This window comes from Streptomyces bungoensis (assembly GCF_001514215.1).
Taxonomy (GTDB): domain Bacteria; phylum Actinomycetota; class Actinomycetes; order Streptomycetales; family Streptomycetaceae; genus Streptomyces; species Streptomyces bungoensis.
On record NZ_KQ948864.1, the window covers coordinates 144,027 to 201,697 of the forward strand.

The window sequence follows — 57,671 nt, forward strand, 5'->3', positions numbered from 1 at the left end:
CCCGGCGGACTCCGCCGAGGAGGTGGCCCTGGACGGGTCTCGGTCATCGGTGGTGGGCTCCACCGGGCTCGGCGAGGCGTGGCGGCTGTCGCCGCTCCTCCTGGACGGTGCTGTCCGGCGGGTGCCGAGCTCGCGCGGCCGGGCTGTCGGGGCGGCCCCTACCAGGGCGCTCGGCAAAGGGCCGCCCCCAGCCCCGCCGCCATGTCACGGCAGAGCACGATCGACGGTATCCGGCGGCCTGCGGAAGCGCTGCCTCAAGGAGGCAGGTTCAGCGATCCGGGCGGCCCGACAGCGGTCGCAGCCACTCGGGCTCCACGCTGTTCCCAGGGGCGCGGGACGGGCTGCGGGGTCCCGGCCCGCAGGGGACGTGGGTCGCACCCTCGGGGTGGGTCGCGACGGCGACTCGGTCGCACACCCAGGAGGCGGCGTGACCTTCCCGCACCCTCAGGCGTTGAGCACGGCACGCGTGCAATCCCCCGGTGGACGCGTGCGCGGAGGAGGGGCCCGACCTTGCCTGCCCGGCTCACGGGCCCCTCCTGGCGCGCCGGGGAGCCCGCCAGGACTTTCCCCGGCCGTATCCCGACGTTCTCGACGGACGTGGCCGCGGTCAGCGAGCCGACCGTTTTCGCCTCGCGGCCCTCGTAGGGCGCGAAAGGCGATCCGAGGGGCGCGCCGCATGCGACGCGGTCAGTGCCTCGCGGGCATCACGGCCTCGAGGCACTGAGCTGTGCGGGGCCGGGCCTGCCCGGGCTTGCTGAGTCGGGGGCGCGGCTTGACGGTGTCAGGCTTGCGGGAGCCGGTCGAGGAAGCCGAGGACCGCGGTGATCCGGCCGTCCTCGGCCAGGGTGACCACGTCCGAGCCGGCGACCGGGGCCGAGCCGTCGGCGGTGGACACCAGCTCCCAGCTGAAGCGGGCGATGTCGTGGTGGCCGTCCACGTCACCGGCCAGCTTGAACTCGAAGCCGGGGAACTGCTCATGGGCCGCCTGGATGACCGCGGTGATCTGGTCGTGGCCGCGGACGTCCGCCAGCGGGTCCGTGTAGGTGCCGTCCTCGGACCACGCGGCGGCGACCGCCTTGGGGAGCGTGTCGGCGTCGGTGGCGTTCCACGCCTCGAAGTAGCGGGCGACGGCGGCAGCGTAGTTCGGCATGGCGGGACTCCCGTTCCTGTGTAGCGGCCTGTCCTTCAGGCCCGTTGGGCCGGGCCCCGGGCCGGAGTGCGCCGGCCCGGAACCCGATGGCTTCACCCTGCCGCGTCCGGCCCTGTCACGCGATTACCGCCCAGGTAATGACGTCTGACCCCACTGCAACGGTGTCGCGAGTCCCGCCCACCTCTCCGCCGCCGGTACGCCGGCGGTCACCGGTGCGGCCAGAAACACGAGGCCTTCACGATCGACCACCTCTCCTGGACGCTTCATGTCGTATCGGCGGCAGGGGGCGGGTAGGTCAGATGCCCGTCCTGGACGTGGGCGTGCCGGTTCAAGGTTGCCGGCTTTGCCGTCGTGGCCGAGACGATGTGCACTACCTCCGCGCCCGCGACGATCAGCGCGTCGGCGATCAGTCTGCGGTGACAGCGCCATGGAACCGCCTCGCTGCACATGATCACCGGCCGTCCGTGGCCGGCGAGTTCCAGCAACTCGGTCAGCCCTTCACTGAACTCATCGCTCGCCATGTAGTCGGCGTAGTCACGGAAGGCCTTGACCTCCCAAGCGCCGTTCGCACTCGGTACTCCCTTCGGGGTGTGCCGTCGGCCGCCGAGTTTCGGGATCCACCGGTAGTCGATATCAGGAGGCAGCTCCTCGGTGATCGCGGATTGATTCCATTGCGGGAACTTGCGCGATGAAGGGAACGAGCGAACGTCGACCAAGTGGGTTATCTCATTGTTGCGCAACATCGTCAACATCTCGTCGAAGTCGCGTGTCGAATGCCCCACCGTCCAGATGTGATTCGCCATTCTGCCGCCTCGATTGCATTGCCGTACTTTTTCCTGCCTGGGTGCGTGAAGACACCATTGACGAAGAGGATCCGCCATGGAGGAACTCCACCTTCTGCTCCGCTGAGCCACCGGTTGAGTAGACACCTCTGCCCGCATATAAACGGGGCGACTGATCGGGGTCGTCAAAGTTGAGCGGTGCAGAGGTGTCCGCGGGCTCGGCGGGTGGTGACTCAGCGTGTGCGTAGGCGTTGGTTGGCGGGGGCGGGGAAGCGCCGAACGCGTTGCGGGCGACGAGCTTGATCACGCGGTCGATCCCATCGCTCCTGGCGTTGCCCGCGGGCATCCCGATCCCGGGCCGTACCGAATGCCTCATGACAATCGGCCGAGTGTGGTTCGCTGCTGGGGTGACTCAGGAGTTGGAGATCGTCGCATTCGAATCCGCCGAGGCATTCCAGGCATGGCTCGGCGAGAACCACGCCGTCTCGCCCGGCATCTGGCTCAAGCTTCGCAAGAAGGGCCCCGGAAACCCCGCGCTGGACTACACCCAGGCGCTCGACGTGGCACTCTGCTACGGCTGGATCGACGGCCAGAAGGCAAAGTTCGACGACCAGTGGTGGCTCCAGCGGTTCACCCCCCGCAAGCCGCGCAGCAAGTGGTCCAAGGCCAACCGGGACAAGGTGGCCGCCCTGATCGAGCAGGGCCGGATGCATCCGCCGGGACAGGCCGAGGTCGACCGCGCCAAGGCGGACGGCCGCTGGGAAGCGGCCTACGACGGCGCGAAGACCGCCACGGTGCCGGACGACCTCACGGCTGCCCTGACCGCCGACCCGGCCGCGGCGGAGTTCTTCGAGACACTGGACCGGCAGAACCGCTACGCGATCCTGTACCGGATCCAAGACGCCAAGAAGGCCGAGACCCGGGCGCGCCGGATCGAAAAGTACGTAGCGATGCTGGCGAAGGGCGAGAAGCTGCACCCGTAGTCACGGCGAGGGACCGTGGCCGGGTGCTGCCCTGCACTCCCGGCGCGCCTGCGGCCACGGCAGCAGCCACCGACCGCAGTCGCTGAGCGTAACGAAACGTCAGGGGCCCTGAGCAGGCCCACCGCTCAGTCAGAAGGCCGTCGGTTGCTGTCCATCTCAGCCAGGCCCATGTGCCTGCACGTGCCCCGAAGGGTCGCCTTGCGCACGTGCAGGCACGGGCCGGAACTCCCTACTTGGTCAGAGGCGCCAGCTTCGGGTCGTTGGCGTACGCCTCGGCCGCGTTCTTCTTGGTCACGATGACGGGCGTCAGGAGGTAGGCGGGGACGACCTTGGAGCCGTTGTTGTACGACTTGGTGTCGTTGATCTTCGGCTTGTCGCCCTTCTGGAGGGCCTCGACCATGCCGATGGTCTCGGCGACGAGCTTGCGTGTGTCCTTGTTGATGGTCGAGTACTGCTCACCGGCCATGATCGACTTCACGGACTCGACCTCGGAGTCCTGACCCGTGACGACGGGGACCGGCTTGCCGGCGCCCTTCAGCGAGGTGATGATCGCGCGGGCGAGGGTGTCGTTCGGCGACAGGACGCCGTCGAGCTTTTTCGCCCCGCCGTAGGTGGAGGTCAGCAGCGAGTCCATCCGCTGCTGTGCGTTCTCGGCCTTCCAGCCCTGGATGGCGGTCTGCTTGATGTCCTTCTGACCGGAACCGACAACGATGTCACCCTTGTCGATGAGGGGCTTGAGCACGCTCATCGCGCCGTCGAAGAAGACCTTTGAGTTGTTGTCGTCCGGTGATCCGGAGAACAGCTCGATGGTCCACGGCCCCTTCGGCTTCTTCGCCTTCATGCCGTCGATGAGGGCCTGTCCCTGCAGCTTGCCGACCTTGAAGTTGTCGAACGCGACGTAGTAGTCGACGTCAGGGGTGTTGGTGATGAGCCGGTCGTAGGCGATGACGGCGGCGCCCGCCTGCTTCGCCTGCGCCACCTGGGTGGAGAGCTGCGAGGCGTCGGTCGCGCCCACGACGATCACCTTCGCCCCCTTGGTGATCATGGAGGAGATCTGCGCCTGCTGGTCCGCGACGGTGGTCGAGGCACCCGCGTACTGCACGTCCGCCTTGAAGCCCGCCTTCTTCAGGCCGTTGGTGAACAGGTCGCCGGCGAGCACCCAGTTCTCCGAGGTCTTCGCAGGCAGGGCGACACCGATGAGGGAATTCGATGCGAAGCCCTTGGCGGCGGCGCCGTCCTTGCCCGTCGAGCCCTCGCGGTCGTGGGAGCACGCCGTACCCAGTGCGGTGAGCAGGGCCATGGTGCCGACCGCGGCGATGCCCCTGGTGATGACTTTGCGCATGGTGAGTGATGCCCTTCTTGCGATGGTGCCGGAGAGTGGTACGCCGTGGAGTCGGCGCTGAGGAGCAGGCCCGACAGCCGGGCCACGAGCAGGAACGCGCGGTCAGCCCGCAATCGGTGCCTTGCCGGGCTCGGATGCCGCGCCCGGCGGGGCCGTCGGCGCGTCCGGTTGCTCCCGGCGGAACGGACGCATCAGCGTTCCGGTGATCGAGAAGCGGCCCTGGCTCTTGCTGTAGACGTCGAACGCTACGGCGAGGAGAAGGACCAGGCCCTTGATGACCTGGACCATGTCGGAACCGACGCCCTCCAGTTGCAGCCCGTTGTTGAGGAGAGCCATGACGAGGCCGCCGACGATCGAGCCGCTGATGGTGCCGAGGCCGCCGGAGACGGCCGCGCCGCCGATGAAGACCGCGGCGATGGCGTCGAGCTCCCAGCTCAGGCCGTCCTGTGGTCCGGAGGCCGCGGACCGCGCCACGAAGATCATGCCGGCCAGAGCGGCCAGTACCGACATGTTCATCATGACGAAGAAGTTGACCCGCTTGAGCTTCACACCCGACAGTTCGGCCGCGCGGGCGTTGCCGCCGACGGCGTAGATGCGGCGGCCGCCGACGGTGTTGCGGGTGTAGAACGAGTATGCGAGCACCAGGGCGATCAGGATGATGCCGGAGATGGGCAGGCTGGTGCCGACGCGACCGCCGGCGAAGCGCAGGGTCGCGAAGACGATGACGGCCAGCATCACCGCCAGGCGGATCACCGTGACCCAGATCGGCGCCACATCCGCGTTCATCTCCCGCCGGGTCTGCCGCGCCCTCCACTCGCGCCACACCATGCCTGCGCAGGCGGCCAGACCGAGCAGCAGGGTCAGGTTGTTGTACCCGGTGTCCGGACCGACCTCGGGCAGGTAGCCCGCGCCGATCGTGCGGAAACCCTCGGGGACCGGCACCGTGTCGGCGTTGCCGATGTACTGGTTGCCGCCCCGGAAGAGCATCATCCCGGCGAGGGTGACGATGAACGCGGGCACTCCCACGTACGCGACCCAGAACCCCTGCCACGCGCCGATCAGCGCACCCACGAGGAGGCCGAGCGCGATGCCGAGGGGCCATGGGAGCGAGTGCTCCTGCATCACCTTGGCGACCACGATGCCGGTGAACGCCGCGACCGAACCGACCGAGAGGTCGATGTGCCCCGCGACGATCACCATCAGCATGCCGATGGCGAGGATCAGGATGTAGGAGTACTGGCTGACCACCGCGATGAGGTTGCCGGAGGTGAGGGTGAGGCCGCCGGTCCACGCCTGGAACAGCAGGACGATCGCCACGAGCGTGAAGATCATGCCGAACTGGCGGACGTTGGAGGTGGTGCCTCCGAAGAGGTTCTTCTGCAGGTCTTGTACGCGGCTCATGAGGCAGGGCTCTTCTTCTTGGCGGTCATCTTCTTCATCAGCAGTTCCGGATCGGCGTCGCGGCGTGTCACTTCACCGGTGATCGAGCCTTCGAACACCGTGTAGATGCGGTCGCACAGCCCTATCAGCTCGGGCAGCTCCGAGGAGATGACGACGACGCCCTTGCCCTGGCCGACGAGCCGCTGGATGATCCCGTAGATCTCGTACTTGGCGCCCACGTCGATGCCGCGGGTGGGCTCGTCGAGGATCAGCAGGTCCGGGTCGGTGAACATCCACTTCGCCAGGACGACCTTCTGCTGGTTTCCGCCCGAGAGCTTCGCGACCTGCTCGTCGACGCTGGGAGTCTTGATCCGCAGGCTCTTGCGGTAGTCCTCGGCGACGCGGTGCTCGCGCACCGGATCGATCACGCCGCGCCTGGAGATCTTCGACGGTTTGGCGGCCACCATGGACGTCTTGATGTCGTCCAGCAGGTTGAGGCCGATCGACTTGCGGTCCTCACTGACGTAGGCGAGGCCGTGCCGGATGGCGTCCGCCACCGACTTCAGCTGGATCTCCTTGCCGTCCTTGAAGACCCGGCCGGACAGCCAGGTGCCGTAGGACCGGCCGAACAGGCTCATCGCAAGCTCGGTGCGCCCGGCTCCCATGAGACCGGCGAAGCCGACGATCTCGCCGCGGCGCACGTGGAAGTCCGCGCCCTTGCACACCAGCCTTTCGTCGGAACTCGGGTGCCGCACCGTCCAGTCACGGACCTCGAAGAAGACCTCCCCGATCGCGGGAGTGTGTTCGGGAAACCGGCTGCTGAGCTCGCGGCCGACCATGCCGCGCACGATGCGGTCCTCGTTGACGCCGTCGGCTTTCACGTCAAGGCTCTCGATGGTGCGGCCGTCGCGCAGGATCGTGATGGTGTCGGCGATCGCCTCGATCTCGTTGAGCTTGTGCGAGATGATGATCGAGGTGATGCCCCGGTCCCGGAACCCGCGCAGCAGATCGAGCAGGTGCCGGGAGTCGTCCTCGTTGAGTGCCGCGGTCGGCTCGTCGAGGATGAGCAGCTGCACATCCTTCGCGAAGGCCTTGGCGATCTCCACGAGTTGTTGTTTGCCGACGCCGATGTCCTTGATCAGCGTGTCGGGGTCCTCCCGGAGGCCGACACGCTCCATCAGCTCCAGGGCCCGGCGCTGGGCGGCCTGCCAGTCGATGGCGCCACGCCTGCGGGGTTCGTTGCCGAGGAAGATGTTCTCGGTGATCGACATGCCGGGCACCAGGGCGAGCTCCTGGTGGATGATGACGATGCCGGCCTGCTCGCTGGCCCGGATGTCACCGAACCGCACCTGTTCGCCCCGGTAGACGATCTCACCCGAGTAACTCCCGTGCGGGTGCACGCCACTCAGCACCTTCATCAGGGTGGACTTGCCCGCGCCGTTCTCTCCGCAGATCGCGTGGATCTCCCCCTCCCGTACCACCAGGTTGACGTCGGTGAGTGCCTTGACACCGGGGAAGGTCTTGGAGATCGAGCGCATTTCCAGCAGGGGCGCGACCTGCCTCACTGGCGGAGCTCCGCACCGCGAAGGTGGTAGCCACTGCCGGGCTCCGGGACTCGGGGTATACGGCGGTTCTTCGACATCAGCTTGCCTCCGATGGCGCTGCGCGATGCTTCGCGTCCGGACTGTCAGCCGGGAATGTAAATCCATTTGTTTTACTAGGTCAACGGCTGTGACAGTATGGTTATCCGGGCAGGAAGAGAGGGCCGGTGTGCGGCGCGCAGGAACGAATCTCCCCAAGGTCGGTCGCTACAACCAGGCCGTTGTACTCGACCAGATCCAGCTTGCCGACGGCATCAGCCGCGTGGAGATCGCCCAGCTCACCGGCCTGACCCCGCAGACGGTCTCCGGCATCGTGCGCCGCCTTCTGGACGAGGGCATCGTGCGTGAGGACGGCGCCAGCCGGATCTCCAGTGGAGGCAAACCCCGCACCCTCCTCAGGCTCAACGCGGACGCGGGCAACGCGGTCGGACTGCACTTCGACCCCGTCGAGCTCACCTGCACGGTGGTCGACCTCCTGGGCCGGCCGCTGGTCGTCAAGAGGCAGCCGACGCCCCTGGGGGCCGAGCCTTCCCAGGTCGTCAAGACCATGGCCGAGCTGATCGCCGACGTACTGGCCGAAGCCGGCGTCCCGCGCGGCAAGGTGCTCGGTCTCGGCCTCGCCACGCCGGGACCCATCGACCAGGAGCGCGGCATGGTCGTCGCGCCGCCCCAGCTCGCGCACTGGACCCGGGTGCCGGTGCAGAGGATGCTCAGCGACGCCACAGACCTGCCGGTGACCCTGGACAACGACGCCACCGCTGCCGCCGTCGGCGAGCGCTGGTCCGGCGCGGGCAAGGGGGTGGCGAACTTCGCCTACTTGTTCTTCGGCACCGGCGTCGGTGGCGGCCTGGTCCTCAACCACCAGGTCTACAGGGGCGGTTCCTTCAACGCCGGGGAGTTCGGCCACTCGTCGGTGCTGCCCGACGGCCCGGAGTGCTACTGCGGCAACCGGGGCTGCCTGGAGAGGCTCGTCAACCCCTCCGCCATCGTGGCCGAGGTTCACCGCAGGCTCGCCGCAGGGCCCGGCGGGGGGATGCTGTCGCAAGCGTTCGAGCAGGATCCGGCATCCGTGGACCACCGGGCGATCCTGCTGGCCGCCGCGGCCGGCGACCCCGTGGCCGCCGCGGTCATCGACGAGGCCGCCGAACACGTCGCCTCACTGGCGGTCAGCATCGTGAACTTCATCGACGTCGACCTCATCGTCCTCGGCGGTCACGGCATCCAGCACGTGGAGTCCCGGTTCGTCGACGCCGTGGCCTCCGCCCTGGCCACCCGACCGCTGTCCCGGGCGATCCGCGTGGTCCAGGTCGAGGCGTCTCCGCTCGGGACGGACGCCGCGGTGGTGGGCGGCGCGGCTCTGGTGCTGCACGCCACCTACTCCCCGCAGCTGTCGGCGCTGCTCGCGGACTGATGCTCGCCGGGAGACCCGGCGGTAAGTCGTTTTCGACTGCGATCGCGATGCCGGCCAGCCGTTGACGCGTCGGAAATCTCCGACGTATCGTTGCGGCGTGCCAACCGACGTGTTCGGCGTGCTGGCGAGTCCGGTGCGCCGCAAGCTGCTGGAAAGCCTGCGTGACGGCCCGCGGGCCACGGGCGATCTGGCCCGTCTCTTTCAGCTGGGGCGCCCGGCGGTCTCCGAACACCTGGCGGTGCTGCGGTCCGCCGGCCTGGTACGCGAGGAGCCCCGCGGCAGGCAACGGTTCTACCACCTGGAACCGGCCAGGCTCGCCGAGGTCGGCGAATGGCTGCATCCGTTTGAGCACTACTGGAAGCAGCGACTGCAAACGCTGGCCGACGTACTGGACGAGGAGAACACCCATGACTGAGCCCACCGCGATCCACAGCGAGCAGTACCTCGCCCACCCGCCCGCCAGCGTCTGGAAAGCACTGACCGATCCCGAACTCCACGCCCGCTGGTGGGTTCCGGGGGACATCAAGCCGATCGTCGGCCACCGTTTCACCCTCGACATGGGCGACTGGGGCGTCCAGCCATGCCAGGTGACCGCAGTCGAGCCCGAGCGTCTGCTCGCCTACCGGTTCGCGGAGGGATCGCTGGACACCACCATCACCTGGCGTCTCGAGCCGGAGGGCGAGGGAACCCGTCTTCTGCTCGATCACACCGGCTTCGACCTCGACTCCCCCATGGGCAAGCATGCCTACCACGGGATGAGTGAGGGTTGGCCGCACGTCCTCGGTCGCATCGACGCGGTCCTTGACGATCCCACTGCCTGAACCTCGCACTCCAAGGCCGACTTGATGGGTGCCGGCCCCACCTGCCGGCAGGCTTGGCTGCTCACCCCTGAACCACAAGTCCTGCCCTGAGCGTGCCTGGGCCACGGTCCGTGCAACGGCGAGGGAGAACGGGCGGTGAGGTAGGCGGCGCCATCACGGCGGGCGAGTTTGCCCGCCGTGGCGGCAGCCGGTTCGCCGGCGTGCGCCCGGACGATGATGGACATCGGCGGACACACCAAGCCAGGGGAACCAGTGGCAGTGCACCTAGGACAGTCGCAGGCGGACACGGCCGGGAGACCGCACCCGGCCGGGCCGGTTCCCGGGCCGCGCCCCGGAACCGGCCGCCGTGGTGAGCGCCTGTCGTGCGATGCCTCTCACTGGCCGAAGCCGTAGGTGAACAGGTGGTCGGTGCCCGACGAGCCCGTCACCGGCAGCGTGATCGACGCCACCTGCTTGGAGGGATCCAGCGGGACCTTCGTGGCGAAGACGTAGGTCTTGACGTTGTCCCGGCCCCCGCTTCCGGTGTTCCGGTAAGCCGTCGTGACGGCCGTCGTGTCACCCGCGAGCGGCTTGCTCGACCCTCCGTTGAGCGTCCAGTCCGAGAAGCCGACCGTCGCCTTCGAGGCGGTGCCGTCGGTGTAGGTGACGGTCACCGTGCCCGAGACCCCGCTGCCGTCGGTCGGCGCGTCGGTCGCCGCGCCCAGCAGACCCAGCGACGCGCCCGACGTGCCCGCCGGCATGGCGATGGTCTGGCCGGCCATCTCCAGGTTGTCCAGCTGACCGGACGACACCGCAGGCCACTTGTAGGAAACACCGTCGACCGTGAGGGTGGAGCCGCTGGTCACGCCCGCCGCCGACAGCGCGTTCTGGGAGAGTGCCCAACCGCCGCCGTCGAAGCCGCCCGAGAACTTCGCACCGTCGGGGTAGACGCCCTCGTTGGTGTCGTACGGCCACAGCGCACCGGGCTTGGCCACGGCCACGCGGAGGGTCGCCCCGCTCAGCGCCGCACCGGTGCTGTGGTCGGTCAACGCGAAGGTGACCGGGAACGTGCCCTCGTTGTCGCCCGCCGTCACGTGAACCTTCGCCTCGGCGGTGCCCGAGGCGGGCACCGTCAGGGAGCCGGACACCGTGTCCAGCGTGACGCCGGAGGGTACCGTCGCCTTCCAGTCGACCGTGACGGTCTTGGCGCCGAGGTTGGTCACGTCGAGCGTGCCGTCACCGGACGCACCCGGCTGCAGCACCAGGCCGTCGCTGGAGGGACCGGTCGCGGCCAGCACCCGGTCGCCGCCCGTGGTGTCCGACGGCGGCACCGCCGACGGGCCCGACGCCCAGGACGTGTCGGGCCGGGTGCCCAGGGTGAAGTCGACCGTGCCCGCGCCCTCGAGCTGCTGGTACGTCAGCCACGAGGTCTTCCACTCCTTGCCCTTGACGTGGAGCGACTGCACGTACGGCGCGTTCGGCGCTGCCTGCGGCGCGTTGATGCGCACCGTCCCGCCGTTGCCGAAGTCCACCTCGGCCACCGGAAAGACCGGGCTGCCCAGCACCAGGGTGTCCGCGCCCGGCGTCTCCGGATACATGCCGAGCTCGGACCAGACGTACCAAGAACTCATCGCGCCGAGGTCGTCGTTGCCGAACGAACCGACGGGAGCGTTGAAGTACAGCTTCTGCTGGGCCTCGCGGACGGCCCTCTGGGTCTTCCACGGCCGGCCCGTGTAGTCGTACTCCCAGGGGATCTCCACGCTGGGCTCGTTGCTCAGGTCGGCGTCGGTGTTGCCGGGGTCGGTGATGTCGTCGAGCAGGCTGTCCAGGAAGGACGAGTACGCCTTGGCACCGCCGCGCGCCTGGATGAGCTGTCCGAGGTTGAACGGGACCATGGGCGTGTACTGGGCGGAGGTGCCCTCCACGAAGCCGTTGGAGGTGCCCGGGGTGAAACCGCCCGCGAACTGACCGTCCTTGTTCTTGGCCTGCAGGTAGCCGGTCTGCGGGTTGAAGACGTTCATCCAGTCCTGGGCGCGGGTGGCGAACTTCTTGTAGACGGCCGTATTGCCCAGCGACTTCGCGAAGGTGGCGAGGGCGTAGTCGGCGGAGTCGTACTCCAGCTGCGTGGAGACCGGGCCGTAGAAGTTGCAGCAGCCGTAGCCGTTCTCGTCCAGCGGGAGGTAGCCCTTGGCGTCTCGCACCAGCTCGCCGGGGCGGTCGTTGTTCGGGACGGTGGCCTCGTGCTGCAGGGCGGCGAGCGCCTTGTCCGTGTCGAAGCCGGTCGCGCCGAAGGCGTAGGCGCCGGCGATGATGCCGGCGGCCGGGTCGCCGACCATCACGTAGCTCTCGCCGTTGTTCGAGGCCCACTTGGGCAGCAGGCCTGTCTGGTCGTAGCCGTTGAGCATCGAGGTGACCACGTCGTCGGCGACCTTGGGCTCGACCATCGCCATCAGCTGGGTCTGGGAACGGTAGGTGTCCCAGCCGGAGTAGTTGGCGTACTGGGCCCTCTGCCCCTTGGTCAGCTTGTGGACCTGGTTGTCCATGCCCATGTACCGGCCGTTGTGGTCCGAGAAGACGTTCGGGTGCAGCAGCGCGTGATAGAGCGCGGTGTAGAACTGCACCTGCTGGTCAGGAGACCCGCCGCCGATCCGGATCTTGTTCAGCACCGCGTTCCAGGCGTCGTGGTTCGCCTGCTCGACGGCGTCGAAGTTCCAGTTCCTGATCTCGGTGGCGAGGTTGTCCGCCGCGCCTGCGTCGCTCGTGTACGAGATGCCGACCTTCGCGCTCACGGTCGGGTCCGACGAGGTGTCGAAGGTCAGATACATGCCATTCGCGCCCGTCGTGGGGGGCTGGGCCACCTTGCCGCCGGTGGACGAGCGGGACACCGCGCCCGGGCCCGGGGTTGGGTTCGGGTTCGGGGAAGGTGTGCCGGAGGCCGTGTCACCGCTCTCGTGGATCGTCGGGGACGGCCTCGCCGGGACGGTGAAGTGCTTTTCTCTCAGCGGGGCCGACCTGCGGGCCGGCGAGGTCGGCCGGATCTTGCCCGCCTTCAGCGACGTGGCACCAGGATCGATGGTGCTGCCGACCCAGGTGCCGCTCGCGGTGAACGGCTGGTCGAACTTGACGTCGAAGTGCAGCGTGTACCTGTTCTTGGCGCCGCAGAAGTGACCGCTGTCGATCGCGCCTCTGATCTCCTTGCGGTTCACGACCTGGACGCGGGTTCCGTCCACCTGCGTGGCGCCCCCGCTCAGCTTGAACAACAGGTTCGCCTGCCGGCCCGCGGGGAAGGTGAAGGTGCCCAGGCCGGCGCGGGTGGTGTCGGTCAGCTCGGTCTTGACCCCGCCAGCGTCGGTGACCTTGTAGTACCCGATGCCGGCCCGCTCGTCGTGGTGGCTGAAGCCGACGGATGTGTTGCCGAGGTTGCCCGACAGCGCGCCGGTCACCGGCAGGACGGGCAGGTCCCCCGCGACGGGGCAGCCGGGTCCCGAAAGGTGGGTCAGGCTGAAGCCGGAGATCTTGTTGTCCTTGTACTCGTATCCGCCACCGTCGGCGCGGTGGGGCGTGGTGTCGGGACCCCACTGCACCATGCCGGCCGGCATGTCGGGACCGGGAAAGGTGTCCACCGCACCGGAGGTGCCGATGAGGGGGTTGACGAGGGATGCCGGGTCCTGCACGAAGGCCGGCGTCGTGGCGCTCGCGGCATGGGCGCTCCCGATCGCCGGAAGCGGGAGGACGGCCATGCCCAGGACGCAGACCACGGCCAAGCGTTGACGGAATGTCTTTCGGTCGAGTGGCGCAGCTAAACCTCGGGGTCTCACCATCGGTTGCCTCCGCAGCGGTCAGTGCTTCGCACATCAGGTGCCGACACGCCGAAGACCCCGGAACGCCGGCGACAGGCAACAGCTCCGGTCGCTCTCACGACCTGACAACGTTGCCATGCACGAGTGTCGAGTGAAACGCCTGTGCCGACGGCATGTCAACGAGCACAACCGGCCTTTCTGAGCGCTAAGTTCACCGACGGGCAGGTTCGGCGCCACCACCGCGAGCAGCCGCGTTCCGCGCACAGCGCAGGGTCCGCGCGCGGCGCCGCAACCCGTGCTCTCAATTGCCTTTCGGTTGAGGGCCGTTGTTGAGGGGTCTTGTTGCGGATACGCCCGGCCTACCGCCCACCGACACGGGGATCACGCCCTTGTGCGTGCCTGCCTGGTCCCTGAACTTCACAGGAACCGGTCCGGCGCTCATGAGGAAGCCCCGTTCCCCGGACGAGAGCGCGGTGAAATGCCGGCGCACCGCGCCCTCGAGCTTCCATGCCCGCTCGTGCAGCCGTTGGGCGAAGCGAGCAGGTGCGGCCTCACCGACGGCCTCGGGTGTCCAGATCACACCTTCGACATTCGACGGGCATGACCAAGGCAGGCGCGGCGCGCCGCACGCGTGCACACTCAGCGGGCCCTACGGTCGCCGCCCGTCCGTCGGCGCTCGCTTGCCACCTGCGCTCCCCGCCTGGAAACGGCGACCTGCACGGCCGGTGATCGACCGTGCAGGTCGGCTCTGCGGAGCGGCGTGCGTGTCAGCGTGGTCAGCTGACGGGGATGGCGGCGTTCATCTCCCACATCAGGACCTCGGCGCCGTCGGGGCCTGCGGTGATGCGCCGACCCTCCGCGCCGGTGATCCGGACCGTGTCGCCGGTGGCCAGGGCTCCGGCGCCCTCCAGTTCGGCTCCGCCGCGGGCGACGAAGAGGTGGGCGAAGGGAGCGGTGACGGTCTGGAGGGTCTCGTCGGGGCGGATACGAGCCACGTGCAGGGCGGCGTGCCTCTGGCGGATGCCGATGGCGCGCTGGTGGGCGTGCTGCGGCATGCCGGAGGCGAGGGTGGTCCAGCCGCCGAGGGCGAGTTCGTCGTTGATGTCGAGCTGCTCGTAGCCGGGCTTGATGCCGGCCTCGTCGGGGATGACCCACATCTGGATGAAGTGGACCGGGTTCTGGTGGGCCGGCTCGCCCGTGAGGGTCCAGGAGTCGTTCTTCTCGCTGTGGAGGATGCCGGTGCCGGCGCTCATCCGCTGGGCGAGGCCGGGGTAGATCACTCCGTTGTGGCCTTCGGAGTCCTGGTGGACGAGGCCGCCGTCGAGGACCCAGGTGATGATCTCCATGTCCCTGTGGGGGTGGGTCTCGAAGCCGGTGCCAGGGGCGACGACGTCGTCATTGGAGACCAGCAGGAGCCCGAAGTGGGTGTTCTTGGGGTCCCAGTGATGCGAGAAGGAGAAGGAGTGCCGGGAGTCGAGCCAGCCGGCGCGGGTGTGGAAGCGCTCGTTGGCACGTCGCACGTCGACGAGAGAGGCCATGGGGACGTCCTTGCTGTCTGCGCGGCCGGGGGACCGCCTGCCATTTAGTTGAATGTTATACAACATGGCGGCTCCGGCTATTCCCGTCACCCGGTGGGGCTCGGCCACGCGGCCGTGCTGTCACAGCAGGGCATGCAGTCCTGGGAGCGGTGGGCACCGACGCAGTGGTGGTCGGTGAGCGGCTGCCGCGTCTGTCATCCCCCACGCGTCGTCCCCGGCTCGGCAGGCGCGGCTTCGGCAACCGCTCCTGGGGGCGCAGCCGGGTCACGGTGCTCGCAGGAACTCACGTGTGTCTGTCACGGCAGCATGCTGGCAGAACGCGCTGACAGGCCATCGCGGCCGTCTCTCCCCGCCCCTCGTGCGTGATCGCGGGACCATCCCCGCCGGCGCGAGGAGCACATCGCGGCCCTGCGGGTCGCGGCCCCGTTGTCGGGGCCATCCCCGCGGGCGCGGCACGGGAGTGCGCGCACGACCCGCCGGCCGCGCATGCACCTGGCTCCCCTCATCAGGCCGGTCCCCTTGGAATCGCTCATCTGGGGAACCGGTACGCGCTCTACCGGCGGACCGCCGAGATCAGTCCGCCGGGCCGCTCCTCGTGCTGCGGCGGGGTGCTGATCGGGCGGCCGTAGGCGGCAGCGCGCTCGCGCAGGGTGTGGCTGTCGGCCTCCCAGCCGTGGCCGGCCAGCCAGCCCACCGGGTCGTCAGGCGTCTCCGAGAGCCACATGGACGCCGCCGATCCCGGGGCGGCGTCCGCACCGAAGCGCTCGATCACGCCGCGCGAGCCCAAGGTCAGCCCCATCCAACTGCCTGCTGCCGACTGTGCACTGATCCGGGCCAGCAGCAGCTCCACCGCGTCCTCGGGCAGATAGATCAGCAGTCCTTCGGCGATCCACGCGGTCGGCACCGCCGGGTCGTGCCCTGCGGCGGCCAGCGCACGTGGCCAGTCCTCGCGCAGGTCCACCGCGACGGTGATCCGCTCGCAGCGTGCGACGGCCCGCTCCTGGCGCAGCACCGAAGCCTTGAACTCCAGTGGCGCGGCGGTGTCGACCTCGAACAGCCGGGTGCCCTCGGGCCAGTCCATCCGGAAGGCCCGGCTGTCCATGCCGGCGCCGAGCAGCACGACCTGCCGGACCCCGGACGCGGAGGCCTGCTGCAGCAGGTCGTCGAGGAACTTCGTCCTGATGACGATGGAGAACGACACGGCCAGCCGGCGGCGTTGCGCGGCCTCGTCGTCGGGCAGCGGCGGCGAGGAGGGCCACAGACCGCCGGCGGTGGCGAAGGCCTGTGCCAGCGGGTCGCGGAACAGCGCGTTCTCGCGCTCGGTCTCCAGCGCCCGCACCCTGGCCACCCCCACCGCCGTGGCCCAGACTCCCGACGGCCGCACCCGCTCCTGCTCATCAGTCACCGCGCCAGCCTAGACGAACGAATCCAGGAGGACCTGATGAGTTGAGCCAGGTTTCCGCGCGGCCGGCCGGGCATGCGCGCACTGACCGACTACGGCCACTGAACCCGTTGGGGTGGCGCAGACACGGAACGGCCCGGGTGGGGACCCGGGCCGTTCTTGTGTCGTCGTCAGGCGTCAGCCGTGGCGGCTCGCCTTGGCGAGAGCCGGGACGAACTTCAGGGCGTCCACGGTGCCCACGCCGGTGGCGAGGTCGTAGCCGTTGACGGCCTTGTAGCCGGTCACGCCCTGGTAGCTGTTGTTCGTGCCGTCGTTGACGTCGACGACGCCGTTGGCCTTGGCGTGGTGGGCGTACAGGCCGTACAGCGCCTGCTGGATGTTGCCCACCCGGTGGCCGCCCGCCTGGTCGGCGAGCGCGACGATGCCCGCGAAGAGCGGGGTGGCCTCGCTGGTGCCGCCGCTGACGTCCCAGCCCACGGCGGTCGGGTCGTAGCTGGAGTAGATCCAGGCACCGCCGTTGACCGCGGCGGTCATGGAGATGTCGGGGGTGCCGCGGCGGGTGCCGACCTTGCCCTTCACACCGTTCTGGAAGGACGGGCGGTTGAAGACGTGGGACTGGCCGCCACCGCCGGAGCCGTAGTCGTTGTAGACGCTGTCCGGCTTGACGCGGTCGCCCTTGTCGTTCAGGTGCAGCTGGGTGCCGCCGATGGAGGTGACCAACGGGTCGGAGGACGGCCAGGAGTTGACGCGCTTGCCGTAGTACGTCTTGCCGTCGAGCTTCAGGTCGGTCGCGCCGCCGTCGCCGGAGGCCGCCAGCACGGTCACGTGCTTGCGGTTCGCGTCCTGGAAGGCGTACCGCAGCTTCTTGATGCTGGAGAAGTCGCCCCTGTCGAAGCCGGGGAAGGTGTTCTCCGTGGCGCCGAAGCTCTGGCTGATGACGTCGCCGACACCGTGGTCGATCATGTACTTCTCGGCGTCCATCATCTCCGGCAGACCGGTGGTGCCCTCGGTCTCGGAGACCGCCGTCTCGACGACCACGATCTTGGCGGCGGGCGCCACCGCGTGCGCCATCTCGACGTCGAGGGTGGTCTCGCCGGCCCAGCCGGTCATGTCGGAGTTCTTGGGGTCGAAGGCGGGGACGTGGCCCCACTTGACCACCTTCACCTTGGTGCTGGGCAGCCCGAACTGCTTGCTGTAGACGTCCAGGTCGTGCTGGACGGTCGGGGAGCCGTAGGAGTCGACGATGACGATCGTGCGGCCCTTGCCCGTGACGCCCTTCCTGTACAGGGCGTTGAGGTCGTACGCGGTGCGGTACTGCAGCGGGGTGTAGCAGTTGATGTGCCATTTGGCCTGGCACTGCTCGCTGGTCAGCGGGCTGCTCACGCCGTGGACCAGGGTGTGTCCGGCGACGGCCGGTACCGCCAGGGTGTGCGGTACGGCGGCGGGTGCGGCGGTCCCCAGAGCGGTGACCGCGAGGGCGGCGACGGCCGTGGCGGCCACGACGCCCAGCCCGGTGCGGGCTATGTGCATGAATCCCCCTGCGATTCGGAGTCTCACGAAGAGTGGTCGCGGTCAGATGAAGTGATCGCGAAGTGGTCTCCGCGCATCTCATCGAACAGGTCATGCACAGTTCAAGAGCGTTGAACGGACGATGCCGAACCCTTTACCGGGCGATGGCGACCAGCCACGGGGGAGGGAACGGACGGGATCGGCTTGGCGGACTGCCGGCGGCAGGTCCGCACGTCACTGCGCGAGCGGTCCTATCCGGATGGACAGAGCGCCGAGCGTTTCCTTCTCCGGTGGGTAGACGGCCCGGATGTCGGCGAGTTGCTCGTCCCGGCTCGCCGTCGGGTCGACGTTGGCCCAGCCGGCGCTCCTCAACGCCTGGCGTGCTCGCCCTCAGCCGCGGCCGGGCCAGGGAAATCCGAGCTCCTCGGCACGCTCACGGCTGCCGCCGCACACCCGTGCGTAGGACTTCGGGTCCTCTTCGGCCAGTCGGCGCAACGCGGCGGCTGCCTGTGCCTCGGGCGGGGTGCCGTCGTCGGGGATGTCCCAGCGGAACCGGAGGGGATGGTCGGCTCGTTCCGGACTGCCAGACGCCGGCCCCGGCACGTACCAGAACGTCACCACGGCGGTGTCCGGGGCGTCGAAGCCGCTGCTGATCCACCCTCGGCTCGCATCCCATCGGCTCAACAGGTCCGGCTCCTCGATCAGCCCCGCCTTGATCAGGCGGGCGGTGGTGCGAGCCCGCCAGGACCAGGAGCAGTCAGTCTCCGCCCTGGTGATCTCGGTGTCGTAGGAGCGGGCGTCGAACCGGCAGGCGGGCAGCTCCGGTGCGGGCTCGCGGGAGCCCGGCATGGTTTGCCGCCAGTTCTCCCACACCACCTGGTCCGCGTCTCGCCGGATGGTGACGTGGAGCGCGCCACAGCATCCCTCGGTGCAGTCGGCCTCGGCGAGTTGCACCTCGCGAGGCTCAGCCTCGGCCCGCAGTCGACCGTCGTCCAGCAGGTACTCGGGGCTATGGGCGGGCCCGCGGCCGAACACTAGAGTGGATCCTTGCCCGTTGCAATCTTCTGGGGCAGGGGGTAACCGCGCCGGGGCGGGACTCCGTCGGGAGACTCGCTCAGCAGATGCAGGGCGTGGTCATACAGAGCGATAGGAGGAGTGAGCGCGTTGCGCTTTTCCTGGGCGCTCACCAGGCGAGGTGGGACTCGATTCCGTAGGTCATGAGCACAGCTTGCCGGTCCGCTGCTCAGATCCAGGGCGAGCGACAGCAGCATGGCAGCGTTGTCGAGTGTGGGCGGCACTGGCGCCGCTCACCGTGAGCGCCTGCCTCGCCTTCAGCGCCTGCTTCGAGCTGCTGGAGTGGGCGGCCGCCGAGATCGGCGGGCACGGCGCGGACGCGTTCCTCGCCACCCATGGTGATGTGTGGGACACCCAGTGGGACATGTTCTGCGCCCTGATCGGGGCGGTCCTGTCGCTGCTGCTGCTCAGCAGGGTGCACGACCGTCACATGGCGGCTCTGCGGGCCCGCACGGCCGAGCACAGCTAGCGACGTTCGCATCATGCCGGTCCAGAGCGGGATCCGGTGCCGTGCAACGCTAGGCGGAGGATCGACCTCGCCAGGATGCGCCGCGAGCCGCCTCCGGGGCTTGCGGTCGCCGCGCGGGAAGGGCGACGCGACGGCTGGTGATCCGGGATCGGGGCGGTCTCGCGGGTGACGGCACCCATGCCGCGCGCGTTCGGCTGTGCGACGCCGGGGCGGCGCGTGTTCGTCACGGTGGCTTCGGGTGCGGGGCGTCCGCCGAGTCGTCGCGCGCCGTGCGGGCGGACTCGGTGTCCGAGAGTGCGGCGAGGAGCCGTAGTTTCTCGTCGCTGTCGCTGTCCTTGTCGGGGTAGTAGACGACGAGGATGACGTCTTCGACGGGGAGTTTGTCCCGGTGGAGACGTAGTTCACCGACGACCGGGTGGTGGACCGTGGTCGTGCCTCCGTCCAGGCTGCGGACGTCGTGGCGGGCCCACAGGGTGCGGAACCGCTGGCTGGAGAGCGCGAGTTCTCCGACGAGTTCGACGAACCGGGGGTCGTCGGTGTCGTCCCCGATGGTGGTGCGAAGGGCGGCGACGAAATGGGCCGTGGCTTTGGTCCAGTCCTGGTGGAAGGCTTGTTCCTCGGGATCGAGGAGGAGGGAGCGAAGCCGGTTCTGGCCGGGGCGCAGGCGGGGGGAGAGCGCGACGGCCATGGGATTGGAGGCCAGGACGTCGAAAGCGCGCCCTTCGACGAACGCGGGAATCTCGAGGTGGGCGAGCAGCTCGTGCACCCGCGCCGGTACGTGCTCGGGCCGCTTGCGGCGCGGCGCCCTGGGGCGTGCCGCGGCGAGGCCGAGCAGATACGCGCGTTCGATGTCGTCGAGCTGCAGGACGCGCGCGAGTGATTCGAGAACCTGGGGTGAGGGGTTCTTGTCACGGCCCCGTTCCAGGCGCAGGTAGTAGTCGGGACTGATCCCGGCGAGCAGGGCGACCTCCTCACGGCGCAGGCCGGGCACGCGGCGGTTACCGCCGGAGGGAATTCCTGCCTGCGCCGGGGCGACCAGCTCACGCCGGGCACGAAGGTAGCTGCCGAGCCGGTTGCCGGCTTCCTCATCCTTCATACCGACACCGTAATGCGGTGCGCGTGTCTCAGAGGGGGCCCTGGCAGGACCTGGGAAGACGGGGGCCCTGCCACACCCGGCGAACGCCGCCAAGACTCTGCGGTGACACCGTTTCGAAAGAGGCGGAGAACATCACTGTCCGCGCCGGGCCCGAGGGCCTACGGCGCCCTGGACTGAAGGGAAGATCTCGTGGATCTCTCCAACCGCACCGTTCTCATCGTGGGCGGAACCTCGGGTATCGGACGGGAGCTGGCCGGCCGGTTCACCGCAGCGGGCAGCACCGTGGCCGTCGGCGGCCGCAGCCCGGAGGCACTCTCGGAACTCGCCGGGGAAGGTTTCGGCACCTTCGGTGTCGACGTCACCGACAGTGCCTCCGTCGCATCATTTCGTGACGCCGTGCTCGCCCGGTATCCCGAGCTGGACACCGTGGTGACCATGTCGGGCGTCATGCTCCTGGAGGACCTGCGCGACCCCGCGCACTTCGAGGCGGCGGAGACGACGATCGACACCAACCTGCTCGGCACCATCCGGGCCATCGACGCCTTCACCCCCCATCTGATCCGGCGGGGCGCCGGCACCTTCGTCACCGTCACTTCCGGCATCGCCTTCCTGCCCTTCCCGCCCATGCCCAGCTACGCCGCCTCGAAAGCCGCGGTGCACGCCTACTCCGAGGCGCTGCGCGCGCAGCTCGACGGCACCGGTGTCGGCGTCGTCGAGCTCGTCCCCCCGGCCGTCGCCACGGCGGGTCAGGAAAAGGTGAACCCGCACGCGCTGCCGCTCGACGACTTCGCCACCGAGGTCATGGACCTGCTCTCGGAGAACCCCACCCCTCACGAAATCCTCGTGAAGGGCGTCCTCATGCACCGCTGGGCCGAGCGCGACGGCACCTACGACGACCTCGTCGCACGGCGCTCCCAGGCCCTGGCCATGCTCCCCGGCCGCGAAGGCTGACGCACTTCCCCCCGGCCGGCGGCCACGGCTCTCCCCGGCGCTCCTACCGCAGTCTGACGAGGAGCGGCTCAGTGAGCATGCGCACGGGCCCGTGGCCCGGTCGGTCGGCTCTCCCGAGAGAGCGCGCATCAGCTCGCCCACCTGCTGTGACTGCATCGGGATCAAGCGTTTGCAGCTCAGTGCGTGATCAGTCGGCCCGGTCGCGTGGCATCTTTGTCAGACCTGACGTCCCGGAACGAGAGTCGAGTCGTACGTTGATCCGTGTAGCGCGAGGAGCCACCGGGTTCTGGGGGCGAGGCGATGACGCGTTGCCGCAGGTGAACGTCGTAGCCTTCAAGACCGCCTGCCATGCGGTGGCCCGGTCGATCCGGGGCACGGTCGGCCAAGTGACTCCGGCCGGGGTCACGCCGAGTTTCCATACGGCTCTGATCACCGCCTCAGGCATGCGGTCGACCGTCCTGTGCCACGAGGTACTCCCGGTCGTTGCCTTCGTGGCGAGTCCTCCGGAGGCGGGTGATCCTCTGGCGGACTTCGCCTCCCCGCCGGCGTGGGCGGACGCATTCGAGCTGGGAGGCTTCCGGCCGTTGGGCGTCGGAGAACTGAGCATGCCGTTGGCCTCGACTGACACCAGCGAGCTCGCCGAAGCAGAGCTGGAACAGGTGCGTCACTGGTGTCCCCGCACGGTCGGCGAGCTGATGTTCAACTGGTGGGACTGATTCGTGTCATCTGATTGAGGTCTCGTCAGTGCGGTTCGGGTGATTGGCCTTTCAGGCAGGTGGGCGTCACATCACGCCTCGGTACTGTCGGTGACCGTTCGCGTCGGACGTGCGGACTGGCCGTGGACGCGAGAGGGCGGCCAGCCGGGCGCCGGCGGCCGGACCCTCGATCGCACCGGTCCCGGCAGCCGTCTTCCGTCACGGGTTCCACGCGCGTAGCTTGTTGTCAGAGACACCTCAAACGCGCGCACCAGTCACCTCTGGCACCACCACACACCACACCGACACGACGCCTCACGCGCCGGTCGGCGTACCGCACTCGTATCCGTCCGCCGCGGTCCCACCTCCCGCGGACGCCGGCCCGAACTCGGGGGAAAAGCATGCTCGCAGCAGTCCTGTCGCGGTTCGGATCCGCGAGAGTCGGCAGACGCCCGCTCCGCCTGCCGGCCCTCGCGGCCGTGGTGACGGCCGTAGCAACAACCCTGGCCCTGGCCGTCGCACTCGCCCAGCCCGCCTCCGCCTCCGTGACACCCGCGGGCGGTGCGGTGGCTCCCGTCCGTATGACCCACCCGCTGGACGACCACGCCGGATCCGGGCTTCAGCGCCTCGGCTCCGGCTCCGGCTCCACCACTCTCACGGCCGCTGCCAGCACAGGGCCGGCCGGTCTGGACGTCAGCGGCTACCAGGGAACCGTCGACTGGGCCGCCGTCAGGAGCGCCGGTGCCGCTTTCGCCTACGTCAAGGCGACCGAGGGCACCACCTACACCAGTCCTTCGTTCTCGCAGCAGTACAACGGCGCCGCGAACGCCGGACTGATCCGGGGCGCCTACCACTTCGCGCTGCCCGGCAACTCCAGCGGAGCCGCGCAGGCCGACTGGTTCGTCGGCCACGGCGGCGGCTGGAGCGCCGACGGCAAGACGCTGCCGCCCGCCCTGGACATCGAGTACAACCCCTACGGAGCCACCTGCTACGGGCTGAGCCAGAGCGCGATGGTCTCCTGGATCCGGGACTTCAGCAACGAGGTGCGCACCCGGACCGGCCGCTACCCCACGATCTACACCACCACCGACTGGTGGACCACGTGCACCGGCAACTACGGCGGCTTCGGCGCCACCAACCCGCTGTGGATCGCCCGTTACGCCAGCGGCCCGGGCTCCCTGCCCGCGGGCTGGTCGGCCCAGACACTGTGGCAGTACGCCGACTCCGGTACCTTCCCCGGCGACCAGGACACCTTCAACGGCACGCTGTCGGATCTCCAGAACTTCGCCAAGGGCAGCACCTACAACCCGCCGCCGACGGCGAGTTGGCCCACCGTGCAGCAGGGGGCCACCGGTGAACGCGTCAGGACGGTGCAGTACCTGCTCGTCGCGCACGGCGCCTCGCTGAGCGTCGACGGGTCCTTCGGGCCGGCCACCGACAGCGCGGTGCGCTCCTTCCAGTCCGCGCACTCCCTCACCGTCGACGGCATCGTCGGTCCCGCCACCTGGCAGGCGCTCATCGTCACGGTGCAGCAGGGCTCCTCGGGGGCCGCGGTCCGGGCCGTGCAGAGCCAACTCGTGGCACACGGCGCCTCGCTGAGCGTCGACGGCTCCTTCGGGCCGGCCACCGACAGCGCGGTGCGCTCCTTCCAGTCCGCGCACTCCCTCACCGTCGACGGCATCGTCGGCTCCAACACCTGGCAGGCGCTGGTCGCCTGACGCGGCCCGCCCGCACCGGCGGGCCCCGCCAGGACAGGGGTCGAAGGAACCGGACACGGACCAGACGCCGAGACAAGGAGAACTCATGAATCCAGCAGGACACCCGGGCCGCCCCGTCGGCCGCCGCGCGCTGCTGCGGGGCGCCGCCGGCATGGCGGCCGCGTTCGGTCTCGCGGCCGCCACCGACCTCGGCTCGGCCGGACCGGCGTCGGCCTACGGGTGGAGCCGTACCCTCCAGCAGGGGAATTCCGGCTCCGATGTGGTGGAGCTGCAGATCCGTGTGGGCGGCTGGGCCGCCTCCACCGCCCAGCAGACGTACGTCGCCTGGGACGGTTCGTTCGGCCCGGCCACGACCGCCGCCGTGCAGCGCTTCCAGTCGGCCTACGGACTGACCGCCGACGGCGTGGTCGGCCCGCAGACCCAGAGCGTGCTCAACAGCCTGGAGTCGAGCGACGGTTCGACCGCGCACTTCGACTGGAGCGAGTTCTACTCTGCCGACGGCTCCGGCTTCAGCGGCGGCAAGGTCGGCTCCACCGAGGTCAAGGAGAACGTGCGCCGGCTGATGTACAAGCTGGAAGCCGTACGCAAGAAGGCGGGCAACAGCTCCATCACCATCAACTCCGGCTTCCGCAGCGTCTCCCACAACGCGGCCGTGGGCGGCGCGTCCAACAGCATGCACGTGTACGGCGTCGCCGCCGACATCGTGGTCTCCGGCCACACCACCCTGCAGACCTACCGGATCGCCGAGACCTGCGGCTTCTCCGGCCTGGAGGCCTACACCCACTCGTGGCAGCACACCGACAGCCGCGTCCAGTACCCCTCCTACGGCTCGGGCTCATGGTGGTGGGAGAGCGGCGTGGTGTGACCCGCGGTCCGCGAACCACCGCCCCCGCGCGCCCGGCGCGCACGGCCGTCCGTCCCGCCGCTGCGGCGGGGCGGACGGCCGTGGTGCGTCACCCCACGGCGGCACTTCGGCGGTCGGCCAGACGCTCCCGCACCAGGGCGACGGCCAGGACCAGCACGGCCGCCAGCACCGACATGATCACCTGGTCCCGTCCCGCCGGATCGGTGAGCATGTAGACGAGCACGAACGAGATCATCCCGATGGTCGCCCAGGTCAGGTACGGGAAGAGCCGCATCCTCACGATGCCCCCTGCCCCGGCCCGGCCTTCACGCGTCTTCGTGCCGCGTCCGGGGACCTGTGCGTCCGTGGCCCCCGGCGAGCACGTCGGCGATCTGCCGGCGTCCCCGCAGGCCGAGTTTGCGGTACACGCCGGTCAGGTGGAACTCGACCGTCCGCTGGGTGAGGAACAGGGCCTCGGCGATCTCCCGGTTGGTGGCCCCCGCGGCCGCCAGCTCGGCGACCTGGCGCTCGCTTCCGCTGAGCGAGTCGGCCGGGGACCGGGTGCCCCTCCGCAGCCGGCCGCCCGCGGCGGCGAGGACGGGACGGACCTGGTCGACCAGGAGCCTGTCGCCGCACAGGACGGCCACGTCGATGGAGCGGTGCAGACGGGTCCTGGCGCCCTGGGCGTCGCCGCGCTGCAACAGGCGCCGGCCCAGCAGGTGTTCGGCACGGGCGTGCTCGAGCCGCCCCGGGCTCGCGGCCAGCAGGTCGGCGGCCGCCGCCAGTTCGTCGATACCGGGGTCGCCCTCGGTGAGCGCGCCGTGGGCGAGTCGCAGCATGCCCCGTACCCGGGCCGTACCCCACCGTTCGGCCGACGGCCCGACGCGCTCGACGACGTCCAAACCCTCTTCCACCCGGCCGAGTTCGGCCAGCACCAGCGCGGCGTCGAACCACCAGGGCGCCAGTACCGGACTGCCGATGCCCGCCGCGGTGAGGCTGTCGCCGCAGCGCAGCAGGCACTCCAGGGAGCCCTCCAGGTCGCCCAGCGCCGCCCGGATCCGGGCGCGGGTCATCAGGTAGGTGTGGTACTCGAGGGTGAACTGGTCCAGACGCGGCCGCCGGATCATGGTGATGAGGTCTTCCGCGCGACGTGGCTCGCCACGCTGCGTGTGGACGGCCGCGAGGGCGCAGTGCGCGGCCACCGCGCCTTCCACCCGCAGTTCCCGGTCCATGAGGTCGAAGGCCAACTGGGCGTCGGACAGCGCCTGGGTGACGTTCCCGGCCCACAGCCGGACCTGGGCGCGGGTGGCCGAGACGAGAGCGCAGTTCCAGGCCTCACCGCGGCTGCGGGCGTGCTGCAGGAGGGCCGTGAAGGCGGTGTCGACGGGCTCGATCTCGTCCGCCAGGTACAGGGTGAGTCCCGCGCCGAGCGCTCCCCAGCCGCCGAGGCCCGCGTCACCGAGGCGCAGGACCCGCCGGGCGGTCGGGACCAGCTCCGCGGCGGGCCGGCCCTCCAGGGTGCGCAGCGCGCACAGCATGCCGAGCAGCACGCGCTCGTCGGCCGTCGCGCCGGACGGCGGCGCGTGGTCGCGGAAGCGTTCGCGCACCTGCCGCACGGTCGCCTTCTCGTCGAGCCCGGAGACCAGGACCATCGCCTCCACGCGGGCGCGCAGTGCCTGGTCGGCCGGGGAGTCGCCCAGTTCGCCGACGGCACGGTCCAGGGTCTCGTGGACCAGGTCGAAGGCGCGCAGCGAGTTCTGGACGCCGAGTGAGGTGACGGTGTACTGGAGGACCAGCCGGCACCGGGTGCGGGGGTCGGTCGTCAGGGACAGCGCGTGCTCCAGGCGGAGCAGCGCGGTGCCGGGGTCGCTGTGGGCAAACACCCGCGCGGTGTCGGCGAGCAACTCGACGTCGTCCGGGTCGTGGCGCAGCGCCCGGGTGAGGTACTGGCCGGCGATGGCGGGCGCGCCTCGCTGTTCCGCGTCGAGTGCGGCGGAGCGCAGCACGGTGACCATCCAAGGGTCCGGGGTTCCCGGCAGGAGCATGAGCTGGGCGGCGATGTCCTCGGCCGGGCGCCCGGAATCGTCCAGGAGCCGGGCGGCGCGCTCGCGCAGCCGGGCGCGCTCGTCGTGCGGCACCGTCTTCAGCACGGTCTGCCGTACGAGGTCGTGCCGGTAGGCGAGGGAGTCGGGCCGCAGCAGGCCGGCGGCGCGCAGGCCCTCGGCGGCGCGGCGGGCCGGCTCCGGCTGGGTGCCGGCGAGCGCGGCCACCATCTCGATGCCGTCGGTCTCGAGCACGGCGACCGCCCTGGCCACGGCGCGTTGCTCGGCCGTGAGCCGGTCGATCCGGAAACGGGCCGCCAGGCTGTAGTCGGCTCCGTCGTCCGGCGCCGGGTCGTCGGCCTCGGGCGGCGGGGAGTGTTCCCTCCACCGGCCCGCCAGCAGGTGCACCAGGAACGGGGTACCGCCGGTGATCTGCACACAGGTCTCCACGAGCGCCGGGTCGGGCGGGTCGCCGAGGAAGTGCGTGAGGAGGGCGCCCACGCCCTCGGCGGTGAGCGGCCGTACGTCGAGGGTGAGGCACGAGGGGACCCCGGCGATCTCCTCGAGAGCGGCGGGGGGCGGCGGACACGCCTCCTCGGTGCGCAGGCTCAGCAGCAGCACGAGCGGCAGGTCCTCGGCCCGCCGCAGCAGGAAGCCGAGCCACCGCAGCGACGCCTCGTCGCACCATTGCAGGTCGTCGACGGCGAGGACGACCGGCCGCTCGGCCGCGAATCCGGCCGTGAGCCAGTACAGGCCCTGCATCACGGCGTAGCCGTCGGCGGGCGCCTGGCCGGGTGTCCGGTCCCGGGTGAGGGCCGGCAGGGCGAGGCGGGCGCTGCCGCGCAGCAGCGGGTGGCCGGCGGTGTCGCCCTCGGTCAGTGCGAGCGGGGCGAACAGCATCCGCACGGCCTCGTACGCGCCGCGGGCGTCCTCGGGGCACTTGACGGTGAGGACGTGGGCGTCCGCGGCGAGTTCGTCGATCGCCGCGGACATGAGCCTGGTCTTGCCGATGCCCGCGGGACCGCGCAGGAGGACGGCCCGGCCGTCGCCCAGTACGTGCTCGCGGATGAGGGAGAGTTCTGTGTCCCGGCCGACCAGCGGGGTCGCGTCCTCCGCCTTCTCGATTCTGGGCAAGGCCACCACGGCTCCTGTAGGGACTCGTTCACGGGGGCGTTCACGGAAGGTGTTCTTCGGGGTGTGAGGAACGGGATGCACGCGTGCTGTCCCGCCTCGTGCCGCACACCTGCGGAAAGCCCGGGCAGGACCGTAGCAGCGGGGGACGTGCCGCGAGGATCGCTCGAGCGGCGCTGCCCACGGGTCCGGGCACGCGGACCGCGGGATTCGGGCGGCAACCGCTGCGGTGGTCAGTGGCCGCGCCGTGCGGACCTGCGGGTGCCGCGGCGGGCGGCGGGCGGACGAGGACCCGGCGCGGGGCGTGTTCGGACACGGGGGGCGGCGGGTTCGGGCAGGAGCGGGTGGGTCTTCGCGACGCACTCCGCCACGGCTGTCGATTCGGCGGCCGGGGTCGGGGGCCGCCGCGATGGGTCCGGCCGGGTGTGGCCGGGCGAGTGTGGCCGGGCGAGTGTGGCCGGGCGGGACGGTGCACGACGGGCGTGGGGTGGGCCCGTGCGGCCGTTGCTGTCGCGGAGCAGTCGATGAGCTCCGGCGCCGGTGCTGCGGGAAGGGGAGGGACGAGAGGCAGAGCGGTGCGGCGGGGTCAGATGGCCGTGGCGACGGGGCGCAGCGGTGCCGCGGCCGGGGCGAGCGGGAGGGTGGCGTGGGGCCACAGTGCCGCTCGTGCGTCCTTCCCGGCCCCCGCGAGGCGGGCGCTGCGCCGCAGCCGGGTCACGGCGACCACGGCGAGGGCCGCGCGCAGCGTGGCGAGGCCGCGGAGCCTCTCGGGACGCTGGCCGGTCAGGAGGGCGATGCGCTGCAGCCGGCGGTCCAGTGTGTTGCGGTGGACGCCCAGGCTCCGGCAGGCCCGGTGACGGACGCCGTCGGCGGCGATGAGCGCGGTGAGGGTCTCCCAGAGAACGGGCTCTTCGTGCAGCGGCTCGACCATCCTCACCAGTCGTTCGGACACCGCGGGCGTCGCCGCGGCGCTGTACTCGACCAGGACGTCGTCGAGTTCGTACACACCGGGCGGGCAGCCGAGCGCGAGCAGCGTGGCGCCGATGCCGTCGACGACCGACAGGCCGCTCTCGTCCGGCTTCTCCCGCTCCCGGGGTGATCCGGGCACCGACTCCTGCCAGTACATCGCGATCCACACGTCGCCCGGGAGGTCCTGGTGGGCCCTGCGCGCCAGCGCGGCGGCTGCCTGCCGGTCCAGGCCGGCCGCCGGCAGGACGTAGGCGCCCTCGGCCGCCTCGAGCACGCGCGCGCGGGCGTGGTTCACGAAGACCGCGTCGATGTCGGCGAGGGTGCACGAGGGCGCGCGCACGCCCAGGACCGCGCGGGACCCACCGGCAGTCGCCGGGGCACGGCCGGCGGGGGCGCCCGCGGGCGGCGGGGCTGCGCCGTCGTCGCCGTCCTCGAAGAATCCGCAGCTCAGCTCCCGGCCGACCCGACGGCTCGCCTCACCGAGCCGCAGCACCATCACTTCGTGCCCGAGGGAGTCGCGGTTGTGAGCGCTGACCGTGCAGCGGTTGATGAGGCGGCGTGTCATGGTGCGCAGCATGGCGAGCAGGTCGTCGACCGCCCCGCCGCGCCGCGCCCATGCCCGGCCCTCGGCGCGGATGCGGGCCGCGCTCTCCTTGCTCCAGACTCCCTGGCCGGACACCACCTCGGTCAGTGCGGAGAAGATCTCCCGCTGCACTCTGCGCCGCGCCTCGTCCACGTCGTCGTTGTCGTTCTTTTCGACCATGAACAGCAGGTCAAGCTCGGGTTCGGCTCCTGCGTATGTCGTCATGTCCGGTCAGCAAAGTCCACCAACATCAAAGGTGCATCAAAGTACGCTCAGAGGGCGATCGGAATCCGGAGCCGATGGATCACCCCTGTGCCATCATGACCGCCAGCCCATGTGATTACTGTCTCCTTCGACTCGGCAGCAGATGTCGGCAGCTCAGGTCCGAACTCACTCCCAATGGTGCGACACACACGATGACCAGAAGCGACACGTCCCCGAAGTCGACCGTGCTCGTAGTGGAGGACGAGGCGAGCATCGCCTCGATGCTCACGATGGCGCTGCAGTTCATGGGTTTCGAGGTCGTCACCGCGGCACGCGGAGGCGAGGCGCTCACCCGCGCCGCCCAGCACGGCCCGGACGTGATCCTGCTCGACGTCGTCCTGCCGGACATGGACGGCTTCGAGGTCTGCCGGCGCCTGCGGGACACGGGGGTCGCCGCGCCGGTCCTGTTCGTGACCGCCCGGGACGCCGTCGCGGACAAGATCCGCGGCCTCGAACTGGCCGACGACTACGTCACGAAGCCGTTCGACCTCAACGAGGTGGTGGCCCGCATCCGCGCCGTCATGCGCCGCGGCCGCGAGGTGACGTCGGCCAACGGCCGCAGACTGCGCGCCGGTTGGGTGGAACTGGACCGGGACACTCGTGAGGTGTGGCGGCACGGGCAGCCGGTGCAGTTGTCCTCCACGGAGTTCGCGCTGCTGCGCTACCTGATGGAGAACGCCGACCAGGTCATCTCCAAGGCGCAGATGCTCGACAACGTGTGGAGCTACGACTTCCAGGGCGAGTCGGGAATCGTCGAGACGTACATCTACTACCTGCGCCGGAAGCTGGGCGACACCGACCAGTCCCTGATCCACACCGTTCGCGGAGCGGGCTACCTGGTGCGCACGACGCCGCCGGCGCACCCCGCGGAGGGCTGACGCCATGCCCACCGTCCCGGGTACCATCCCGAGCGGCGGCGGAGGCCGGGCGCCCCGGTCCCGCCCCGGGCTCAAGTCCGTTTCACGCAGGCTCACCGCGGGCTTCCTGCTGATCGTCGCGATCGGAGTGCTGGGCGCCGACATCTACTGCGTGCTCACCCTGTCCGGCCGCCTGCGGGAGCAGGGCGACCGGCAGATCGTCCAGGTCCATCGCCGGCGGATGCAGGCGCTGAGCGAGGGCCGCACGCTGCCCGCGGCCCGGGACGGCTCGTCGTGGGCGGTGGTGGGCGGGCGGGGTGAGGTGCGGCAGCGCGACGGCGCCACCTCCCTCACGAGCCGGTTGCCGCTGTCGCCGAGGGTGCTGCGCGAACGCGCCGGCGTCGGCCGTCCCACGGCCTTCGCGGGCGGGACCGTGCGCGCCGTGGTGTCCCGGCTGCCCGACGGTGGTTACCTGGTCACCGCCCGGTCGACCGCCTCCGAACGGGAGGCGGTGCGCACCCTGGTGGGTGTCGAGACCGCCGTCGGCCTCCCGCTGATCGCCCTCCTGGTGCTCGGTGCCCTGTGGTGCAGCCGGCGCACGCTGGTCCCGCTCCGGGAGATGCTGCGCAGTGCCCGGCAGATCGCGGAGGGCAGCGACGAGCCGTCCGCCCGCGTCCCCGTGGCGACGCGGTCGCTGCGGGAGCTGCAGTGCACGGCGGACACCCTCAACTACCTGCTGCGGCGCATCGAGGAGGGGTCCGTGCGCCGCAGGAACGCGGAGCTGAGGCTCCACGAGCTCGTCGGTGCCGCGAGTCACGAACTGCGGACCCCGCTCACCACCATCACCGGGTACACGCAGCTCGCCCGGCTCGGGGCGCTGGACGACCCGCACCGCATGGACCACGCGATGGAGCAGGTCGAGCGGGAGATTCAGCGCATCAACCAGCTGGTCGAGGACCTGCTGCTGCTGGCCCACCTCAGTCACGGCGGAGCGCTCGAACGCCGTCCGGTGGACCTGGCCCGGATCTGTGCCGAGGCGGTGCGCCGTGCCCAGGCGTCCGGCCCCCGGCACACGCACACCCTGCGTTGTGTGGCGGAGTCCCCCATCCACCTGGTGGAGGGCGACCCCGGACGGCTGGAGCAGGTGGTCGGGCACCTGGTCTCCAACGTGCTGATCCACACTCCGGAGAACACCTCGGCCGAACTGCGGCTGCGGCTGGACGGCGACCGCCAGGTCATCGACGTCGTCGACCAGGGTCCCGGTGTTCCCGAGACGGCGCGGGACCACATCTTCGAGCCGTTCTTCCGTGCGGAGCACGCTCCCCCGGCGGGCCCGGACACCGATCCCGGCCGGGGCCGCGGCCTGGGGCTGAGCGTGGCCGCGGTGGTGGTCAAGGCGCACGGCGGCTCCATCGGACTCCGGCCGTCCGAGCGCGGGGCGTGGTTCCACGTCACCCTGCCCGCCTTCGGCACGCGGCCGCCCGCCGACGTCGGGCAGACCCGCGCGGCGCTCTCCTGAGGGGTCGGGAGCCCGCGACGGTCCGGGTGCCGGGGATGTGACGGACCGAAACACGGTTGTCACCCCTGGCGCTGTCGCGCCGTCCATACTTCCCACGGCCTCACCACCTCACCGGCGGGCAGGACGGCAGTCGAGACGCGCCCGGGCGGAAACCCGTACCGGTATTTCGGGCCGTGAATTCCGCCACCGGCCGCATGCGGAAGGCCTAATTGATTGAATCACTAATGATTTCACCAGTGTCCCCATTCACACGTCCCCCTCATCCGGCGAGGGCGGCTTCGCGTCTCCGCGACGGCGCGCCCATAGGGGAACTAAGCATGCGAACCGGGTGTAAAAGTCACGAGAACAAGCACCTCAGCACCCCGTCGACGGCCCGGCGGCGCCCGAGCGGACTTTCGGGGGATGCACCGGCATTCACACGCGGAACACAACTGGCGGCTATAATCAGCCGTGTTGTGCGTGTGACCGACGCACAACCGACCCCAGGTGCCGGATTCCGCTCACAAAGCGACAAGTGCGCCTCCTCGCACGCCATCCCGGACGCCCGGCGGCGGCAATTCCCAGCCCCCCTCCCCCAGTCCGAGCCCATCAAGTGTCCGTCCCCACAGAACATTCGGTGGCACCGTGAATCTCGCTCCGGCTCAGTCGTGCCCCCGCCCGACCCCGGGCACGACACCGGCCCAACCGCTCGTGGGCACAACCTCCTTACTCTCGGACCTGTTGCGGAGCATCCCCGCGCCCGGTTCCGGACCGGCCCGGGCAACGGTGCTGACGGGGCCCGCCGGCATCGGCCGCACCGCGCTCCTGCGGGCCTTCTGCGCGGCAGCGGCGCCCCGGTCGTCGGTGCTGGAGACGGACCGCCTCGACGGAACCTGGCGCGTCGCGCCGGGCTCCGCACCGGCCGGCCCCTCCCCCGCGCGCCGGTCACCGCTGGGCACCGGCCCGGTCACCCGCCACCGGCTCCACGAGACCGTCGGGGAGCTCGGCCGCGAGCGGCCCGTCGTCCTGGCCATGGACGACGCGCACCTGGAACGGCCGCGTTCGCTCCACGCCCTGGACTACGTGCTGCGCAGGTCCGGCGGCCGGCCGGTACTGGCGGTCATCACCGTCCCCAGTCCGGCCACGGCCGAACCCGCCGCGCTGTCGCTGCTGCTCGCCCACCACCCCTGGCACGTGGAGCACCTGCAGCCCCTGACGGCCGGCGACGTCGCCGAGCTGCTGCGCCGGAGACTGGGCCGCCACCCCGACGCCGCCCTGCTCCGCCGCTGCCTGCACCACACCCGGGCGGTACCCGCGGCCGTGCACGCCTTCGCGGACCGGCAGGCCGCCCTGCGCGGCGCGGAGAACCGGCGGACGCCGGCGCGGCACCCGTCCCCGGCGCCCGGGCGGCTGCCGGGTTCCGCCACCGCGGTCCTCTCGGCGGTGGCCGTCCTGGGCTGCGCCGACGCGGACCTGGTCAGCGAACTCATCCGGGTCCCGCTGCCGGCCGTCCGCCGTGCGCTGGCCCACCTCGCCGAACACCACGCCCTCCCCCTGGGTGACGGCCGAGCACCGTCCGACGGCCTCCCCGACGGCGCGACCGGGGAGACCGCGGACGGCCACGGCGACGACCTCATACCCCTGTACGCGCGCGCCGCCCGGCTGCTGGAGGACGCCGGACGGCCACCGGGCCAGGTGGCCGACGTGCTCCTGCGGGTCCCGTACGCCGAGCCCTGGATGCTCCAGGCGCTCTACAGCGCCGCCCTCGACGCCAAGTCACCCGACCGCGCCGTACGGTACCTGTCCCATGCGCTCGACCTGGGTGCCGGGCAGGACGCCCCCATGGTGCGCAAGATCCGCGCCCGGCTGGCCCGCGCCCTCACGTCCACGGAACCCGCCGCCGCCCTGCCCCACTTGAGGGTGCTGCTCGGCACCAGCGCCGACGGACGTGAACTCGCCGACGCCGCGCTGCGGTACGCCGACGCCTTCATCGCGCTCGGCGACGGCGACGAGGCGGCCAGGCTGCTCGCGGAAGTACTGGACCGCGCGCCCGGCAGCGACGCCGTCACCGTCCCGGAGGACTGCCGGCCCGCGCTGGAGTCCGCCATGCTGCTCAGCGGATCCTTGCGGCAGGGCCGCACCAGCCGTCCCGGAGAGCGCTCCCCCGAGGACGCCGGACCCGGCGGCGCGTCCGCCGACCGCCGCCTGCGCCTCGCCGACGCGGCGCTGGCCGTGCTGAGCGGCCACCCCGCACCGTTGCCCGACGGAGCCGTCGTGACGACGGCCGGGGACCCCGGCACCCCGCTGGATGACCTGTCGCTGATCGCCTCCGCGGTCCTGGCGACCCTCGCCGACCGCACCTCCGAGGCGCTGCGCACCCTCGACCGGATCCTGGGCCGCCCGGACCACCGGGGACCCGGCCTGAGCCGCGCGATGGCCCTGACCGTCCGGGCGCTGCTGCGGTCGGGCACGGGTGATCTGCCGGCGGCCGAACTCGACGCCCGGCAGGCCGTGGAACGGGCGCGCCGCGGCGACCGCACCCCGGGCACGGTGTCCGCCGCGGTCGTCTTCGCCTACGTGCTCGCCCAGCGCGGCCGGGCCGCCGCGGCACAGGGAATGTTGTCCCAGGTCAACGGCACCGGGCTGGGGACGCTGAGCGACGTCCAGCCCATGTACTGGTGGTGCCAGCCCATGTACTGGTGGTCCCGGGCCGCCGTCCGGCGCTCGCACGGAGACCTGCCCGGCGCCCTGGTCGCCCTGCGCTGCAGCGGCCGGTCACTGGGCCCCGGGCGCGCCGAGTCCCCGGTGCTGCTGCCCTGGTGGCTGGAGGCGGCCGACCTGCTGACCGAGATGGGCCGCTTCGCTGAGGCCCGGCAGGTGGCGGCGCAGGCCGGTGAACTCGTCACCCGCTGGGACACCGCGCGCGGCGCCGGGCTCGCGGCCCTCGCCCGGGGGCTGGCCACGCCGGGCCCGGACGGACACCGGCTGCTCGACGAGGCCTGCGCCCATTTCGCCGCGTCCCCCGCGCGGCTGCTGCGGGCACGCGCCGAGTACGCGCTGGGCAGGGCGCTGCTCACCACGGGCGATCCCCGCTCGGCCCGGCCCCGGCTGCGGACCGCGCTCGACCTGATGACCGGATGCGGCGCCGGCTCCACCGCGGACGGCGTCCGGCGCCGCCTGGCCGAGGCGGGCGGGCGGCCCCACCGGCGCACCGGGCACCCCGGGAACGCCCTGACGGGACGGGAACGCCGGGTCGCGCTGATGGCGATGGCCGGCCGGTCCAACCGGGAGATAGCGGAAGCGCTCTACATCACCCGGCGCACCGTCGAACTGCACCTGACCCACACCTTCCAGAAGCTCGGGGTGAGCCGCCGGGAGGACCTCGCGGGGGTACTGCGGGGCTCGCCCGGTGACAGTGCCTGCCGGGCGGGGGGTGAGCCGCGATGAGTTCCGCCGCCCGCCCGCCGTCCGAGCCCAGCGGTCGCGCCCTGCGCGAGCGGGCCGCCCAGGACGAACTCGCGCCGCTGTACGGGCGGGAGACGGAACAGGCGGCGCTGCTGCACATGATGACCCGGCTCGCCGCCGGTCACGCCGGCGTGACGGTGATCCACGGCGTCCCGGGCAGCGGACGCAGCCGGCTGCTGCGGCGCGGCATGTCCTTCGCCCGGGCCGCCGGTGTCCAGGTGCTCACCGCGCTGGGCTCGGCCTCCTCCTCGCGCACCTCCTACGGGTTCGTGGAGCAGGCGCGTCCCCGGGCCACGGCGCACGGCGCCGGCCAGGACGCGGAGCGGTCCGCGGAGGCCCTCGTGGCGGGGTGGTGCCGCGGTCTGCTGTCGGCCGCCCACCGGCCGACGCTGCTCGCACTGGACGACGTGCAGTGGGCCGACCCCGAGTCGGTGCGCGTGATCTCGGGACTGCTGCGCCGGCTCGGCTCGGCACCACTGGGCGTCCTGCTGACCGTCACCAGCGCCCGCGGCGAGTTCCCCGACGCCTGCGCCTCGCTCGTCGACCAGGCGGCCTTCAGCCAGGACGGCCGGGGCGTGCTGCTGGAGCTGGGGCCGCTCGGCGCGCGGGAGGTGCGGGCGATGTCCGAGGCGACGGGCCTGCCGGCTCCCGCCGCACCCGACAGCCTCTGGTGGGAGCGGGCCGCGCAGCTCAGCCAGGGCAGTCCCCGGCTGCTGCGGCGGATCCTGGACGAGCTGCGCCGGGAACCGGGCACGATGTCCGCCGCCGCGCTGCGGACGGCGTTCGCCCGGCATGCCGACGACGCCCGGGCGGAACTGGCGGCCGAGTCGGCCGCGCCGCTGGCGGAGGGACCGCTCGCGCTGCTGCGCGGGCTGTGCGTCTGCCGGGGACTGGTGCCCGTGGACCGGGTGGCCGCGGTGGTGGGCCTCGACGAGGCCGAACTGCCGGGCGCGCTGCGGGCCCTACGGGTTCAGGGCCTGATCGACTTCGGTGATCCGCCGCGGCCGGCGCTGACGGACCGTACGACCGCCGTGCTGGCGGGCCTGCGGAGTGACGAGCGCAGGCGGCTGCACGCCGAGGCGGCCCGCTGGGCACACCGCTGCGACGCCGCCGAGGAGGACCTGGCGCCGCTGCTGCTGGACACCGTGCCGCTGGGAGACCCCTGGGTGCCCGCGGTCCTGCGGCACACCGCACGCCACCGGCTGGCGTGCGGCCGGCACGCCGAGGCGGCCGAGTACCTGGAGCGCGCGCTGCGCGAACCCCTGGTTCCCGTGGAGCGAGCCGAGGTGCTGCTGGAGGCCGCCGAGGCGTACGCGATGACCGCGCCGGAAGCGTCCGAACTGAGGATCGCCGAGCTGCTGTCCGGCGCGGAGCCCCGGCCCCGCCTGCGCGCGGCCACCGCCGACCTGGTCCTGGCCCGCGGCGAACCCCTGCCCGCGCCCGCGGACCTGGCCCTGTGGTGGGACGGCGGCGGACGCCGCGCGGAACCGCCGACGGCCGAGGACTCCGGACCGCGGGCCGTCTCCCCGCACGGCACCGTGGCCCCGGCTGCGCGGACCGGGGCGGCGGGGCACGTCCCGGCGGCCCCCGAGACGCCTCCGGCCGCGCTCGCCGTCGCGGCGTGGCAGAAGGCGATGCGCAGTGAAGACGCGTGCGCGGTGCGCGAGATGTGCCGTCAGGTGCTGCGGGCGCCGCTCGACGGTCCGCTGTTCCCCCGGTTCACCGCCTGCCGCGTGCTGTCCCTCGCGGACGCGCACGGCACGGCGCGCACCGCTCTGGACGTCACGCTCGCCGAAGCCGGGCAGCGCGGCAGCCCGGCCCTGGTGGCGTCGGGACTGCTGCTGCGCGCGCAGCTGAACCTGCGGGCCTGTGACGCGGAGACCGCCACCCACGACCTCGCCGCCTGCCGTTCGCTGGTGCCTCCGGCGGTGTGGGACCCGGCTCGGCTGGCCGCGCTGCGGGCGGCGCAGATCCGGGTGCTGCTCGCCCGGGAGTGCTACGAGGAGGCCGACCGGCTGGCCGCCGAGGAGCCGCCTCCAGGTGCCGAGGAGAGCACCGCCTGGATCGAGCTCCTGTACAGCCGTGCACAGGTCCTCCTCTGCCAGGGGCACCCGCGCCGGGCGCTGGCCGAGGCCGAGGAGTGCGGCCGGCGTCTGGCGGCGCGCGGGTGGCTCAACCCGGCGCTGCTGGCGTGGCGTTCGCTGGCGGCCCTGGCCCACCTGGGCTGCGGTGAGGAGGACCGGGCGGCCGCGCTGTTCGCCGAGGAACTGCGGCTCGCCGAGCACTGGGGCACCGACTCCGCACCGGCCTGGACCGAGCTGCGCCGGAGCCTGGGAACCCCGGCGCCCCAGGCGGCCAGGTTCACCGAGCGCGCGCTGCGCCGGCTCGGCCGGACGCCCGCGGCCCGGCGCCTCGCCCAGGCCCTCGTCGTCAAGGAGACGGCCGGACTGCACCGGCGCGCGCGGGCGGGCACCGCCTCACCGGCCTCGGCCCCCGCAGCGACGGACACACCCATGACCTGACCCCCGGCTCACGAAGCCACACACACTCACCCCCCATGCTCAACCACACCGCAAGGAGGCCGCTGGCATGCTGCTCGAGCGGCAGAACGAACTGAAGGTGGCGGCCGAGGCGCTCCGGCTCGCCGGACACGGCAGCGGATCCCTGATCGTGATCAGCGGGCCGCCCGGAATCGGCAAGTCGGCCCTGCTGAACGAGATCGGGGAACTGGCCGCGGGGCTGGCCACCGGGCCGGCGGCGGCGCCCCGTGCCCTGGTGATGCGGGCGTACGCCGCCCCGGCGGAACGCGACCTCCCGCTCGGGGTGACCCGCCAGCTGCTGGAGCCGGTGCTCACCTCCGGTTCGTTCGTCAGCCGGTGGTGCTCCGGTCCGGCACGACCCGCCCTCGCCTTCCTCCAGGGAGACCCGGAGTCGCCCCGGCAGCGCTCCGCGACGACCGTGCGCGCCCTGCTGTCGATGGTCGAGCACATGAGCCACGACCGGGTGCCGGTGCTGCTCGTCGACGACGTGCACTGTGCCGACGAGGAATCCCTGCAATGGCTGGACCGGTTGGTGAAGCAGGTGACGCAGCGCGGCATCCTGGTCGCGGTGACGGTGTGCGAGGGCGCACCCGCCGCGGAACCGCCCGGCGTCCTGCCGCTGGCCGCCGCCGAGCACACGCTCCTGCCGGCTCCGCTCGGCACGGCGGCGGTGGGCGACCTGATCTCGGAGCGTCTCGGCGTGACGGCGGACCCGGAGTTCACGGCGGGTTGCCACGAGGCCACCCGCGGCAACCCGCTGTACCTGGTGTCGCTGCTGCAGGAGTGCCAGACCCGGGGTGTCACCCCGGTGGCGGACGAGGCACCCGCGGTGGCGGCGCTGGTGCCGCCGGCGCTGCGCCGCCGGCTGCTGCTGTGCCTGCGGCAGCAACCGCCCTCCGTGCTCGCCGCGGCCCGGGCGCTGATGGTCCTCGGGGACGACGCCGACCCGCAGGTGGCGGGCGAACTGGCCGGACTGGACCCGGTGGACCTCGACGACAGCCTGTGGCGGCTGCGCCGGCTGGCGCTGGTCCCCCGGGAGGACGCCCTCCGGCTCGCGCACCGGGCGGTCCACGAGGTGGTCGACGAGAGCACGGCACCCGACGAACGCAACCGCCTGCACCTGCGGGCCGCCGCGCTGCTGCGCTATCGGGGCGGCGCCCCCGAGCGGGTCGCCGGTCATCTGCTGGCCTGTACCGCGCAGTTGGACGACGACGCGCTGGCCGTGCTCCGGCGTGCCGCCGAGGCAGCGGTGCGGCGCGGGGCGCCGGAGGCAGCGGCCCGGTATCTTCGGCGGGCCCTGCGGGACGTCCCGCCGCACAGCGCGGCCCGCGCCCGGCTGCTGGTGGAACTGGCCACCGTGGAGCGCAGCTTCGCCCCGTCGGTGGCCGTGCGGCACGTCGCGCAGGCCTTCCCGCTGCTGCCCGGCGCCCTGGCCCGCGCGGAGGCACTGGTGGCCCTCACCCCGGTGGCGCCGGGTGCCACGCTGCTGTCGCTGGCCGATCTGCTGCGCCGGACGGCGGAGGAGCTGGCGACCGCGGGCGCGCTCCCGGCCGCCCACCGCTCGCTGCAGCTGCGGCTGCGGGCCCGGCTGCACTACCTGTGCGAAAACGATCCGGCGGTGCTCGCGTCGGCCCCGGACTGCCTGGCCGGGCTGGGCGAGCGGCCGGAGACCGCGGGTGGGGACCAGCGGGAGCTGCTGGTGGCCCTGCTGCACGCGGCGACGGTCTCCGTCGGCATGTCCGCGGCACGGGTCGGGGAGCTCGCCCGCAGGGTGCTGGACCACGAACCGGCGTCGGCCGCCCACGTGCACACGATGCTGCCGCTGCTGGTGCCGGTCTCGGCCGCCGCGGACTCGGTTGCGGGGCTGATGCCCTGGCTGGACAAGGCGCTCGCGGACGCGGTGCGCCGCGGCGGACGGCTCGAGGAGTCGGTGGTCCTCGCCGAGCAGGCGCTGGTCCTGCTCGCCCAGGGCCGGCTGGCCGCCGCCCGGGAACGGGCCGTGCGGGCCTGCTCGGTGGTCGGGCCGGAGGAGGTGAGCATGCTGTCGGCGACGTCCCTCGTCATGGTGGCGCTGCGGGGGCGGGAGCCGCAGCTGGTCGGTTCGGTGCCGGACCGCTTCCGGGGACTGTACGAGAACTGCGAGCTGGCCGCTCTGCTGACCCTGGTCCGGGGCGTGGAGGCGGAGTCGCGGGACGAGCCGCGCACGGCGGTGGAGCACTACCTGGACGCCGGGTACGCGCTGGGGCGGGCCGGCTGGTGCAATCCGCTGGTGGCTCCGACGGCGTACTGGGCGGCGCGCGCGCTGCACCGGACGGGCGAGCACGAGCGGGCCGGACAGCTGAGCGAGCAGTACCTGGAGCAGGCCCGCCGCTGGGGTGCCCCGTCCGCCCTGGGCCGTGCGCTGGCGCTGCGGGCGGTGGTCGCGGGTCCGGCCGCAGCGCCGGCACTGCTCAGAGAGGCCGCCGGGGTCCTGGAGGGGTCGGCCGATCTGCACGCGCGCGCGACGGTGCTGCTGCGCCTCGCCGAAGCGGTGGCGCCGTGCCATGCCGCCGAGGCGGAGGCCGCCCTGCGCACCTCGTACGAGCTGGCCGTGGAGTGCGGGGCGGCGGCCGTCGCCGCCCGGGCGCAGGAGATGCTGGGGCCGGCGGGGCCCGCGGTCCCGGCGCGGGGGCAGCTGACGTCCGCGGAGCGGCTGGTGGCCCGGATGGCCGTGCAGGGCCTGACCAACCAGGCCATCGCCGACGCGCTCGGGGTCTCGCGCCGGGCGGTGGAGAAGCACCTGACGAGCTGTTACCGCAAGATGTCCACCTCGGGCCGGCCGGGTCTGGCGACCGCCCTGGAGAACGCGGGCCTGCTCGACCCCGCGGGCGGACACCCCGCGTCGGCCGAGGAGGTCCGCCCGCAGGGCGCGGCCTGACGCAGGGCGCGGCCCAGCCTCGCCGGACGGCCGGGGACCGGACGGCAGGGCGTCCCGGGACCGGCGGGCGGCCGCACGGTCACACCCCCTCCTGCCAGCTCAGTGGCGACCGGTAGCGGGGGAAGTGCTCCGGGCGGCTCCACCGGGCCGCGCGCCGGTCACGCCGGCCGGTGCCGGGCCCGGGGTCGCGCGTGGCGGCGGCGCGGGCCAGGAGCAGGGCGGTGAGTGCCGCGAGCTCCTCCTCGCCGGCCGTTCCCCGCTCGACGCGCACCAGTGCGATGTCGTGCGTCGTGCTCACGGTCGTCCTTCCTCCGTCCTTCCCCGTGCGGGTCTCGTCTCCGCAGCCGGTGCGCCGGTTCAGAGGCGCTGCGCGGGCCGGGCGGCGAAGTGCTCGCCGAGCAGCTTCAGCACCTCCGCCGCGCGGCTGTTCAGGTAGAAGTGGCCACCCGGCAGGACGTGCAGGTCGAACTCCGCCGTGGTGTGCTGCTGCCAGTCCCGGGCCTCGTCGACCGTCGTCTTCGGGTCGCTGTCGCCGACCAGCGCGGTGACCGGGCAGTCGACCGTGGCGCCCGGCTCGCACCGGTAGGTCTCCACGGCGCGGTAGTCGCCGCGCAGGGCGGGCAGGATCATCCGGATCAGTTCGTCGTCGCCCAGGAGCCGGTCGTCGGTGCCGCTCATCGCCCGGACCTCGGCGATGATGCCGTCGTCGGTGCGCCGGTGGACGTTGTCGTCACGGTGGCGGGAGGGCGCGCGGCGGCCGGACGCGAACAGGCGGACCGGGCCGCGTCCCTCGCGCTCGAAGCGCCGGGCCACCTCGAAGCCGACCAGGGCGCCCATGCTGTGCCCGAAGAAGGTCAGCGGGCGGTCGTCCCAGCCGCGCAGCGCGTGGTGCACCTGGTCGGCGAGGGTGCCGACGTCGTCGATCAGCGGCTCGTTGCGGCGGTCCTGGCGGCCCGGGTACTGCACGGCGACGACGTCGACGCGCGGGCTGAGGGCCGCGGAGACCGGGTGGTAGTAACTGGCCGAGCCACCCGCGTGGGGGAAGCAGACCAGGCGGTGCGCGGCCTCGGGGGCCGGGTGGAAGCGCCGGCACCACAGGCCGTCGTCGGCGGGGGAAACGCTCACGCTGCTCGTCCGTCCTCTGCTGGATGATCAGAACTCCGGGGGCACTGGCCCGCTCGTGCGGTCTGCCGCCACTATCCGCCACGAGGATGCGCCGGACCGCAGTGGCGGGCCGAAGACTGGGCGTTTCCCCCGTACTTGCGCCCGCGGGGCGGTGACGCGTTGTGCGGGCGCGCGGGCCGGTGGCATAAAGCTGATCGCCGGACACCCACCGACGCTCCGGACGTTGCACGAGGAGTTCCCATGCCCACCATCCCGGAGCCGCGGCCCGCGACCGGCGAGGCGGCACAGCGGTGAGCCGTGACCCGGGCGGCAGGCTCTTCGCGGTCAGCGACCTGCACGTCGCCTACGAGCAGAACCGCGCCGTGGTGCGCGAGCTGCGCCCGCCCCATCCCTCCGACTGGCTGATCGTCGCCGGTGACGTCGGCGAGCTGACCGCGGACGTCGAGTGGGCGCTGCGGCTGCTGGCCGAGCGGTTCGCGACCGTCGTGTGGGTGCCCGGCAACCACGAACTGTGGACGCACCCCGACGACCCGGTCCAGCTGCGGGGCACGGCCCGCTACCACGCTCTGGTCGAACTGTGCCGGTCGCTCGGCGTGCTCACCCCGGAGGACCCCTACGTGCGGTGGGCCGGCCCGGACGGGCCGGTGGTGATCGCGCCGCTGTTCCTCCTGTACGACTACTCGTTCCTGCCGCCGGGTGCCACCGGCGCCGCCGACGCGCTGGCCCGGGCCGAGGAGGCCGGGGTGGTGGCCACCGACGAGTTCCTGCTGCACAGCGACCCCCACCCGGACCGGGCGGCCTGGTGCCGGGCGCGGCTGGCGTACACCCGCGAGCGGCTGGACGGCTGTCCGCCGGACCTGCCGACCGTGCTGGTGAACCACTTCCCGCTGGTGCGCGAGCCCACCCGCGTCCTGCGGTACCCGGAGTTCGCGCTGTGGTGCGGGACCGCGGCCACCCACGACTGGCACCGCCGGTACCGGGCGGCCACCGTCGTCTACGGCCATCTGCACATCCCCCGGACCACCTGGCACGACGGGGTGCCGCACCGCGAGGTGTCGCTGGGCTACCCGCGCGAGTGGCAGGTCCGCGGGATGCCCGATCCGCTGCTGCGCGAGATCCTTCCCCGACGAGGTGCCCGATGACGTCGCTGATGCGCCGGCTCCTGCCGGACCGGGCCGCGGTGGCCGAGGTCCGGGGCGAGTTGACGGAGCCCCCGCTGTTCCCGGAGGAGGAGGCGCTGGTGGCGCGGTCGGTGGCCGGCCGACGGCGGGAGTTCGCGACCGGCCGGCGGTGCGCCCGGCTGGCGCTGGCCGCGCTGGGATTCGCGGCGGCGCCGCTGCCGTCCGGGCCGCGGGGCGAGCCGTGCTGGCCGCCGGGCGTCGTCGGGGCGATCTCCCACTGCGACGGCTACCGGGTGGCCGCCGCCGCCCGCGCCACGGACCTGGCCGCGCTCGGGGTCGACGCCGAGCCGGCCGCCCCGCTGCCGGACGGCATCCTGGAGGCGGTGTCGCTGCCCGAGGAGCGCGCCGCCCTGACCCGGCTCGGCGGCGCGGTGCCGGGCGTACCGTGGGACCGGCTGCTGTTCAGCGCGAAGGAGTCGGTGTACAAGGTCTGGTTCCCGCTCGCCCGCCGGCCCCTCGGATTCGACCAGGCCCGGCTGCGCTTCACCCCCGAGCCCGGTGCTGCGGGCTCGGTGCGGGGCTCTTTCTCGGCCCGGCTGCTGGTGCCGGTCCCGCCGGGTTTCGCGGAGACCGTCGGCGGCGCCGTGCTCAGGGGGCGGTGGCTGGTCGGGGAGGGAATGGTGCTGACCGCCCTGGCCCCGCCCGCGCGCCCCGCGGGCCCCGGAGCCGGCGCCCGGGCGGCCGCGGACCCGATCGTGGCCGGCGTGACCGAGAGTGCGACGCCTCCGGGTCCTCCCCCTTCGTTCCCCTAGGGCCGCTCGTGCGGATCGTGCCGGGCCCGCGGGGGTGCGGTCCGGTCCGGCGAAGGGCCCGGATCCCCCGTCCGCGGCGGGTGCCGCGGGCCGACATCGATTCGAAAGAGGCAGTGATGTCCCAGCTCAACGCGACCGGCCCCGGGTCCAGGACGGAGGCGCTCCTCACCGAACGGCTGGCGCGCTCGGCGACGGCCACCGGCGGCGAGGCGATGTCCGACGTCGAGTTCTTCGACTGGCTGGACGAGCGCCGCCCGCGGCACAGCCAGGAGGTGCGCCGCACCACCTTCGCGGAACTGTCCGGCTGGCGCTTCGCCCCGGACACCGGTGACCTGGAGCACCGCAGCGGGCGCTTCTTCGCGGTGCGGGGCCTGCGGGTGAGCACCGACTTCGGGCCGGTACCGCAGTGGAGCCAGCCGATCATCCGGCAGCCGGAGATCGGCATCCTCGGCATGGCGGTGCGCGAGATCGACGGCGTGCTGCACTGCCTGATGCAGGCGAAGGCCGAGCCGGGCAACGTCAACGGGGTGCAGCTGTCACCGACCGTGCAGGCGACCAAGAGCAACTACACGCGGGTGCACGGCGGTTCCTCGGTGCCGTACCTGGAGTGCTTCCGTGAGCCGCGGGAGCGGGGCCACCGGCTGCTGGCGGACGCGCTCCAGTCCGAGCAGGGCTCGTGGTTCTTCTGCAAACGCAATCGCAACATGATCGTCGAAGTGGGGCCCGAGGTGGAGGCGGGCGAGGACTTCTGCTGGCTGACGCTCCGTCAGGTCAACGCGCTGCTGCGGTACGAGAACCTGGTGAACATGGACGCCCGTACGGTGCTGTCCTGTCTGCCCGACTGGCAGCACGAGCAGGGAGCCGCCCCCGCCCTGCACTCCGACGTGGCGGTCCGCAACTGGATCACCGCGCAGCAGAGCGAGCGGGAGGTCACCGCGGACCTGGTGCCGCTGCGCGAGGTCGAGGGGCACGGCTGGCACCTGGGTGAGGACCGGATCTTCCACGAGCGCGGCCTGTACTTCAGCATCGTGCCCGTGGACGTCGTCTCCGACCGGCGCGAGGTGGCGTCCTGGTCGCAGCCGCTGCTCGAACCGCACGGCACCGGCCTGGTGGCGATGCTGGTGCGCCGCATCGACGGTGTGCCGCACTGCCTGGTGCACGCCCGGGTGGAGCCGGGATACCTGGACGTCATCGAGCTCGGCCCCACCGTGCAGTGCACCCCGGAGAACTACGCCCACCTGCCGGCGTCCGCCCGCCCCCGTTTCCTGGACCTGGTGCAGCGGGCCCGGCCGGAGCGGATCCTGTTCGACACCGTGCTGTCGGAGGAGGGCGGCCGGTTCCTGCACGCCCAGAACCGCTACCTGATCGTCGAGACCGACGACGAGGGTCCCGTCGACGTCCCGGACGACTACCTGTGGGTGACTCCCCGGCAGCTCGGTGAGCTGCTGAAGTACAGCCACTACCTGAACGTGCAGGCACGGACCCTGGTCGCCGCCCTGCGCGCGGTGCCGGGGGCCACCACCGGCCTGCCGTCAGCCGGCGACGCGCTCGCTGCGCACGGAGTCGTGTCCGTGGAGACGGGGGCCCGTCGTGCGGATCGTGGGTGACGGCTTCCTCGGCCGCAACCTGGCGGCCGCCTTCGGCGCGCGCTTCCCCGACGTGACGGCGCTGGCCTGCGGAGTCTCCAGCACCGCCGCCACCGCTCCCGCCGAGTACGACCGGGAGGCCCAGGCCCTGTACGACGCGCTGGACGACTGCGCACGCGACGGGCGGCGGCTGCTGTTCTTCTCCACGGCCTCCTTCGCGATGTACGGCTTCCGGGACGAGGAGGCCGCCGAGACGGATCCGGTACGGCCGCCCAACACCTACGGCCGGCACAAGCTGGCCCTGGAGAGCGTGGTGCGCTCCTCGGGCACCGAGTACCTGATCCTGCGCCTGAGCCATGTGGTGGGCGGACACCAGCGGCCGCACCAGTTGCTGCCCACCCTCGTCCGGAGCGTCGCCGCCCACGAGGTGACGGTCCATCAGGGCGCGCACAGGGATCTCCTGGACGTGCGCGACCTGCTGCACGCGGTCGGGCGGCTCCTGCAGGACGGCGTGAGCGGTGAGGTGCTGAACGTGGCCTCCGGCGTCCCGCAGCCGGTGGAGTCGATCGTGGCGGCCATCGAGCGGCGCCTGGGCACCAGGGCCCGGCACATCCGGCGGCCCGGCCCTCCCGCGGTCACCCGGGCCTCCCTGCGGCGGCTGCGCCGCTTCGTGCCCGACTTCCGGGCCACGCCGGAAGAGGCGTACCTGGAGACGCTGCTGGACGCCTACCTGCCGTACTACACGGGCCTGTCGCGGGCCTGACGGCACGTCGGGCGCGGCCACGGCTCCCGGCCGTGCGGTGCGCCTGCGAGAACCCCTAGACATTTGCCCCGGCGCCGGACCGGAGGAAGCTGCTCCGCCTAGCGTGGGCGGCATGATCGAGCTTGCGGGAGTGACCAAGCGGTACGGCGAGAAGGTGGTGGTCGACAACCTCACCTTCACGGTCCGGGCCGGCTGTGTGACCGGGTTCCTCGGGCCCAACGGAGCGGGCAAGTCCACGACGATGCGGATGATGCTCGGTCTGGACCGCCCCACCTCCGGGCGGGTGCTGATCGGGGGAAGGCCCTACGCCCGGCTCCAGGAGCCGCTGCGGCACGTGGGCGCGCTGCTGGACGCCAAGGCCATGCACGGCGGGCGCAGCGCCTTCCAGAACCTCAGGTGCCTTGCGCTCAGCAACGGCATACCCCTGACCCGGGTGGGCGAGGTCCTCGCGGAGGTCGGTCTGGCCCCGGTGGCGAAGAAGCGGCCCAAGGGCTTCTCCCTGGGCATGGGGCAGCGGCTCGGCATCGCGGCGGCGCTCCTCGGCGACCCGGAGATCGTGATGCTGGACGAGCCGGTCAACGGCCTCGACCCGGAGGGCATCCACTGGGTCCGCACCCTCATGAAGCGGCTGGCCGGGGAGGGCCGGACGGTGTTCGTCTCCAGCCATCTGATGAGCGAGATGGCGCTGACCGCCGACCACCTGATCGTCATCGGCCGGGGCAGGCTGCTCGCCGACACCGGCATGCAGGAGTTCATCGACCGCAACTCGAGGTCCTCGGTCCGCGTCCGGACCCCCGAACCGGAGAAGTTCCGCGATGTGCTGAGCGCCGCCGGCATCACGGCCACCGAGAGCGCCTCCGGGGCGTTCGACGTGACCGGTGCGCCCTCGGAGCGGCTCGGCGAACTGGCGCTGGAGCACCGTGTCCCGCTGCACGAGCTGAGCCCCCGGCACGCCTCCCTGGAGGAGGCGTTCATCGCGCTGACCGGTGAGTCCGCCGAGTACCGCTCGGGGCCGCCGGCCGCGAGCACCGCCCCGAACGGCGTTCCCGCGGCGCCGCAGACCACGCGAACGGAGTCCTGAACCATGTCCGCACCCGTCGCGGCCCTGCGCTCGGAATGGGCCAAGCTCACCACGGTCCGCTCCACGGCGTGGACCCTGTTCGCCGCCTTCGCCGTCACCGTGGCCTTCGGCACGCTGGTCAGCGCCCTGTCCAACGCCCGGTACGACGATCTCTCCCGGCAGGACAAGCTGGCCTTCGACCCCGCCGGCACCAGTTTCACCGGTGGCGTCCTCGGCCAGCTGGCGATGATCGCCTTCGGGGTCATGGTGATCGGCGGCGAGTACAGCACCGGCATGATCCGCAGCTCGCTGGCGGCGGTGCCGCGGCGCGGCGTCTTCTACTCCAGCAAGCTGCTGGTGGCCTCCGGGGCCGCTCTCGTCGTCGGCATGGTCACCAGCTTCGTGACCTTCTTCGCCGGGCAGGCCGCGCTCGGTGCGCACAGCACCACCATCGGCGCGCACAACGTGCTGCGCGCGACGCTGGGCGCCGGGCTCTACATGACCCTGATGGCCGTGTTCTCGATGGGCGTGGCCACGATGCTGCGCAGTTCCATGCTGTCCATGGGCGTGCTGATGCCGTTCTTCTTCCTCGTCACGCAGATCCTCGTCTCCGTCCCCGGGGCGAAGAAGGTCGCGCACTACCTGCCCGACCAGGCGGGTGAGGCGATGGCGCGGGTGGTGCGCAACCCGGACGTGCCCTACGGGCCGGGCGGCGGCCTCGTCATCATGCTGCTGTGGGTCGCCGCGGCCGTGCTCGGCGGGTACCTGGTGCTGCGCGGCCGGGACGCCTGAGTCCGCCGCCGGGCGCCGAAGTCTAGGAGATTGCTGGAGTTCCGCAGGCCACACTGGGCAGCAATTCCACGGCTCAGGGAGCATTCATGACCGACATCAGGTCAGTTCGGGTCGCTGACGGGTTCTCCGTCTTCGTGCCGCAGTCGGAGGGCGCGCTGTTCTCCGAGGTCGACTTCATCTACAACGAGATCTTCGTCGAACGCGCCTATCTCAAGCACGGCATCCGGCTCTCCGACTCCGCGCGGATCGTGGACGCCGGCGCGAACGTGGGCCTGTTCTCCCTGTTCGTCAAGCGGGAGTTCCCGGGCGCGAGCATCCTGGCGTTCGAGCCGATCCCCACGATCCACCAGGCGCTGCTGGAGAACCTCGACAGCCACGGCGCGAAGGACGTGGAGGTGGTGCGCGCGGCGCTGGGCCGGCAGCCCGAGGAGCGGGTCCGGTTCACCTTCTACCCCGCGCTGCCGGGGAACTCCACCCGGTACCCGGAGCAGAAGAAGGTCGGTCAGGAGCTGACCGTGGCGCAGATCGGCCAGGAGGCCGTGGACCGCATCATGGCCGGCGTCGAGGTGGAGGCCGAGGTGCGCCGGCTGTCCGACGCCCTGCGCGACTGGGCGCCCGAGGGCCCCGTCGACCTGCTGAAGATCGATGTGGAGGGCGCGGAGCTGGAGGTCATGGAGGGCCTCGAAGCGGCGGACTGGCGCCGGGTGCGGCAGAGCGTCGTCGAGGTGCAGGACCTGGACGGCCGGCTGGACGCGGTCCGGGGCATCCTCGAAGCCCAGGGCTTCACCGTGACGGTGGAGGGCGCGGCGAACCTGCCGGAGGTCTTCCGCTACTCGATGGTGTACGCCACGCGCGAGGACTGAGCGCACGGGAACGGCCCGGCACCTCACCGGTGCCGGGCCGTTCGTGTGCCCGCCGCCCCGCGGCGGGGGTGCCCGTGTTCAGGAGGCCGGGCTCTCCCGGGCCCAGTCCGGGACGGCGAGCACGGTGAGGACGGCCGAGGTCGACACCCAGCCGGACGCCGAGGTCGTCATCAGGATGTGGTCGCCCGGGGAGAGCAGGCCGCCCAGCAGCAGGTGGTTGAGGGAGACCGCCATGTCGCAGGCTCCCATGTGGCCGTACTGCTTGCCGAAGTCCCAGGTGGAGCGGGACATCGGCAGGCCCAGCGGCTGCATCTTCATCTGGTCGATCATCCGGGAGTCGCTGTTGGCCGCCACCACCCACCGCAGGTCGGAGGCGTTCAGCCCCGCGTCGACCAGCGACCGGTGCACGAGGTCCAGTTCGAAGTCACGGATCATCTCCATGCACTTGTCGAGCGGCATGACGTGCTGGTTGAAGTAGGTCAGCAGATCCATCGTGCCGGACGCCTTGCGCTGCTCGCCCCGGAAAGGCAGCAGCGACTCCTCGCCCCGGTGCCACTGCTCCAGCTCGGGCAGGGTGCCGGAGTTCACCGCGCGCAGCGCCGCGAAGCCGCCCTCGCCGCTGAGCAGGACGGCGGCGCCGCCGTCGCTGGCGGTGAAGCCGGTGCCGAAGCCCGTCCAGCGGTCGATCAGCGGGCTGGTGAAGTTCTCCGCCGCGGTGACCAGCGCGGTCTCGGCGCCCGCGGCGCCGGTGAGCTGTCCCACGGCGGTCTCGATGCCGGCCAGCAGGCCGTTGGAGTGCTGGCGCACGTCCGTGCTCGGCACCCCGCTCGCGCCCAGTTCGCGCAGCACGTAGCCGGGTGGGTAGAAACCCTCGGGGCCGTGCTGCACGGCGGTGCAGTGGGCGTGGAAGTCGAGGTCCTCGACGTCCCGGGCGGACCGGGCGAACGCCTGCCGGGCGGCGAAGACCGCCATGTCCAGCGCCGGCAGGTCGTCCGCGATGTGGGCGGCGGTGAGCCCGGTGCCGTACTGGACGGAGTACTCGTCGTAGAGCCCCTCCTCGACCGCCTGCTCGACGCTCACCCACCGGTCCGGGATGTACACCCCGACCGTGTCGACATAGACGCCGTCCGTCTTCATGTGTGGCTGTTCTCCTTGGGTGTCGCGGGCTTGTGTGCCGTGGGCTGATGTGCCGTGGGTCGGGCCGGGCCGGGACGCGGTGCTCGGGTCACGGGCGCAGGAGTTCTTCCTCGAGGTGGGCGGCCAGCCGTCCGGGGGTGTCGACCTCGAACAGCAGGGCGGCGGGCAGCCGCAGGCCCGTGGTCGCGCGCAGCCGGTTGCGCAGCGCGAAGGCGGTGAGCGAGTTCAGGCCGATGTCCCGGAAGGCACGGGTGGCGTCGACCGCCTCGGGCGAGGGGTGGTCGAGCACGGCGGCCACGTCCGCGCGGACGAGGTCCACGAGGACCGTCCGGCGCTCCTGCTCGGTGAGACCGGCCAGGCGGCGCCGGAGGGCGCTGAGAGCGCCGTCGCCACCGCCCTGCCCCACCCGGCGGCGGGGCGGCCGTCCGGCCAGTGCGCGCAGCGGTGCTGGCAGGGTCGCCTCGTCCGGCCGGCCGGCCAGGGCGGCCGGATCCGGGCGGAACAGCACGGCGGCCGGGACGTCGAGTGCGCAGGCGGTGTCGAACAGGCCGAGGCCGGCGGACCGGCTCAGCGGCGCCAGGCCCGCGGGCGGGACGCCCGCCGCGCCGCCGTCGCCGTCCCAGGGCCCGAACGCCACCGACATGCCCGGCAGGCCCTGGGCGCGCCGCCGCAGGGCGAGGGCGTCTAGGAAGGCACCGAGCGCCGCCTCGCCGCGCCGTCCCGCGGTGCCCAGCGTGCCGGCCGCGGACGACAGCAGGACCAGTGGCACCGCCCCGCCGCGTTCCTGATGCCCGGTGAGCTCCGCGAGGTGCTGCGCCGCCCTCAACTCCCGCTCCAGCAGCGTCTCCTCGGCATCGGCCCGGTCGGACGGCGCGGGCAGCCGCGCCGCGTGCACCACGGCCGTCAGCGGCCGGCCGGCGGATGCCGAGCGCAGGAGCGCGTCCACCGCGCCGCGGTCGGCGAGGTCGCAGTCGGCGACGGTCACCTCCGCGCCCGCCGCGGTCAGTTCGGCCGCGAGGGCGGAGAGCGCCTCGGTGCGTCCCGCGTCGGCCAGCAGGAGCCGGCCCACGCCCCGCCCCGACACCAGGTGCCGTGCCACGGCGGTGCCGGAGGGGCGCGTGGCCCCGGTCACCAGGACCGTGCCGGGCGCCGCCGTGGGCCGGCGGCTGCCGCCCGAGCGGGCCGGTACGGCGGTGAGCCGCGGCACCCGCACCGTGCCGCGGACGAGGGCCAGTTGCGGTTCCGGCAGGGACAGCGCGGCGGGCAGGGCACGCCAGGAGGCCCGGGCGCCGTCGAGGTCGGCCAGGACCAGCCGGCCCGGGTCGACCAGTTGCAGAGAGCGGACCATCCCCCAGACGGCGGCTGCCGGAGCATGCGGGGCCTCGGGGCCGTCCACGGCGGTGAGCGCGCCGCGGGTCACGAACACCAGCCGGATGTCGGCGAACCGCTCGTCCGACAGCCACTCCCCGGCCAGTTCGGCCGCGTGCCGGACCGTCCGGCTCGTGTCGTCGGGCCCGGGCAGCAGCCCGGTCAGCACGGCCTCGGGGGCGGCGGCCCCCTCGGAGTCGAGCGCCTTGGCGAGGGCGGCGAGGCTGTCGTGGGCCTCGGTGTAGACGCCCGCCCTCATCAGGGCCGCGCGGGCGCCGAGCACGTCGGGGCCGACGAGTGCCCAGCGGGGCTTGGCCCGGACCGGCTCGCAGCGCGTCTCGGGCCACTCCAGGCGGAACACGGGGCCGCCGCGGGCCGCGGTGAGCCGGGCGGGTCCGCCGGGGGCGAGCCGCAGCGCGCCGGCCGACGCGACGGGCAGGCCGGTGTCGTCGGCCGCCTCGACGGCCACGGTGTCCGTGCCGGTCCGGGTCAGCCGGACCCGCAGCGCGGTGGCCCCCTCGGCGTACAGGGCGACCTGGTGCCAGGAATCGGGCGACGGCGCCTCGCCGAACGCCCGCTCCCCGGCGAGGGGGAGGGCGCGCAGCGCGGTGTCCAACAGGGCCGGGTGCACGGCGTACCGCTCGCCCTGCGGCTGCTGTTCGGGGGCCAGGGCGACCTCGGCGAACAGGTCCTCGTCGCGCTGCCACAGGCCCCGCAGGCCCTCGGGGGCGGGCAGGGCGTCGAGGGCGACCGGTTGCGCCCCGGCGGGCGGCCACAGCTCCAGGTCGCAGGAGGCGGCGGCCTCGTCGGCGCACAGGACGGCGCGGGCGCTGAGCGTCCAGGCGGTGCCGGGCAGGGCGCCGGCGGGGCGGGAGTGGATCCGCAGGGGCCGCTCCCCCGCCGGGCCGGGCTCGCCCACGGTCACCCGCAGCCGGAGCTCGTCGCCCTCGGGTAGCACCAGGGGCGTCTGCGTGGTCAGTTCGGCGACGCGGTCGCAGCCGGCCCGGTCACCGGCCTGGAGGGCGAGTTCGAGCAGGACCGGTCCGGGGACGGCGACCGGTCCGCCCGCCGCCGGGACGGTCCCGCACGGCAGCTGCGCCGCGGAGAGGCTGCCGGTGAGCAACAGGGCGCCGGGCTCGGGCAGTTCGACGCAGGAGTCCAGCAGCGGATGCCGCTGCGCCGGACCTTCGGGCGCGGTCGTGGCGGGGGCCTCGGCGCGCATCCAGTAGCGGCGGCGGCTGAAGGCGTAGGTGGGCAGCGGCACCCGTCGGGCTCCGGTGGGGGCGAACACGGCCGGCCAGTCGATGTCGGCGCCCCGGACGTGCAACCGGGCCAGGAGGGCCATGGGTTCCGGGCCGTCGGGACCGCCGAGCGGCAGCAGGTCCGCGCCGGTGTCGGTGCCGGGGGCCTGCGCGCCGACGACGACGATCGTGCGGTGCCCGGCGTCGAGCAGTGCGCGCAGCGCCGCCTCGGCGTCCCCGGTCGCCGCCGCGGCCCACCGTTCGGCCCCGGCCCGCTCCTGCGGGTCCAGCCAGCCGCCGGCCGCGGCGGAGGCGAACGGGATCCCGGCGGTGTCGAAGCGGACCGGGGGCGCGGCCGCTTCCGTGGGGCGGCTGTGGTGGACGGCGAGCCGGGCGCCGGTCTCCAGCGGGATCAGCCCGGCGGCGCAGGCTGCGGCGATCTCGCCGTGGGACTGTCCGGTCACGGCCGCCGGTTCGATGCCCCAGGCGCGCAGTTGCGCGGCCAGGGAGACGGCCACGGCCCAGCCGAGCGGTCCGGCGATCGCGGGGCGCCGCTGCCAGTCGGGTTCCGTGCGTCCGGCCAGGACGTCGGCGGGTGTCCAGTCGACCTGGGCGGACAGGGCCCGTCCGCAGGCTTCGAGGGTCCCGGCGAACACCGGGCAGGAGCCGGCCAGCCGGGCGGCGCCGGCGGTCCAGCGGGGGTCGGGGGGCGGGAAGGCCAGGGCCAGGGACGGCTGGGCCTGCCCGGTGCCCGTGGTGCCGGTCACCGCCTCGCCGTCCGGGGCGGTGCCGCTCGCCAGGGCTTCCAGGGCGCGCAGCGCGGTGTCGTGGTCGGTCACGGTGATGACCGCGCGGTGCTCCAGCGCCGACCGGGTGGCCGCCAGCGACAGGGCCACGTCGAGGAGCCGGGGCCGCGGCTCGGCGGCCAGGAAGCCGCGCAGCCGGGCCGCCTGGGCGCGCAGCGCCTCGGGGCCGCGGGCGGACAGCGCCAGCGGGACGCCGCCGGGCAGCGGGTGGGCCCCGGGGCGGCTGCCGTCGACGGCCTGGGCATCGACCGGGGTTCCGGTGCCGTCGACGCCGTGCTCGCCGTCCCGGGGCGGCTCTTCGAGAATCACATGGGCGTTGGTGCCGCTGATGCCGAAGGACGACACGCCGGCCCGGCGCGGACGCTCCCCCCGCGGCCAGGGCACGTCCTCGCGCAGCAGCCGCACGGCTCCCGCGGCCCAGTCGACGTGCGGGGAGGGCCGGTCCGTGTGCGGCGTGCGCGGCAGCACGCCGTGGCGCATCGCCATGATCATCTTGATGACGCCGCCGGCCCCCGAGGCGGCCTGGGTGTGCCCGATGTTGGCCTTCATGGAGCCGAGCCACAGGGGTTGTTCGCGGTTCTGCCCGTAGGTGGCGAGCAGGGCCGCGGCCTCGATGGGGTCGCCGAGCGGGGTGCCGGTGCCGTGGGCCTCGACGGCGTCCACGTCGGCGGGGGCGAGCCCGGCGGAGTCCAGTACCTGGCGCAGCAGCCGCCGCTGGGCGGGGCCGCTGGGCGCGGTCAGTCCGTTCGAGGCGCCGTCCTGGTTGACGCCGCTGCCCGCGAGGCGGGCGAGCACGGGATGGCCGTTGCGGCGGGCGTCGGACAGCCGCTCCAGCAGCAGCAGGCCCACGCCCTCGGCCCAGTTGGTGCCGTCGGCGTCGGCGGAGAAGGGCTTGCACCGGCCGTCGGCCGCGAGGGTGCGCTCCCGGCTGAAGGCGACGTACGGGTCGGGCCGCGACATGACCGCGACGCCGCCGGCCAGGGCCAGCTCGCAGTCGCCGGCCCGCAGGGCCTGCGCCGCCAGGTGCAGGGCGACGAGCGACGACGAGCAGGCGGTGTCCACCGCCACCGAAGGGCCCTCCAGCCCGAACGCGTACGACACCCGGCCCGCCGCCACGTTGCCCGCGGTGCCCATCTGCATGCCGGAGGCGTAGTCGTGGTAGGTGACGCCCGCGAACACGCCGGTGCGACTGCCGCGCAGGGACGTCGGCGCGACCCCGGCCCGCTCGAACACCTCCCAGGAGGTCTGGAGCAGCAGCCGCTGCTGCGGGTCCATGGCCAGGGCCTCGCGGGGCGAGATGCCGAACAGTTCGGCGTCGAACTCGGCGGCGTCGTGGAGGAACCCGGCCTCGCGGACGTAGGTGGTGCCCGGGCGGTCGGAATCCGGGTCGTACAGCGCGTCGAGGTCCCAGCCTCGGTCGGTGGGGAAGGGGCCGAGGCCTTCGGCGCCGGAGGCGACCAGCCGCCACAGCGCCTCGGGCGAGTCGGCTCCGCCGGGGTAGCGGCAGCCCATGGCGACGATCACGACGGGGTCGTCGCCGGCACCGTCGGCGGACGGGCGGGCGGGGGCGTCGCCGCTGTCCGGGGCGGTGTCCAGGCCCAGCTCCGCCGCGAGGTGGCGGCTGAGGGCGGCCGGGGTGGGGTGGTCGTAGACGAGGGTGGCGGGCAGCCGCAGCCCGGTCTCCTGGCTCAGCCGGTTGCGCAGGTTGACGGCGGCCAGCGAGTCGAAGCCCAGTTCCTTGAAGGGTCTGCCGGTGTTCACCGGGTCGGCGCCGTCGTGGCCGAGCAGGGTGGCGACGTGGCCGGTGACCAGGTCGGCCACCGCCCGCTGCCGCCGGGCGCGCGGCAGTGCGGCGAGCCGCCCGGCGAATCCGCCGCCCTGCCCTTCGGCGCTGCCGGCGCCTCGGCGAACGGTGACCCGGAGCAGGCCCCGCAGCAGCGGGGGCAGCTCGCCGGCTTCGGCGCGGGTCCTCAGCGTGCCCGCGTCGAGGCGCGCCGCCAGCAGCAGCCCGCGCCCGGTGGCGCTGCCGGCGTCGAGGAGGGCCGTGCCGTGCTCGGCGGAGAGCGGGATCACCCCGTGGGCCGAGGCGCGGGCCGTCACCGCCGGGTCGAGGCCGGCCGTCATGCCGCCGAAGCTCTCCCACGGCCCCCAGGCCAGCGAGGTCGCCGGGAGTCCGGCGGCCCGGCGGTGCTGGGCGAGGGCGTCGAGGAAGGTGTTGGCTGCCGCGTAGTTGGCCTGGCCGGGGTTGCCGAGCAGACCGGCCGCGGAGGAGAACACCACGAACGCGGACAGGTCGTGGTGCGAGGTGAGCTCGTGCAGGTGTGCGGCGGCGGCCGCCTTGGCGCGGAAGACCTCCGTCAGGCGGTCCGCGGTGAGCGAGGTGAGCAGTCCGTCGTCCAGGACACCGGCGGTGTGCACGACCGCGGTGACCGGGTGCTCGGCCGGGACGGACGCGAGCAGGGCGGCCAGCGCCGCCCGGTCGGCGACGTCGCAGGCCTCGACGGCCACCTCGGCGCCGAGCGCGGTCAGCTCCTCCCGCAGCGCGGCGGCGCCCGGGGCCGCGGCGCCGGACCGGCCGGCCAGCAGCAGGCGCCGTACGCCGTGTGCGGTCACCAGGTGCCGGGCGGTCAGGGCTCCCAGCGCTCCCGTGCCACCGGTGATCAGCACCGTTCCGGCCGGGCCGAACGGGGCCGCCGTCTCGGCGGGACGCGGCGCGCGGACGGTCCGGGGCACGAGCGTTGTTCCGCCGCGCACGGCGAGTTGGGGCTCGTCGTCCCGTACGGCGGAGGGCGGCAGGGTGGCGCGGGTGTCGTGGTCGACGAGGAGGAAGCGGCCGGGGTGCTCCGACTGGGCGGTGCGCACCAGTCCCCAGACCGGGGCGTGCGCGAGGTTCGGCACCTGGTCGGCGGGGCCGGCCGCGACGGCGTTGCGGGTGAGCACGACCAGCCGGCTCCGGTCGAGGCGTTCCTCGCCCAGCCATTCCTGGAGGGTGGCCAGCACGCCGGCCGTGGCTTCGCGGGCCGCGGCGGCGAGGGCGTCGCTGTCGGCGGGGTGGCCGTCCTCGCCGAGGGTCAGCAGCACGGTCGCGGGTGCGGGCGCGCCGCCGTCGAGTGCGGCTCGCAGGGCGTCCAGGCCGGGCAGGGCGCGCGCGGTGACGCCCTGCCCGGTGAGGTGGGCGGCGAGGTCCGCTCCGTCGGGGCCGAGCACCGCCCACTCCCCGGTCCGCGGGCCGGTGCCGCCGGACTCCGCGGCCGGGCCGGACACCGGCTGCCATTCCAGCGCGTACAGCCCGTCGACCGGCGCTTCGGCGCCGAGCCCGGCCACCGGGACGGTGGTCAGGGCGACGGAGTCGACGGTGGCCAGCGGCCGGCCGCCGGTGTCCGTCAGGGTGAGCGAGACCCGGTCCGAGCCCGCTCCGGTGACCCGCAGCCGGGCGGCACCCGCGCCGGTCGCGTGCAGGGTCACGCCCTGCCAGTCGGCCGGCAGCACGATCCGGCCCTCGCCCGGTTCGGGCCCGGCGCACAGGGCGGTCTGCACGGCGGCGTCGAGGAGCACGGGGTGCAGACCGAACGCCCCGCCCTGCTGCTCGCGCGGCCCGTCCGGGACGACGAGGTCGGCGAAGAGGTCGCCGCCGCGGCGCCACAGGGCCCGCACGGCGCGGAAGGCCGGGCCGCACGAGTGGCCGCGCTGTGCCAGCTGGTCGTACAGGGCGTCCACGTCGACGGGTTCGGCGTGCTCGGGCGGCCACGCGCCGGTGTCCACCGGGCCGTCGGCGGGCCGCGCCGCGCCGGCCAGGGTGCCTTCGGCGTGGCAGCGCCAGGGCTGGTCCGCCGTGTCGTCGTCGGGCCGGGAGTGGACGGTCACGGTGCGCCGTCCGCCGTCGTCGGGCGCACCGACCGCGATCTGGGTCCGCAACGCGCCCCGGCGGGGCAGGGCCAGCGGCTCACGCAGGCTGAGGTCCGCCAGTGCGGCGCAGCCGGCCTCGTCACCGGCCCGGACGGCCAGTTCCACGAGGAAGGAGGCGGGCAGCAGCGGGACGCCGGCCGTCTCCCGGTCGGCGAGCCAGGGCAGCGACCGGGCGGACAGCCGCCCGGCCAGCAGCACGCCCCCGGTGTCCGCGAGTTCCACGGCGGCGCCGAGCAGCGGGTGCCGGGCGGCGCCGAGTCCCGCGGCCCGGATCCCGGCG

General features: G+C 72.8%; 38 protein-coding genes and 4 pseudogenes (1 of these 42 only partly in view). 22 read left to right on the top strand and 20 right to left on the bottom strand.

Annotated elements, in window-relative coordinates; translation table 11 throughout:
- Nucleotides 1-781: 781 nt before the first annotated feature.
- Nucleotides 782-1,150: a nuclear transport factor 2 family protein gene (locus tag AQJ66_RS25290; RefSeq protein WP_061926582.1), complete on the bottom strand. Its 369-nt coding sequence runs from the start codon at nt 1,148-1,150 to the stop codon at nt 782-784.
- Between the two features lie 263 nt (nt 1,151-1,413).
- Complete coding sequence (locus AQJ66_RS25295; protein WP_061926584.1) at nt 1,414-1,953, bottom strand: DUF488 domain-containing protein; 540 nt, start codon at nt 1,951-1,953, stop codon at nt 1,414-1,416.
- 353 nt (nt 1,954-2,306) lie between these two features.
- On the opposite strand from AQJ66_RS25295, the gene AQJ66_RS25300 reads away from it, so the two are divergent.
- Entirely contained in the window at nt 2,307-2,915 is a 609-nt protein-coding gene (locus tag AQJ66_RS25300; protein WP_208611451.1) for a YdeI/OmpD-associated family protein, read from the top strand.
- Nucleotides 2,916-3,144: 229 nt separating this feature from the next.
- Here AQJ66_RS25300 and AQJ66_RS25305 read toward each other — a convergent pair whose 3' ends face one another.
- The 3 genes from AQJ66_RS25305 to mmsA form a co-directional block, all read right to left on the bottom strand.
- Nucleotides 3,145-4,257: a substrate-binding domain-containing protein gene (locus tag AQJ66_RS25305; protein ID WP_061926587.1), complete on the bottom strand. Its 1,113-nt coding sequence runs from the start codon at nt 4,255-4,257 to the stop codon at nt 3,145-3,147.
- Nucleotides 4,258-4,359: 102 nt separating this feature from the next.
- Nucleotides 4,360-5,658, bottom strand: coding sequence for a multiple monosaccharide ABC transporter permease (gene mmsB / locus AQJ66_RS25310; RefSeq protein WP_061926589.1), 1,299 nt, complete (start codon nt 5,656-5,658; stop codon nt 4,360-4,362).
- Entirely contained in the window at nt 5,655-7,175 is a 1,521-nt protein-coding gene (gene mmsA / locus AQJ66_RS25315; RefSeq protein WP_061926669.1) for a multiple monosaccharide ABC transporter ATP-binding protein, read from the bottom strand. Before mmsA ends, mmsB begins: the two co-directional genes overlap by 4 nt.
- A gap of 232 nt (nt 7,176-7,407) precedes the next feature.
- On the opposite strand from mmsA, the gene AQJ66_RS25320 reads away from it, so the two are divergent.
- The 3 genes from AQJ66_RS25320 to AQJ66_RS25330 all read left to right on the top strand — a co-directional run bounded on the left by AQJ66_RS25320 (nt 7,408) and on the right by AQJ66_RS25330 (nt 9,470).
- Nucleotides 7,408-8,649 (top strand): ROK family transcriptional regulator, encoded by a 1,242-nt coding sequence (locus AQJ66_RS25320; protein WP_061926591.1) that lies wholly within the window; start codon nt 7,408-7,410, stop codon nt 8,647-8,649.
- A gap of 97 nt (nt 8,650-8,746) precedes the next feature.
- Nucleotides 8,747-9,064 carry an ArsR/SmtB family transcription factor gene (locus AQJ66_RS25325; protein WP_061926593.1) on the top strand — a complete coding sequence of 106 codons (318 nt, stop codon included), beginning with the start codon at nt 8,747-8,749 and terminating at the stop codon, nt 9,062-9,064.
- The gene (locus AQJ66_RS25330) at nt 9,057-9,470 is read left to right on the top strand and encodes an SRPBCC family protein (protein ID WP_061926595.1); all 414 of its coding nucleotides are present in this window, start codon (nt 9,057-9,059) and stop codon (nt 9,468-9,470) included. Before AQJ66_RS25325 ends, AQJ66_RS25330 begins: the two co-directional genes overlap by 8 nt.
- Before the next feature lie 374 nt (nt 9,471-9,844).
- Here AQJ66_RS25330 and AQJ66_RS25335 read toward each other — a convergent pair whose 3' ends face one another.
- The 7 genes and pseudogenes from AQJ66_RS25335 to AQJ66_RS25355 form a co-directional block, all read right to left on the bottom strand.
- Nucleotides 9,845-13,207, bottom strand: a complete 3,363-nt coding sequence (locus tag AQJ66_RS25335; protein ID WP_244162935.1) for a GH92 family glycosyl hydrolase — start codon at nt 13,205-13,207, stop codon at nt 9,845-9,847.
- Between the two features lie 343 nt (nt 13,208-13,550).
- Complete coding sequence (locus AQJ66_RS39045; RefSeq protein WP_159052637.1) at nt 13,551-13,829, bottom strand: hypothetical protein; 279 nt, start codon at nt 13,827-13,829, stop codon at nt 13,551-13,553.
- Between the two features lie 196 nt (nt 13,830-14,025).
- On the bottom strand, nt 14,026-14,787 hold the full coding sequence (locus AQJ66_RS25340) for a pirin family protein (protein ID WP_061926599.1): 762 nt from the start codon (nt 14,785-14,787) through the stop codon (nt 14,026-14,028).
- A gap of 553 nt (nt 14,788-15,340) precedes the next feature.
- Nucleotides 15,341-16,192 carry a class I SAM-dependent methyltransferase gene (locus AQJ66_RS25345; RefSeq protein WP_061926601.1) on the bottom strand — a complete coding sequence of 284 codons (852 nt, stop codon included), beginning with the start codon at nt 16,190-16,192 and terminating at the stop codon, nt 15,341-15,343.
- 174 nt (nt 16,193-16,366) lie between these two features.
- Entirely contained in the window at nt 16,367-17,719 is a 1,353-nt protein-coding gene (locus tag AQJ66_RS25350; protein WP_061926603.1) for a S53 family peptidase, read from the bottom strand.
- 213 nt (nt 17,720-17,932) lie between these two features.
- A pseudogene (locus AQJ66_RS40310) lies at nt 17,933-18,070 on the bottom strand (ASCH domain-containing protein); the annotation flags it as partial.
- Nucleotides 18,071-18,088: 18 nt separating this feature from the next.
- A complete protein-coding gene (locus tag AQJ66_RS25355; RefSeq protein ID WP_208611452.1) occupies nt 18,089-18,652 on the bottom strand; it encodes a hypothetical protein in 564 nt (187 codons plus the stop codon).
- 343 nt (nt 18,653-18,995) lie between these two features.
- Here AQJ66_RS25355 and AQJ66_RS25360 point away from each other — a divergent pair.
- A pseudogene (locus AQJ66_RS25360) lies at nt 18,996-19,241 on the top strand (DUF2238 domain-containing protein); the annotation flags it as partial.
- A gap of 223 nt (nt 19,242-19,464) precedes the next feature.
- On the opposite strand, the gene AQJ66_RS25365 reads toward AQJ66_RS25360, so the two are convergent.
- On the bottom strand, nt 19,465-20,337 hold the full coding sequence (locus tag AQJ66_RS25365; protein WP_061926605.1) for a helix-turn-helix transcriptional regulator: 873 nt from the start codon (nt 20,335-20,337) through the stop codon (nt 19,465-19,467).
- Between the two features lie 189 nt (nt 20,338-20,526).
- On the opposite strand from AQJ66_RS25365, the gene AQJ66_RS25370 reads away from it, so the two are divergent.
- The 5 genes and pseudogenes from AQJ66_RS25370 to AQJ66_RS25385 all read left to right on the top strand — a co-directional run bounded on the left by AQJ66_RS25370 (nt 20,527) and on the right by AQJ66_RS25385 (nt 24,566).
- Complete coding sequence (locus tag AQJ66_RS25370; RefSeq protein WP_061926607.1) at nt 20,527-21,288, top strand: SDR family oxidoreductase; 762 nt, start codon at nt 20,527-20,529, stop codon at nt 21,286-21,288.
- Between the two features lie 317 nt (nt 21,289-21,605).
- Entirely contained in the window at nt 21,606-22,004 is a 399-nt protein-coding gene (locus AQJ66_RS25375; RefSeq protein ID WP_159052638.1) for a hypothetical protein, read from the top strand.
- Nucleotides 22,005-22,384: 380 nt separating this feature from the next.
- A pseudogene (locus AQJ66_RS37755) lies at nt 22,385-23,278 on the top strand (lysozyme); the annotation flags it as partial.
- Between the two features lie 39 nt (nt 23,279-23,317).
- Nucleotides 23,318-23,701 (top strand): peptidoglycan-binding domain-containing protein, encoded by a 384-nt coding sequence (locus tag AQJ66_RS40315; protein ID WP_279617341.1) that lies wholly within the window; start codon nt 23,318-23,320, stop codon nt 23,699-23,701.
- Nucleotides 23,702-23,786: 85 nt separating this feature from the next.
- Entirely contained in the window at nt 23,787-24,566 is a 780-nt protein-coding gene (locus tag AQJ66_RS25385; protein ID WP_079060422.1) for a D-Ala-D-Ala carboxypeptidase family metallohydrolase, read from the top strand.
- An 88-nt stretch (nt 24,567-24,654) separates the two neighbouring features.
- On the opposite strand, the pseudogene AQJ66_RS25390 reads toward AQJ66_RS25385, so the two are convergent.
- The 3 genes and pseudogenes from AQJ66_RS25390 to AQJ66_RS25400 form a co-directional block, all read right to left on the bottom strand.
- Nucleotides 24,655-24,849, bottom strand: a pseudogene (locus AQJ66_RS25390) (amino acid transporter); the annotation flags it as partial.
- Nucleotides 24,850-24,871: 22 nt separating this feature from the next.
- Nucleotides 24,872-27,727, bottom strand: coding sequence for an AAA family ATPase (locus tag AQJ66_RS25395; protein WP_061926612.1), 2,856 nt, complete (start codon nt 27,725-27,727; stop codon nt 24,872-24,874).
- Nucleotides 27,728-28,304: 577 nt separating this feature from the next.
- Nucleotides 28,305-29,495 (bottom strand): helix-turn-helix domain-containing protein, encoded by a 1,191-nt coding sequence (locus AQJ66_RS25400; protein WP_079060423.1) that lies wholly within the window; start codon nt 29,493-29,495, stop codon nt 28,305-28,307.
- Between the two features lie 191 nt (nt 29,496-29,686).
- Here AQJ66_RS25400 and AQJ66_RS25405 point away from each other — a divergent pair, with 191 nt between their 5' ends.
- The 5 genes from AQJ66_RS25405 (at nt 29,687) to AQJ66_RS25425 (ending at nt 40,811) form a co-directional block, all read left to right on the top strand.
- The gene (locus tag AQJ66_RS25405) at nt 29,687-30,412 is read left to right on the top strand and encodes a response regulator transcription factor (RefSeq protein ID WP_061926616.1); all 726 of its coding nucleotides are present in this window, start codon (nt 29,687-29,689) and stop codon (nt 30,410-30,412) included.
- A gap of 4 nt (nt 30,413-30,416) precedes the next feature.
- Nucleotides 30,417-31,910, top strand: a complete 1,494-nt coding sequence (locus AQJ66_RS25410; protein ID WP_061926618.1) for a sensor histidine kinase — start codon at nt 30,417-30,419, stop codon at nt 31,908-31,910.
- A 720-nt stretch (nt 31,911-32,630) separates the two neighbouring features.
- Nucleotides 32,631-35,336, top strand: coding sequence for a LuxR C-terminal-related transcriptional regulator (locus AQJ66_RS25415; protein ID WP_159052639.1), 2,706 nt, complete (start codon nt 32,631-32,633; stop codon nt 35,334-35,336).
- Nucleotides 35,333-37,876: an AAA family ATPase gene (locus AQJ66_RS25420; RefSeq protein WP_061926623.1), complete on the top strand. Its 2,544-nt coding sequence runs from the start codon at nt 35,333-35,335 to the stop codon at nt 37,874-37,876. Before AQJ66_RS25415 ends, AQJ66_RS25420 begins: the two co-directional genes overlap by 4 nt.
- A 67-nt stretch (nt 37,877-37,943) precedes the next feature.
- On the top strand, nt 37,944-40,811 hold the full coding sequence (locus AQJ66_RS25425) for an AAA family ATPase (protein ID WP_061926624.1): 2,868 nt from the start codon (nt 37,944-37,946) through the stop codon (nt 40,809-40,811).
- Nucleotides 40,812-40,890: 79 nt separating this feature from the next.
- Here the strand turns inward: AQJ66_RS25425 and AQJ66_RS25430 are convergent, their stop codons facing one another.
- A complete protein-coding gene (locus tag AQJ66_RS25430; protein ID WP_061926626.1) occupies nt 40,891-41,109 on the bottom strand; it encodes an acyl-CoA carboxylase epsilon subunit in 219 nt (72 codons plus the stop codon).
- 59 nt (nt 41,110-41,168) lie between these two features.
- Nucleotides 41,169-41,936: a thioesterase II family protein gene (locus tag AQJ66_RS25435; RefSeq protein WP_061926628.1), complete on the bottom strand. Its 768-nt coding sequence runs from the start codon at nt 41,934-41,936 to the stop codon at nt 41,169-41,171.
- 290 nt (nt 41,937-42,226) lie between these two features.
- On the opposite strand from AQJ66_RS25435, the gene AQJ66_RS39760 reads away from it, so the two are divergent.
- The 7 genes from AQJ66_RS39760 (at nt 42,227) to AQJ66_RS25470 (ending at nt 48,933) form a co-directional block, all read left to right on the top strand.
- Nucleotides 42,227-43,078, top strand: a complete 852-nt coding sequence (locus AQJ66_RS39760) for a metallophosphoesterase family protein (protein WP_061926631.1) — start codon at nt 42,227-42,229, stop codon at nt 43,076-43,078.
- Nucleotides 43,075-43,869, top strand: a complete 795-nt coding sequence (locus tag AQJ66_RS25445; RefSeq protein ID WP_208611453.1) for a 4'-phosphopantetheinyl transferase family protein — start codon at nt 43,075-43,077, stop codon at nt 43,867-43,869. The genes AQJ66_RS39760 and AQJ66_RS25445 overlap by 4 nt, the downstream gene beginning before the upstream one ends.
- Nucleotides 43,870-43,985: 116 nt before the next feature.
- Complete coding sequence (locus AQJ66_RS25450) at nt 43,986-45,476, top strand: NDP-hexose 2,3-dehydratase family protein (protein ID WP_063804085.1); 1,491 nt, start codon at nt 43,986-43,988, stop codon at nt 45,474-45,476.
- On the top strand, nt 45,460-46,218 hold the full coding sequence (locus AQJ66_RS25455) for an NAD-dependent epimerase/dehydratase family protein (RefSeq protein ID WP_061926633.1): 759 nt from the start codon (nt 45,460-45,462) through the stop codon (nt 46,216-46,218). Before AQJ66_RS25450 ends, AQJ66_RS25455 begins: the two co-directional genes overlap by 17 nt.
- Nucleotides 46,219-46,330: 112 nt before the next feature.
- The gene (locus tag AQJ66_RS25460) at nt 46,331-47,299 is read left to right on the top strand and encodes an ABC transporter ATP-binding protein (protein WP_061926635.1); all 969 of its coding nucleotides are present in this window, start codon (nt 46,331-46,333) and stop codon (nt 47,297-47,299) included.
- A 3-nt stretch (nt 47,300-47,302) separates the two neighbouring features.
- Nucleotides 47,303-48,070 (top strand): ABC transporter permease, encoded by a 768-nt coding sequence (locus tag AQJ66_RS25465; protein ID WP_061926636.1) that lies wholly within the window; start codon nt 47,303-47,305, stop codon nt 48,068-48,070.
- Nucleotides 48,071-48,156: 86 nt separating this feature from the next.
- Nucleotides 48,157-48,933, top strand: a complete 777-nt coding sequence (locus AQJ66_RS25470) for an FkbM family methyltransferase (protein WP_061926638.1) — start codon at nt 48,157-48,159, stop codon at nt 48,931-48,933.
- 78 nt (nt 48,934-49,011) lie between these two features.
- Here AQJ66_RS25470 and AQJ66_RS25475 read toward each other — a convergent pair whose 3' ends face one another.
- Together AQJ66_RS25475 and AQJ66_RS25480 are read right to left on the bottom strand one after the other, a co-directional pair.
- Nucleotides 49,012-50,070: a ketoacyl-ACP synthase III family protein gene (locus AQJ66_RS25475; RefSeq protein ID WP_061926640.1), complete on the bottom strand. Its 1,059-nt coding sequence runs from the start codon at nt 50,068-50,070 to the stop codon at nt 49,012-49,014.
- Between the two features lie 88 nt (nt 50,071-50,158).
- On the bottom strand, nt 50,159-57,671 hold part of the coding region annotated (locus AQJ66_RS25480) for a type I polyketide synthase (protein WP_159052640.1) (this coding region is incomplete at its 5' end). Its footprint extends 1,591 nt past the window's final position; 7,513 of 9,104 annotated nt are visible.

Bases quoted from the DNA above. Each gene is read 5' to 3' on its own strand.
- mmsB (WP_061926589.1), bottom strand. From the start codon at position 5,658: ATGAGCCGCGTACAAGACCTGCAGAAGAACCTCTTCGGAGGCACCACC.
- AQJ66_RS25445 (WP_208611453.1), top strand. From the start codon at position 43,075: ATGACGTCGCTGATGCGCCGGCTCCTGCCGGACCGGGCCGCGGTGGCC.
- AQJ66_RS25385 (WP_079060422.1), top strand. From the start codon at position 23,787: ATGAATCCAGCAGGACACCCGGGCCGCCCCGTCGGCCGCCGCGCGCTG.
- AQJ66_RS25295 (WP_061926584.1), bottom strand. From the start codon at position 1,953: ATGGCGAATCACATCTGGACGGTGGGGCATTCGACACGCGACTTCGAC.
- AQJ66_RS25410 (WP_061926618.1), top strand. From the start codon at position 30,417: ATGCCCACCGTCCCGGGTACCATCCCGAGCGGCGGCGGAGGCCGGGCG.
- AQJ66_RS25465 (WP_061926636.1), top strand. From the start codon at position 47,303: ATGTCCGCACCCGTCGCGGCCCTGCGCTCGGAATGGGCCAAGCTCACC.
- AQJ66_RS25405 (WP_061926616.1), top strand. From the start codon at position 29,687: ATGACCAGAAGCGACACGTCCCCGAAGTCGACCGTGCTCGTAGTGGAG.
- AQJ66_RS25460 (WP_061926635.1), top strand. From the start codon at position 46,331: ATGATCGAGCTTGCGGGAGTGACCAAGCGGTACGGCGAGAAGGTGGTG.
- AQJ66_RS25425 (WP_061926624.1), top strand. From the start codon at position 37,944: ATGCTGCTCGAGCGGCAGAACGAACTGAAGGTGGCGGCCGAGGCGCTC.
- AQJ66_RS25475 (WP_061926640.1), bottom strand. From the start codon at position 50,070: ATGAAGACGGACGGCGTCTATGTCGACACGGTCGGGGTGTACATCCCG.
- AQJ66_RS25450 (WP_063804085.1), top strand. From the start codon at position 43,986: ATGTCCCAGCTCAACGCGACCGGCCCCGGGTCCAGGACGGAGGCGCTC.
- mmsA (WP_061926669.1), bottom strand. From the start codon at position 7,175: ATGCGCTCGATCTCCAAGACCTTCCCCGGTGTCAAGGCACTCACCGAC.
- AQJ66_RS25420 (WP_061926623.1), top strand. From the start codon at position 35,333: ATGAGTTCCGCCGCCCGCCCGCCGTCCGAGCCCAGCGGTCGCGCCCTG.
- AQJ66_RS25300 (WP_208611451.1), top strand. From the start codon at position 2,307: ATGACAATCGGCCGAGTGTGGTTCGCTGCTGGGGTGACTCAGGAGTTG.
- AQJ66_RS25400 (WP_079060423.1), bottom strand. From the start codon at position 29,495: ATGACGACATACGCAGGAGCCGAACCCGAGCTTGACCTGCTGTTCATG.
- AQJ66_RS25305 (WP_061926587.1), bottom strand. From the start codon at position 4,257: ATGCGCAAAGTCATCACCAGGGGCATCGCCGCGGTCGGCACCATGGCC.
- AQJ66_RS25290 (WP_061926582.1), bottom strand. From the start codon at position 1,150: ATGCCGAACTACGCTGCCGCCGTCGCCCGCTACTTCGAGGCGTGGAAC.
- AQJ66_RS25340 (WP_061926599.1), bottom strand. From the start codon at position 14,787: ATGGCCTCTCTCGTCGACGTGCGACGTGCCAACGAGCGCTTCCACACC.
- AQJ66_RS25330 (WP_061926595.1), top strand. From the start codon at position 9,057: ATGACTGAGCCCACCGCGATCCACAGCGAGCAGTACCTCGCCCACCCG.
- AQJ66_RS25350 (WP_061926603.1), bottom strand. From the start codon at position 17,719: ATGCACATAGCCCGCACCGGGCTGGGCGTCGTGGCCGCCACGGCCGTC.
- AQJ66_RS25470 (WP_061926638.1), top strand. From the start codon at position 48,157: ATGACCGACATCAGGTCAGTTCGGGTCGCTGACGGGTTCTCCGTCTTC.
- AQJ66_RS25365 (WP_061926605.1), bottom strand. From the start codon at position 20,337: ATGAAGGATGAGGAAGCCGGCAACCGGCTCGGCAGCTACCTTCGTGCC.